The organism is Nocardiopsis sp. NPDC006139, assembly GCF_040614155.1.
GTDB lineage: Bacteria > Actinomycetota > Actinomycetes > Streptosporangiales > Streptosporangiaceae > Nocardiopsis > Nocardiopsis changdeensis.
In genome coordinates this window covers 109452-162465 of the sequence record NZ_JBEXTT010000008.1, presented here as the reverse complement: position 1 = coordinate 162465, position 53014 = coordinate 109452, and the positions used below count along the sequence as shown (strand labels likewise).

56 protein-coding genes and 1 pseudogene (1 of these 57 running past the window's edge) are annotated in these 53014 nt (G+C 73.6%); 28 read left to right on the top strand and 29 right to left on the bottom strand.

The genetic code is table 11. The annotated features are described in order from the left end of the window. Nucleotides 1-7 precede the first annotated feature (7 nt). The gene (locus ABZ249_RS13135; RefSeq protein WP_220565753.1) at nt 8-904 is read right to left on the bottom strand and encodes a DUF58 domain-containing protein; all 897 of its coding nucleotides are present in this window, start codon (nt 902-904) and stop codon (nt 8-10) included. A 69-nt stretch (nt 905-973) separates the two neighbouring features. Beyond that, nucleotides 974-2038 carry an AAA family ATPase gene (locus tag ABZ249_RS13130; protein ID WP_355261471.1) on the bottom strand — a complete coding sequence of 355 codons (1065 nt, stop codon included), beginning with the start codon at nt 2036-2038 and terminating at the stop codon, nt 974-976. A gap of 156 nt (nt 2039-2194) precedes the next feature. On the opposite strand from ABZ249_RS13130, the gene ABZ249_RS13125 reads away from it, so the two are divergent. The 5 genes from ABZ249_RS13125 to ABZ249_RS13105 all read left to right on the top strand — a co-directional run bounded on the left by ABZ249_RS13125 (nt 2195) and on the right by ABZ249_RS13105 (nt 8045). Continuing rightward, a complete protein-coding gene (locus ABZ249_RS13125) occupies nt 2195-2902 on the top strand; it encodes a hypothetical protein (RefSeq protein WP_355261468.1) in 708 nt (235 codons plus the stop codon). A 318-nt stretch (nt 2903-3220) separates the two neighbouring features. Continuing rightward, nucleotides 3221-3973 carry a HipA family kinase gene (locus tag ABZ249_RS13120; protein WP_355261836.1) on the top strand — a complete coding sequence of 251 codons (753 nt, stop codon included), beginning with the start codon at nt 3221-3223 and terminating at the stop codon, nt 3971-3973. Then, on the top strand, nt 3970-4404 hold the full coding sequence (locus ABZ249_RS13115; RefSeq protein WP_220560941.1) for a DUF3037 domain-containing protein: 435 nt from the start codon (nt 3970-3972) through the stop codon (nt 4402-4404). The genes ABZ249_RS13120 and ABZ249_RS13115 overlap by 4 nt, the downstream gene beginning before the upstream one ends. Before the next feature lie 201 nt (nt 4405-4605). Beyond that, complete coding sequence (locus ABZ249_RS13110) at nt 4606-5850, top strand: multidrug effflux MFS transporter (RefSeq protein WP_355261833.1); 1245 nt, start codon at nt 4606-4608, stop codon at nt 5848-5850. A 200-nt stretch (nt 5851-6050) separates the two neighbouring features. Further along, nucleotides 6051-8045, top strand: a complete 1995-nt coding sequence (locus ABZ249_RS13105) for an AMP-binding protein (protein ID WP_355261830.1) — start codon at nt 6051-6053, stop codon at nt 8043-8045. 52 nt (nt 8046-8097) lie between these two features. Here ABZ249_RS13105 and ABZ249_RS13100 read toward each other — a convergent pair whose 3' ends face one another. Beyond that, nucleotides 8098-8745 (bottom strand): response regulator transcription factor, encoded by a 648-nt coding sequence (locus ABZ249_RS13100; RefSeq protein ID WP_220560944.1) that lies wholly within the window; start codon nt 8743-8745, stop codon nt 8098-8100. Further along, nucleotides 8697-9962 carry a sensor histidine kinase gene (locus tag ABZ249_RS13095; protein WP_355261464.1) on the bottom strand — a complete coding sequence of 422 codons (1266 nt, stop codon included), beginning with the start codon at nt 9960-9962 and terminating at the stop codon, nt 8697-8699. Before ABZ249_RS13095 ends, ABZ249_RS13100 begins: the two co-directional genes overlap by 49 nt. 228 nt (nt 9963-10190) lie before the next feature. Between ABZ249_RS13095 and ABZ249_RS13090 the strand changes: the two genes are divergently transcribed. The 3 genes from ABZ249_RS13090 (at nt 10191) to rnhA (ending at nt 12323) form a co-directional block, all read left to right on the top strand. Then, entirely contained in the window at nt 10191-10622 is a 432-nt protein-coding gene (locus ABZ249_RS13090; protein ID WP_255646560.1) for an SMI1/KNR4 family protein, read from the top strand. Nucleotides 10623-10717: 95 nt separating this feature from the next. Further along, nucleotides 10718-11377 carry a peptide deformylase gene (gene def / locus ABZ249_RS13085; RefSeq protein ID WP_220560946.1) on the top strand — a complete coding sequence of 220 codons (660 nt, stop codon included), beginning with the start codon at nt 10718-10720 and terminating at the stop codon, nt 11375-11377. A gap of 490 nt (nt 11378-11867) precedes the next feature. Further along, nucleotides 11868-12323 carry a ribonuclease HI gene (rnhA, locus tag ABZ249_RS13080; protein ID WP_220560947.1) on the top strand — a complete coding sequence of 152 codons (456 nt, stop codon included), beginning with the start codon at nt 11868-11870 and terminating at the stop codon, nt 12321-12323. Nucleotides 12324-12388: 65 nt separating this feature from the next. On the opposite strand, the gene soxR is transcribed toward rnhA, so the two are convergent. Continuing rightward, entirely contained in the window at nt 12389-12877 is a 489-nt protein-coding gene (gene soxR, locus ABZ249_RS13075) for a redox-sensitive transcriptional activator SoxR (protein WP_220560948.1), read from the bottom strand. A gap of 5 nt (nt 12878-12882) precedes the next feature. Beyond that, nucleotides 12883-13602 (bottom strand): ABC transporter ATP-binding protein, encoded by a 720-nt coding sequence (locus ABZ249_RS13070; protein WP_355261458.1) that lies wholly within the window; start codon nt 13600-13602, stop codon nt 12883-12885. Between the two features lie 148 nt (nt 13603-13750). Here ABZ249_RS13070 and ABZ249_RS13065 point away from each other — a divergent pair, with 148 nt between their 5' ends. From ABZ249_RS13065 to ABZ249_RS13055, 3 genes are all read left to right on the top strand, one after another. Then, nucleotides 13751-14710 carry a GlxA family transcriptional regulator gene (locus ABZ249_RS13065; RefSeq protein ID WP_355261455.1) on the top strand — a complete coding sequence of 320 codons (960 nt, stop codon included), beginning with the start codon at nt 13751-13753 and terminating at the stop codon, nt 14708-14710. A gap of 3 nt (nt 14711-14713) precedes the next feature. Further along, on the top strand, nt 14714-15373 hold the full coding sequence (locus tag ABZ249_RS13060) for a DJ-1/PfpI family protein (protein ID WP_355261452.1): 660 nt from the start codon (nt 14714-14716) through the stop codon (nt 15371-15373). 77 nt (nt 15374-15450) lie between these two features. Continuing rightward, nucleotides 15451-16425: a DUF2332 domain-containing protein gene (locus tag ABZ249_RS13055; protein WP_355261449.1), complete on the top strand. Its 975-nt coding sequence runs from the start codon at nt 15451-15453 to the stop codon at nt 16423-16425. A 125-nt stretch (nt 16426-16550) separates the two neighbouring features. On the opposite strand, the gene ABZ249_RS13050 is transcribed toward ABZ249_RS13055, so the two are convergent. Together ABZ249_RS13050 and ABZ249_RS13045 are read right to left on the bottom strand one after the other, a co-directional pair. Next, nucleotides 16551-17525, bottom strand: coding sequence for an adenosine deaminase (locus ABZ249_RS13050; RefSeq protein ID WP_355261446.1), 975 nt, complete (start codon nt 17523-17525; stop codon nt 16551-16553). 108 nt (nt 17526-17633) lie between these two features. Next, entirely contained in the window at nt 17634-17954 is a 321-nt protein-coding gene (locus ABZ249_RS13045) for an SHOCT domain-containing protein (protein WP_220560954.1), read from the bottom strand. 135 nt (nt 17955-18089) lie between these two features. Here ABZ249_RS13045 and ABZ249_RS13040 point away from each other — a divergent pair, with 135 nt between their 5' ends. Together ABZ249_RS13040 and ABZ249_RS13035 are read left to right on the top strand one after the other, a co-directional pair. After that, nucleotides 18090-19292, top strand: a complete 1203-nt coding sequence (locus ABZ249_RS13040) for a sensor histidine kinase (RefSeq protein WP_355261442.1) — start codon at nt 18090-18092, stop codon at nt 19290-19292. Then, nucleotides 19292-19945, top strand: coding sequence for a response regulator transcription factor (locus ABZ249_RS13035; protein WP_220560955.1), 654 nt, complete (start codon nt 19292-19294; stop codon nt 19943-19945). Before ABZ249_RS13040 ends, ABZ249_RS13035 begins: the two co-directional genes overlap by 1 nt. Nucleotides 19946-19963: 18 nt before the next feature. Here the strand turns inward: ABZ249_RS13035 and pip are convergent, their stop codons facing one another. Next, on the bottom strand, nt 19964-20896 hold the full coding sequence (gene pip / locus ABZ249_RS13030) for a prolyl aminopeptidase (RefSeq protein ID WP_355261438.1): 933 nt from the start codon (nt 20894-20896) through the stop codon (nt 19964-19966). Between the two features lie 106 nt (nt 20897-21002). Here pip and ABZ249_RS13025 point away from each other — a divergent pair, with 106 nt between their 5' ends. Beyond that, nucleotides 21003-21308 (top strand): hypothetical protein, encoded by a 306-nt coding sequence (locus tag ABZ249_RS13025; RefSeq protein WP_355261435.1) that lies wholly within the window; start codon nt 21003-21005, stop codon nt 21306-21308. 60 nt (nt 21309-21368) lie between these two features. On the opposite strand, the gene ABZ249_RS13020 is transcribed toward ABZ249_RS13025, so the two are convergent. Next, nucleotides 21369-21986, bottom strand: coding sequence for a DUF1707 domain-containing protein (locus tag ABZ249_RS13020; RefSeq protein WP_355261432.1), 618 nt, complete (start codon nt 21984-21986; stop codon nt 21369-21371). Between the two features lie 114 nt (nt 21987-22100). Between ABZ249_RS13020 and ABZ249_RS13015 the strand changes: the two genes are divergently transcribed. After that, on the top strand, nt 22101-22487 hold the full coding sequence (locus ABZ249_RS13015; protein ID WP_355261429.1) for a TIGR03618 family F420-dependent PPOX class oxidoreductase: 387 nt from the start codon (nt 22101-22103) through the stop codon (nt 22485-22487). Here the strand turns inward: ABZ249_RS13015 and ABZ249_RS13010 are convergent. After that, on the bottom strand, nt 22484-23218 hold the full coding sequence (locus tag ABZ249_RS13010) for a class I SAM-dependent methyltransferase (RefSeq protein ID WP_355261426.1): 735 nt from the start codon (nt 23216-23218) through the stop codon (nt 22484-22486). The genes ABZ249_RS13015 and ABZ249_RS13010 overlap by 4 nt on opposite strands. 106 nt (nt 23219-23324) lie before the next feature. On the opposite strand from ABZ249_RS13010, the gene ABZ249_RS13005 reads away from it, so the two are divergent. Together ABZ249_RS13005 and ABZ249_RS13000 are read left to right on the top strand one after the other, a co-directional pair. Then, complete coding sequence (locus tag ABZ249_RS13005; protein WP_355261423.1) at nt 23325-24026, top strand: winged helix-turn-helix domain-containing protein; 702 nt, start codon at nt 23325-23327, stop codon at nt 24024-24026. A 9-nt stretch (nt 24027-24035) separates the two neighbouring features. Next, on the top strand, nt 24036-24938 hold the full coding sequence (locus tag ABZ249_RS13000) for a DMT family transporter (RefSeq protein WP_355261420.1): 903 nt from the start codon (nt 24036-24038) through the stop codon (nt 24936-24938). A 24-nt stretch (nt 24939-24962) separates the two neighbouring features. Here the strand turns inward: ABZ249_RS13000 and ABZ249_RS12995 are convergent, their stop codons facing one another. Further along, nucleotides 24963-26063 carry an ABC transporter substrate-binding protein gene (locus tag ABZ249_RS12995; protein ID WP_355261417.1) on the bottom strand — a complete coding sequence of 367 codons (1101 nt, stop codon included), beginning with the start codon at nt 26061-26063 and terminating at the stop codon, nt 24963-24965. Nucleotides 26064-26288: 225 nt separating this feature from the next. Here ABZ249_RS12995 and ABZ249_RS12990 point away from each other — a divergent pair, with 225 nt between their 5' ends. Beyond that, nucleotides 26289-27308 carry an aminotransferase class V-fold PLP-dependent enzyme gene (locus ABZ249_RS12990; protein ID WP_355261414.1) on the top strand — a complete coding sequence of 340 codons (1020 nt, stop codon included), beginning with the start codon at nt 26289-26291 and terminating at the stop codon, nt 27306-27308. A 4-nt stretch (nt 27309-27312) separates the two neighbouring features. Here ABZ249_RS12990 and ABZ249_RS12985 read toward each other — a convergent pair whose 3' ends face one another. From ABZ249_RS12985 to ABZ249_RS12970, 4 genes are all read right to left on the bottom strand, one after another. Then, entirely contained in the window at nt 27313-28248 is a 936-nt protein-coding gene (locus ABZ249_RS12985) for a ribonuclease Z (RefSeq protein ID WP_355261827.1), read from the bottom strand. A gap of 89 nt (nt 28249-28337) precedes the next feature. After that, entirely contained in the window at nt 28338-29495 is a 1158-nt protein-coding gene (locus tag ABZ249_RS12980; RefSeq protein ID WP_355261411.1) for an alpha-hydroxy-acid oxidizing protein, read from the bottom strand. 84 nt (nt 29496-29579) lie between these two features. Next, a complete protein-coding gene (locus ABZ249_RS12975; protein ID WP_355261408.1) occupies nt 29580-30224 on the bottom strand; it encodes a TetR/AcrR family transcriptional regulator in 645 nt (214 codons plus the stop codon). Between the two features lie 60 nt (nt 30225-30284). Continuing rightward, a complete protein-coding gene (locus ABZ249_RS12970; protein WP_355261405.1) occupies nt 30285-30953 on the bottom strand; it encodes a response regulator transcription factor in 669 nt (222 codons plus the stop codon). Nucleotides 30954-31092: 139 nt separating this feature from the next. Here ABZ249_RS12970 and ABZ249_RS12965 point away from each other — a divergent pair, with 139 nt between their 5' ends. Continuing rightward, the gene (locus ABZ249_RS12965) at nt 31093-32571 is read left to right on the top strand and encodes a serine hydrolase domain-containing protein (protein WP_355261402.1); all 1479 of its coding nucleotides are present in this window, start codon (nt 31093-31095) and stop codon (nt 32569-32571) included. Here ABZ249_RS12965 and ABZ249_RS12960 read toward each other — a convergent pair. The 3 genes and pseudogenes from ABZ249_RS12960 to ABZ249_RS12950 form a co-directional block, all read right to left on the bottom strand. Continuing rightward, a complete protein-coding gene (locus ABZ249_RS12960) occupies nt 32562-32867 on the bottom strand; it encodes a hypothetical protein (RefSeq protein WP_355261399.1) in 306 nt (101 codons plus the stop codon). The two genes, ABZ249_RS12965 and ABZ249_RS12960, sit on opposite strands and share 10 nt — an antisense overlap. Continuing rightward, nucleotides 32770-33759, bottom strand: a pseudogene (locus ABZ249_RS12955) (histidine kinase); the annotation flags it as partial. The gene ABZ249_RS12960 and the pseudogene ABZ249_RS12955, both read right to left, overlap by 98 nt. A gap of 304 nt (nt 33760-34063) precedes the next feature. Then, a complete protein-coding gene (locus ABZ249_RS12950; RefSeq protein WP_355261396.1) occupies nt 34064-34789 on the bottom strand; it encodes a Mut7-C RNAse domain-containing protein in 726 nt (241 codons plus the stop codon). Nucleotides 34790-34878: 89 nt separating this feature from the next. On the opposite strand from ABZ249_RS12950, the gene ABZ249_RS12945 reads away from it, so the two are divergent. From ABZ249_RS12945 to ABZ249_RS12935, 3 genes are all read left to right on the top strand, one after another. Next, on the top strand, nt 34879-35406 hold the full coding sequence (locus ABZ249_RS12945; protein ID WP_355261393.1) for a PadR family transcriptional regulator: 528 nt from the start codon (nt 34879-34881) through the stop codon (nt 35404-35406). Then, nucleotides 35396-36025 carry a GyrI-like domain-containing protein gene (locus ABZ249_RS12940; RefSeq protein ID WP_355261390.1) on the top strand — a complete coding sequence of 210 codons (630 nt, stop codon included), beginning with the start codon at nt 35396-35398 and terminating at the stop codon, nt 36023-36025. The genes ABZ249_RS12945 and ABZ249_RS12940 overlap by 11 nt, the downstream gene beginning before the upstream one ends. Before the next feature lie 80 nt (nt 36026-36105). Further along, nucleotides 36106-37080 (top strand): magnesium and cobalt transport protein CorA, encoded by a 975-nt coding sequence (locus tag ABZ249_RS12935; protein WP_355261387.1) that lies wholly within the window; start codon nt 36106-36108, stop codon nt 37078-37080. Nucleotides 37081-37231: 151 nt separating this feature from the next. Here the strand turns inward: ABZ249_RS12935 and ABZ249_RS12930 are convergent, their stop codons facing one another. From ABZ249_RS12930 to ABZ249_RS12920, 3 genes are all read right to left on the bottom strand, one after another. Beyond that, a complete protein-coding gene (locus ABZ249_RS12930; RefSeq protein ID WP_355261384.1) occupies nt 37232-38872 on the bottom strand; it encodes an ATP-binding cassette domain-containing protein in 1641 nt (546 codons plus the stop codon). 301 nt (nt 38873-39173) lie between these two features. Next, complete coding sequence (locus tag ABZ249_RS12925; protein WP_355261381.1) at nt 39174-40157, bottom strand: aldo/keto reductase; 984 nt, start codon at nt 40155-40157, stop codon at nt 39174-39176. 110 nt (nt 40158-40267) lie between these two features. Then, entirely contained in the window at nt 40268-41137 is an 870-nt protein-coding gene (locus tag ABZ249_RS12920) for a sigma-70 family RNA polymerase sigma factor (protein WP_355261378.1), read from the bottom strand. A gap of 92 nt (nt 41138-41229) precedes the next feature. On the opposite strand from ABZ249_RS12920, the gene ABZ249_RS12915 reads away from it, so the two are divergent. Continuing rightward, nucleotides 41230-42531: an FAD-binding oxidoreductase gene (locus ABZ249_RS12915; protein WP_355261375.1), complete on the top strand. Its 1302-nt coding sequence runs from the start codon at nt 41230-41232 to the stop codon at nt 42529-42531. 46 nt (nt 42532-42577) lie between these two features. Here ABZ249_RS12915 and ABZ249_RS12910 read toward each other — a convergent pair whose 3' ends face one another. Further along, nucleotides 42578-42988, bottom strand: a complete 411-nt coding sequence (locus ABZ249_RS12910; RefSeq protein WP_355261372.1) for a DNA-binding protein — start codon at nt 42986-42988, stop codon at nt 42578-42580. A gap of 63 nt (nt 42989-43051) precedes the next feature. After that, nucleotides 43052-43795 carry an NAD(P)H-binding protein gene (locus tag ABZ249_RS12905; protein ID WP_355261369.1) on the bottom strand — a complete coding sequence of 248 codons (744 nt, stop codon included), beginning with the start codon at nt 43793-43795 and terminating at the stop codon, nt 43052-43054. 149 nt (nt 43796-43944) lie between these two features. Between ABZ249_RS12905 and ABZ249_RS12900 the strand changes: the two genes are divergently transcribed. Beyond that, on the top strand, nt 43945-45318 hold the full coding sequence (locus ABZ249_RS12900) for an FAD-linked oxidase C-terminal domain-containing protein (protein WP_355261367.1): 1374 nt from the start codon (nt 43945-43947) through the stop codon (nt 45316-45318). A gap of 94 nt (nt 45319-45412) precedes the next feature. Here the strand turns inward: ABZ249_RS12900 and ABZ249_RS12895 are convergent, their stop codons facing one another. Next, nucleotides 45413-45922, bottom strand: a complete 510-nt coding sequence (locus tag ABZ249_RS12895; RefSeq protein ID WP_355261364.1) for an N-acetyltransferase — start codon at nt 45920-45922, stop codon at nt 45413-45415. 233 nt (nt 45923-46155) lie between these two features. On the opposite strand from ABZ249_RS12895, the gene ABZ249_RS12890 reads away from it, so the two are divergent. Next, nucleotides 46156-46926 carry a MerR family transcriptional regulator gene (locus ABZ249_RS12890; RefSeq protein WP_355261361.1) on the top strand — a complete coding sequence of 257 codons (771 nt, stop codon included), beginning with the start codon at nt 46156-46158 and terminating at the stop codon, nt 46924-46926. A gap of 37 nt (nt 46927-46963) precedes the next feature. On the opposite strand, the gene ABZ249_RS12885 is transcribed toward ABZ249_RS12890, so the two are convergent. Next, nucleotides 46964-47704 (bottom strand): Clp protease N-terminal domain-containing protein, encoded by a 741-nt coding sequence (locus tag ABZ249_RS12885; protein ID WP_355261358.1) that lies wholly within the window; start codon nt 47702-47704, stop codon nt 46964-46966. Nucleotides 47705-47834: 130 nt separating this feature from the next. On the opposite strand from ABZ249_RS12885, the gene ABZ249_RS12880 reads away from it, so the two are divergent. The 3 genes from ABZ249_RS12880 to ABZ249_RS12870 all read left to right on the top strand — a co-directional run bounded on the left by ABZ249_RS12880 (nt 47835) and on the right by ABZ249_RS12870 (nt 50161). Next, nucleotides 47835-48458, top strand: coding sequence for an XRE family transcriptional regulator (locus ABZ249_RS12880; protein ID WP_355261355.1), 624 nt, complete (start codon nt 47835-47837; stop codon nt 48456-48458). Between the two features lie 224 nt (nt 48459-48682). Beyond that, entirely contained in the window at nt 48683-49516 is an 834-nt protein-coding gene (locus ABZ249_RS12875; RefSeq protein ID WP_355261352.1) for an SDR family oxidoreductase, read from the top strand. Between the two features lie 99 nt (nt 49517-49615). After that, nucleotides 49616-50161, top strand: a complete 546-nt coding sequence (locus ABZ249_RS12870) for a type 1 glutamine amidotransferase domain-containing protein (protein ID WP_220560990.1) — start codon at nt 49616-49618, stop codon at nt 50159-50161. A gap of 92 nt (nt 50162-50253) precedes the next feature. Here ABZ249_RS12870 and ABZ249_RS12865 read toward each other — a convergent pair whose 3' ends face one another. From ABZ249_RS12865 to ABZ249_RS12855, 3 genes are all read right to left on the bottom strand, one after another. Next, entirely contained in the window at nt 50254-50367 is a 114-nt protein-coding gene (locus ABZ249_RS12865) for a methionine/alanine import family NSS transporter small subunit (RefSeq protein ID WP_355261348.1), read from the bottom strand. Further along, nucleotides 50367-51923 (bottom strand): sodium-dependent transporter, encoded by a 1557-nt coding sequence (locus ABZ249_RS12860; protein ID WP_355261345.1) that lies wholly within the window; start codon nt 51921-51923, stop codon nt 50367-50369. Before ABZ249_RS12860 ends, ABZ249_RS12865 begins: the two co-directional genes overlap by 1 nt. 338 nt (nt 51924-52261) lie before the next feature. Beyond that, a protein-coding gene (locus tag ABZ249_RS12855; protein ID WP_220560993.1) for a DUF2804 domain-containing protein crosses the window boundary here: on the bottom strand, nt 52262-53014 show its 3' portion. The gene runs 252 nt beyond the window's last position; 753 of the gene's 1005 nt are visible here — the last part of the coding sequence; its start codon lies beyond the right edge, outside the window — the gene reads right to left on this strand; the stop codon is at nt 52262-52264.

The following is a 53014-nucleotide window of genomic DNA, read 5'->3' as shown; positions in this document are numbered from 1 at the left end:
CCCGCCCTCATCGCGGCACCCCCGGCGTGTGCCGGGACAACCGGTGCGCGGTCCGCCTCTGGTGGATCACGAACCGTGCAATGTCCAGTACCCAATCACGGTCGGTCCGCAGCACCAGATGGTCCACCCCGCAACGGCGCAGCGCCCGGCGCACCTCCTCGCGCTGGGCCCGCGCCGCTTCACGGTACCGCTCGCGCACCGCGCGGTTGATCCGCACATCGCGCACCCGGCCGGACACCGGGTCGCGCAGCGTCACATCGCCGACCTCGGGCAGGTCCAGCTCCCGGGGGTCGATCACCTCCACCACCAGCACCTGGTGCCGGGAGGACAGCCGCGACATCGGCCGCTCCCAGGGCACCTCGCCGCCGAACGCCGGGGTGTCCAGGAAGTCGGAGATCACCACCCGCAGCCCGCGGCGGCGCCGGGTCCGCGCCAGGTCGTCGACCGCCCCGGCCAGCCCGGGCCCGTGCGCCTCCCGCGCGGTGTCCCCGGTGGGGGCCGCCGCCACCGTCGCCAGCAGCGACAGCAGCGCCTCGTTGCCCGAGCGGGCGGGCCAGCGCCGGATCACCCCGCGGTGCAGGAAGTGCGCCCCGAACCGGTCGGCCACCCGCTGGGTCAGCAGGGTGACGGCGACCATCGCGCCCACCGCCACCTCGCGCTTGACGTGCCGGTCGGTGCCGAAGTCCATGCTCGCCGACAGGTCCAGCAGGGTCCAGCTCTCCAGCTCCCGGTCGGCGACCAGGTCCCGCACGTGCGGGGTGTCGGTGCGGGCGGTCACCGCCCAGTCCATGTGCCGCACGTCGTCCTCGCCCGGCTGGTACAGCCGGGCCTCGGCGGCCTCCGACCCCGGCCCCAGGCGCAGGCCCAGGTGCTCACCGTGCAGCAGGCCCTCCAGCCGGTGCATGATGCGCAGGTCCAGCCGGCGCAGCGCCGAGCGCAGCCGGGGGTCGTTCCCCAGGGAGGTCACGGGGCCTCACCCGCGCGCGGCGAACGAGGCGGTCTCACCGCTGGGCGGCTCGTCCCAGATCACCCGGGGCGCGGGCACCGTCGCCAGGATGCGGTCCACCACCTGGACGGCGGTCACCCCGTCGGCCAGCGCGTCGAAGCTGAGCACCAGGCGGTGCGCGATGACGTCGCGGGCCAGCACCCGCACGTCGTCGGGGAGCACGTAGTCGCGCCCGCGCAGCAGCGCCAGGGCGCGGGCCGCCGCCACCAGGCCCAGGGTGGCGCGCGGGCTGGCGCCGACCTCCAGGACCCCGCGCAGGTCCGGCATCTGGTGCGCCTCGGGCTCGCGGGTGGCCATCACCAGCCGCACCACGTAGTCGGCGATGAGCTGGTGGACGTGCACCTTCTCGGCGTCGGCCTGCAGCTCGCCCAGGGTGACCGGGTCCAGGACCTGGTGGGCGGTGGGCGGCTCGGTGGACATCCGGCGCAGGATCTCCATCTCCTCGTGCGCCCGGGGGTGGCCCACGTCGACCTTCATCAGGAACCGGTCGCGCTGGGCCTCGGGCAGCGGGTACACGCCCTCGGACTCCACCGGGTTCTGTGTGGCGATGACGATGAACGGGGAAGGGAGGGGGTAGGTGGTCCCGCCCAGGGAGACCTGCCGCTCGGCCATGACCTCGAGCAGGGCCGACTGCACCTTGGCGGGGGCGCGGTTGATCTCGTCGGCCAGGACGAAGTTGGCGAACACCGGGCCCAGCTCCACGTCGAACTTCTCGGTGGAGGGGTGGTAGATGCGCGTGCCGACGATGTCGGAGGGCACCAGGTCCGGGGTGAACTGGATACGGGCGAAGGAGCCGCCGGTCACCTTGGCCAGCGTGGACACCGCCAGGGTCTTGGCGATGCCCGGCACCCCCTCGATGAGGCAGTGGCCCTTGGCGACCAGTGCGATGAGGGAGCGCTCCACCATGCGTTCCTGTCCCACGATGACCGTGGACACCTCGTGCAGCGCCGCGCGCAGCAGCCGGGTGGGCTCGCCCGGGGCGCCGTCGGACCCCGAGGGGGAGGCGCCGTTGCCGGGTGAGGTCTGTGCCATGTTCCGCCTTCCAGGCCCGGCGCCGGGCGCCGGATAGGTTGTGGATCACTCACCTGTGGGCGAGACTACCCGCTCCGGGCGCCTCGTTCCGGTGCACAACGCGCCCAAGGGGACGCAGTGGACGCGGGGAGAGCGGAGTGGAAAGGGGGTGGGGGCGTGACGGCTCCCCTGATGGGACTGAACGCGGGAGACCCGCGCCAGTTGGGCGCCTACCGGCTGCAGGGCCGGGTGGGCGAGTCCGCGCTGGGCGTGGTGTACCTGGGGCGCGACCGCGAGGGAGCGGCGGTGGAGGTGGCCGTGCTGAACCCGGGCGCGGTGGCCGACCCGCAGGCCCGGGAGCGGTTCGCTGAGGCGGTGCGGGCCGAGTCGGGTGTGCTCTCGGCGCGCACCCAGGGCCGCTCGGTGCTGTGGGTGGCGGTCCCCGACGGGGAGGGGGGTGCCGCCCGTTTCCTGGAGCAGGCGGGCCGGCCCGGCCGCATCGCCGCCCGCGGTCCGGTGGTGATGCCGCACTGGGCGGGGTCACGGTCCGGGCCCGCGGTGCCGTGGGCGCCCTGGGCGGGCCGCCGTGACAGCGCGGTGGAGGAGGGGCGCGGCAACTGGTGGCTGATCGGCGGGCTGGGCGCGGTCCTGCTGCTGATCCTGGCGCTGGTGGTGGCGCTGTACTGGTTCCTGCTCCAGTTCCCGCCGCCGGAGATGCCGGCCCCGGGCCAGCCGGTGCCGGAGGAGGGCCCCTCGGGGGAGAGCGGCGAGGAGAGCGGGCCCAGCCCGGAGGAGGAGGGGGACGGCGACCCCTCGACGCCGACGGTCCCCACGCCGGGGGAGGGCGAGGAGGGCTGGGGCGAGAACCCGGAGGACAACCTCTGACGCACGCGGCGGCCCGGGCGCTCACCGGTACTTCGGTGGCGCCCGGGCCGCATTGTGTCGGCCGTCTGATTCCGCTCTGTGAATCTACGTCGTAAAGGCGGCGTAGCTTTACTGTAAAAGCACCCACGAAAAACAGAAGGAGTGCGGCTACGCCGCACACTCCTATCAAAACCCCTGGTCAGAGGACCGTCGGCGTGTCGCGGTCCAGGGGGTCGCCCGCCCGAACGCGCTCAGAGAGCCGTAGCGGGGCCGGGAGCGGCCGCCGCCGGTCGAGGGGAGGGTCGGCGAGGTCCTAGGCTGTTCGGCGTGGTGAAGGCGCTGAAAGAAGTGACAGGCACGCGGTACGTCCTACCGCTGCGCGAGGGCGGTTCGCTGCCCGGACTCGTCGAGGCCGACGACCTCGGCATGTACGTCGTGAAGTTCATCGGCGCGGGCCAGGGGCGCAAGACCCTGGTGGCCGAGGTGATCGCCGGTGAGCTGGGGCGCGCGCTGGGGCTTCCCGTTCCGGAGCTGGCCCTGGTGGACTTCGACGCGGTCATCGCGCGGGGCGAGCCCGACCAGGAGGTGCAGGAGCTGCTCAAGGCGAGCGGCGGCCTCAACCTGGGGATGGACTTCCTGCCGGGTTCGCTGGGGTTCGACCCGCTCGCCTTCGAGACGTCCCCCGGGTTCGCCGGCCGGGTGCTGTGGTTCGACGCGCTGACCGGCAACGTGGACCGGTCGTGGCGCAACCCGAACATGGTGGTGTGGCACGGGGAGCCGTACCTCATCGACCACGGTGCGACGCTGATCTTCCACCACTCGTGGGCCAACGCGGACCGTTTCGTCGGCCGTGCCTACGACGCCTCCGACCATGTCCTGCTGCCGTCGTCGCCGGATCTGGCGGCCGCCGACGCGGCGTTCGCGCCGTTGGTGACCGAGGGGCTGCTGCGGGACGTGGTGGGGCTGGTGCCCGATGTGTGGCTGGAGGGCGAACCGGGGTTCGCGTCCCCGGAGGAGGTCCGGGAGGCGTACGTGCGCCATCTGGCGGCCCGGGTGGCGGACCGTTCGTGGCTGCCGGAGGTGGGGCGGTGAGCGTGCGCAGGTACAGCGATGCGGTGACGACGGGCCGGGTCGGCGAGGAGCGCGACCGGGCGGTGTTCGAGTACGCGCTGCTGCGGGTGGTCCCGCGGGTGGAGCGCGGTGAGTGCGTGAACGCCGGGGTGATCGTGTACTGCCAGGAGCGGGCGTTCCTGGCGGCCCGTGCGGAGGTGGACGAGGCCCGGCTGCTGGCGTTGGATCCGGGGGTGGACGTGGCCGGGGTGCGGCGTGCGCTGGAGGCCGTGGAGGCGCTGTGCCGTGGTGGTGCGGTGGCGGGTGCGGCGGGCAGGGAGCGGCCGGGGCAGCGGTTCCGGTGGTTGACGGCGCCGCGGAGCACGATCGTGCAGCCGGGGCCGATCCACGGGGGGTTGACGGAGGATCCGGCGGTCGAGGTGGAGCGGTTGCTGGACCGGCTCGTAAGGTAGCGGGTCGTGGCGTAAGGGATGTCACAGGGGATTCGGGGTTATTCGAGGAGACTTTGAGCGGGTCCCGGTGTTGGGATGGAGTGGCCCCTTTCGGTCGCGCTCCCACGCGCCGGGGCCCTTTTCGCTTTGTGTACTTCTCTTCCTCGATCGCGTCGAGATCTTTTGGAGTGGCCTGTGCAGTCCCCGAACTCCCCTGACACGGTGCCCGGGCCGGTGGCGGCCGAGGGTGCGCCGCCGGTTCGTGCGCGCCGGTCGGTGGTGTTGCTGGTCCTGGTGCTGGGTGTGCTGGCGGCGGTGGGTCCGTTGGCGACGGATATGTATCTGCCGGCGTTTCCGCAGATCGCGGAGGATCTGGGGGCGTCCGAGGCGCAGATCCAGTTGACGTTGACCTCGATCATGTTGGGGTTGGCGGTCGGTCAGTTGGTGATCGGGCCGATGAGCGATGCCTGGGGGCGGCGGGTTCCGCTGCTGGTGGGCGGTGCGGTGTTCACGGTGACGTCGGTGCTGTGCGTGTTCGTGCCGGATGTGACGTTGTTCGTGGTGTTGCGGTTCGTGCAGGGTGTGGCCGGTGCGGCGGGTGCGGTGATCTCGCGGGCGGTGGTGCGTGACCTGTTCAAGGGCGATGACGCGGTGCGGTTCTTCTCGCGGTTGGCGCTGGTGATGATGCTGGCTCCGTTGTTGGCGCCGTTGGCGGGTGCGCAGTTGTTGCTGGTGGGGCCGTGGCAGTTGAGTTTCTGGGTGCTGGCGGCGATGTCGGCGGTGAGCTTCGTGCTGGTGCTGTTGTGGTTGCCGGAGTCGTTGCCGGTGGCGGAGCGGCGTGCGCAGGGTCCGCGGGTGCTGGGTGCGACGGTGGCGGGTCTGGTGCGTCAGGCGCGGTTCGTGGGGCCGGTGCTGACGTTGGGTCTGGGTTTCGGGATGTTGTTCACGTATGTGTCGGCGTTCTCGTTCGTGGCGCAGCAGGAGCTGGGGGTGTCGGCGCAGACGTATGCGTGGTTGTTCGCGGTGAACTCGTTGGGGATGTTGGCGGGGACGCAGGTGAACGGGTTCTTGGTGGGTCGGATGGAGACGTTGCGGCGTTTGGGTCTGGGCCTGGTGGTGGGTCTGGCTGCGGTGTCGGGTCTGCTGGTGGCGGCGGTGTCGGGGGTGGCGTCGTTGTGGCTGGTGGTGGCGTTGTTGGCGTTGATGATGTTCAGTACGGGTTTCATCATGCCCAATGCGACGGTGACGGCGTTGGACGGTCAGCCGGCGGCGGTGGCGGGTACGGCGTCGGCGTTGATGGGTGCGTTGCAGTTCGCGCTGGGTGGTGGTGTGGCGGCGTTGGCGGGGTTGACCCCGTCGGGTGAGGCGTCGTTGGTGAGTATGTCGGTGGTGATGGTGGGGGCTGCGGCGTTGGCGGGTGTGTCGTTCTTGTGGACGGTGCGTTCGGCGGTGCGTGCCCGGGTGTGATCGGTTCGGGTGTTGGGCCCCATGACCCTGTGCGGGGGTCATGGGGCCTTGTGTTTTGTGGGTCTCTCCATGTTGCCGTGGGTGGGGGAGGTTGGGCATTGTAGGGGAACTATTTCCCCCTTGGTGCGGGATGTCTGTCCTGTGCGGGCCGGTGGGGTCCGTGCTCTTCGACGCTGTTTGAGGATGAGTGGTCTGTGGTCATGGGCGAGACGGGTGTCGGCTCCGGTGGGTGGGCCCGGCGGGTGGCCGGGTTGAGCGACCTGGTCTACGAGATGGCGACCGATGATGCGCACGCGGAGTTGTTCTCGGTGCCGGAGGAGGGGCGTCGGGGCGGTCGTCGGTGGGGGTCGGTGAGCGCGGGGGCGTTCGCGACGGATGTGACGGGGTTGGCCAAGGGGTTGGTGGCCGCTGGTGTGGGTGAGGGCGACCGGGTTTTGGTGGTGTGCGCCGATCATCTGGATTGGGTGAGGTTGGCGTTCGCGGTGTGGTCGGTGCGGGCGGTGTTGGTGCCGTTGCCGGTGTCGGCGGGTCCGGAGCGGGTGGCGCATGCGGTGCGTCAGACGCGTCCTGCGGCTGCTGTGGTGGAGGGTGAGGGGTCGCTGCGGGTGGTGGCGGCGTTGCAGCGGGAGTTGCCGGATCTGGGGCGTGTGTGGCGGTTCGAGCCGGGGTTGGCGGAGATCGTGTCGCTGGGTGCGTACATGGATGCTTCGTCGGTGCGGTTCCGTCGGGATGCGACGGCTCCGGAGGATGTGGCGGTGGTGCTGTATCCGGTGAGTACGGTGTCGCGGTGGATGCGTGGGGTGGCGTTGTCGCACGGTGCTCTGGTGTCGGCGGCGGCGGATGTGGTGGATCGGGTGGGTCCGCGGGTGGCGGAGTTGGGGCCGGGGAAGGCGACGGCTCTGTCGGATGCCGCGTTGTCGCAGGTGCAGGGGTTGGCGACGGTGTTGGCGTGTGTGGTGGGTCGGGTGCGGTTGGGGTTGGGGGGTGGTGGCCGGTTCCTGGATCGGGTGCGGGAGTTCGGGCCGTCGGTGGTGGTGTGCGGTGCGGGGGTGTTGGAGGAGGTCTTCGAGGGGGAGCGGGGGAGCGCCCGGTCGACGGGGTGGGATTCGTTGGGGACGTTCAATTCGGCGGTGGACGCGGCGGTGCAGTTCGATCGTTCGCCGAAGAAGGGGGCGTGGCAGCGGTTGTCGCGGTCGATGTACGACTGGCAGTTCGCGAAGGTGCGGGAGGTGTTGGGGGACCGGGCGCATCTGGTGGTGTGCTGGGGTGGTGGGTTGTCGGACCGGTTGGACTCCTTCTACGGGGGTGTGGGGGTGCCGGTGGTGCAGGTGTTCGGTACGGCGGAGACGGCGGGGGCGTTCGCGGCCAATGCGGTGGGGGCGCGGGTGCCGGGTTCTGTGGGGCGTGCGTTGGAGGGGCGCGAGGTGTGGGTGTCGCGTGAGGGTGAGGCCCATGTGCGCGGTGGTGCGGTGTTCGCGGGGTATTGGGGTGATGAGGGCGGGACGCGGTCGGCGTTTCGTGAGGGGTGGTTGGCGACGGGGTTCGCGGGGTCGGTGGACGGTGACGGGTTCGTGTGGGTGAGGGGCCGGTTGCGGGGGCAGGCGGCGGTGGAGGAGGTGCCGGGCCGGTTCGTGGCGGGGTCGCGTGCTGTGGCGGGTGCGGAGCCGGTTGTGGAGGGGCCGGTGGTGGAGCCTGTGGTGGAGGCGGAGCCGGAGGTGGTGGAGCGTCCGGTGCCGGAGCCGGATGCGACGGTGGCTTTGCCGGTGGTGGAGGCGGAGCCGGCGGTGGTGTCGGATGCTGAGTTGGTGGCGGGGTTCGAGGCGCGGTTGCGGTCGCATCCGTTGATCAGCCAGGTGTTGGTGATCGTGGAGGGTCGGCCGTTCGCGAGTGCGTTGATCACGTTGGTGCGGGATCAGTTGGAGTATTGGCGGTTGGTGAACGGTCGGCCGTTGTCGATGGCGCCGGAGGAGATCGCGGGGGATCGGGATCTGCTGCGGGAGGTGCAGGGGTTGGTGTACGAGGCCAATCGGAGTGTGCCGCGGCATTTGGCGGTGCGGTCGTTCCATGTGTTGGCGGAGGAGTTCACGGTGCAGTCGGGGTTGGTGCATCCGTCGGGCGGGTTGCGGCGTGAGGCTGTGCTGCGGGCGTTCTCGGAGGAGATCGACGGGTTGTACCGGGTGCGTCGGGAGCAGTAGGCGGGGGTGCGGCGGGCCCCGGGGCGTTGTGCTCCGGGGCCTTTTGGTGTGTTCATTGGCCGTTGAGGTAGGCGAGGACGGCGAGGACGCGGCGGCTGTCGTCGGAGGAGGGGGGGAGGTCGAGTTTGGTGAAGATGTTGTTGATGTGTTTGCTGACGGCTTTTTCGGTGATGTAGAGGCGTCCGGCGATGGCGGAGTTGGAGCGGCCTTCGGCCATTTCGGAGAGGACTTCGCGTTCGCGGGGGGTGAGTTGGCCGAGGGGGCCTTGGCTGTCTTGGCGGGCGAGGAGTTGGGAGATGACGGCGGGGTCCATGGCGGTGCCGCCGGCGGCGACGCGGCGGACGGCTTCGATGAATTGGCCGATGTCGAAGACGCGGTCTTTGAGGAGGTAGCCGACGCCTCCGGTGTCGTCGGAGAGGAGTTCGCGGGCGTAGAGCTGTTCGACGTGCTGGGAGAGGACGAGGATGGGCAGGCCGGGGATCTGGGCGCGGGCGGAGATGGCGGCTTGGAGGCCTTCGTCGGTGAAGGTGGGGGGGAGTCGGACGTCGACGACGGCGACGTCGGGGTGGTGGTGGGTGAGGGCTTTGTGGAGGTCGGGGCCGTTGTCGACGGCGGCGACGACGGTGAAGTCGTGGGCTTGGAGGAGTTTGATCAGTCCTTCTCGGAGGAGGGCGAGGTCTTCGGCGATGACAACGCGCATGGGATCTCCAGGGTGACGATGGTGGGGCCGCCTGTGGGGCTGGTGATGTTCATGGTGCCATCGAAGGCGTCGATGCGGCGTCGGATGCCGGCGAGGCCGCTGCCGGGGGCGGCGTCGGCGCCGCCGTGGCCGTTGTCGGTGACGGTGATGACGAGGCGGTCGTCTCCGTGGTTGATGTGGACCCATGCGTGGGTGGCGTCGGCGTGTTTGGCGGTGTTGGTGAGGAGTTCGGCGATGGCGAAGTAGGCGGCGGATTCGACGGGGTCGGCGGGGCGGCCGGGGAGGGTGACGGTGACGGTGATGGGGAGGTGGTGGGTGAGGGCGAGGGCGTGGACGGCGCCGTGGAGTCCGCGTTCGACGAGGACGGGTGGGTGGATGCCGCGGACGAGGTCGCGGAGTTCGATGAGGGCGGTGCGGGTGGTCTCGCGGGCTTCGGCGAGCATGGCGCGGGCGGTGGCGGGGTCGTGTTCGACGATTTGTTCGGCCATGCCGAGGTTCATGCCGAGGGCGACGAGGCGGGCTTGGGCGCCGTCGTGGAGGTCGCGTTCGATGCGGCGGATTTCGGCGGCCTGGGTGTCGATGGTGTTGGCGCGGCTGGTGGCGAGGTGGGCGACGCGGGCGGTGAGGCGGGCTTTTTCGGAGGGTTGGAGGAGGAGGCGGTTGAAGGCGGTGTAGAGGCGGAGGGCGGGGGTGGCGAGGGTGGTGCCGAGGGCGATGAGGAGGGTGGCGGGGATGAGGAAGAGGAGGCGTTCGGTGGTGTCGGTGGGGGTGTAGCCGTAGATGTCGGGGCCGCCGGTGAGGCCGAGGGCGTGGAGGGTTTGGTAGGTGCCGTGGCCGATGAGGGTGAGGGGGAGGGCGATGAGGAGGATGTTGACGGTTCCGGTGATGAGCCAGAGGAGGTCTTTCCAGGTGGCGGGGTCGGTGATGATGACGCTGGCGCGGCGGTTGATGCCGGTGGGGGGTATGGGGCGGTAGCCGGAGTGGACGGGGCGGTGGTGGTCGAGGTGGGTGAGGGTGCGGCGTTGGCTGTCGGCGAGGGTGCGGAGGAGGTGGCCGGTGAGGATGACGAAGGGGAGGCCGATCCAGATGAGGGAGAGGACGGCGGAGGCGATGACGAGGGGGAGTAGGAGGAGGGCGGCGATGTTCTGGGAGAGGAGGAGGAAGAGGTAGGCCAGGGTGGTGAGGGGGCCTGCGCGGTGGTGGTGTGCGGTGGCCATGGTGGGTGCGGGTCCTCTTCCTTCGGGGTGTGGTGGTTTCCATTGTGGCGTGTCGGGTGTGGGGTGGTCGGTGGTGGTGGCTCCCCTGGTGGTGGGTGTGCGGGGGTGTCGGGTGCGGGGTGGTTGGGTGGGGTGTGGGTGGGTTGTGGGCTGGGCGGGTGTGGGTTTTTGGCGCAACTCGCCGCTGACGATTTCCCGTGTGTTGGCATGACCTGTGATGATCGGGGTGTGTGGCGTGAACTGATTCTGGAGTTGTATCCGGAGGCCGATCTTCGTGATCCGGCCGATGAGGCGGCGTTGGCCGAGGTCGAGAAGCGTTTGATGCTGCCGTTGCCGTTCGAGTTGGCGTCGTTGCTGCGGGAGACCGACGGTGTGGTCAACGAGTACGGGGATGCGGTGGTGTGGAGTGCGCAGCGGTTGGTGGAGGACAATCTGGCGATGCGGGGTGAGCCGGATTACTTGGAGTTGTACGCGCCGTTCGACGAGATGATCTTCTTCGGGGATTCGGACATGGGGCCGCAGTTCGCGTATGTGCACACGGACTACGGTCCGGGTGTGGTGGTGTGGGACCATGAGACGGATCGGCGCCGGTTGGTGGTGGTGTCGTTGCGTGATTATCTGGCGCGGTGCCTGTTGCAGGGCAATGCGTGGTTCCGTTGACGGTGTGTGGTCGTCTACCTGGTGTTCCGTGCTATTTTGCGGGGTGGTGCGGCGGTGTGCGCCGCCGGTGATCGCGTTGTGAGAGTGGGACCCCTATGCCGGATGAGTCGCAGGTGGCGGCCGTTGTTCAGGGCCGTGAGGTGGACGGCTTCCCGGAGTTGGCGCCGGAGGCGGCGCGGGGTTCGGTGCGGCGGATCACGGTGACGGGTGAGGATGTGCTGCACCGTCGTTGCCGGGATGTGCCGGGGGAGATGTTGGGCGGCGGGGAGCTGCGCCGGTTGATCGATGACATGTTCGTGACGATGTACGCGGCCGAGGGTGTGGGGTTGGCGGCGAACCAGGTGGGTGTGGACCTGCGGGTGTTCGTGTACGACTGCCCTGATGATGAGGGTGTGCGTCATGTGGGGCATGTGGTGAATCCGGTGTTGGACGAGCGTTCGGCCGAGGATGCCCTGGTGGTGGAGAGCGAGGGGTGTCTGTCGGTGCCGGGTCCGCATGCGGAGCTGGGGCGTGTGGAGCGTGCGACGGTGCGCGGGGTGGACCGGGATGGGGAGCCGGTGGTGGTGAGCGGGAGCGGGTATTTCGCCCGGTGCCTGCAGCATGAGACCGATCACACGTTGGGTCGGTTGTACATCGACCGGTTGTCGGCGCGGGAGCGCAAGCGGGTGTTGAAGAAGATGAACGAGATGGCCAACGATGTGTTCGCGCGTCGTGAGGAGCGGGCGGCCGAGCTGGAGCGCGAGTTCGCCGGCTAGCCCGTGGGGGTGTGGTGTGGGGCGGGGGCCTGGGGCTCCCGCCCCTTTTTTGTGTGTCGGCCGGGGCGGACTTCGTTGTCTTCGGGGCGGCGGTGGTCGTGTAGGGGGCGGGCGCCGAGGGTGGGGAGGCGGTGGATCCCGGTGTCGTGGGCGGGGTGGGGTCTGGGGGTCGGGGTGGAGGCGGTTCTCGGCGGTTTCGGGGACGTGAGGGTGGGGGTGGTGCCGTGGTCGCCTCGGGGGGCAGGGCGGCGGACCGGAAGCGGGCTTGGGCGAGGGTGGGGGCGCGGATGCGCACGGCGGAGCCTGGCGGGTTCGTTCGTTCGGTTCGGTGGTGGCGGGTGGGGTGGCCCGGATGGGGGTGCCTTTAGCGGGTTTTCGGTGCCATTCGGGGGCCTTTCGGGGTTCCATTGGGGGTGGTGGCGCCGTAGGTGGCCCCTTTCGGGGGGTGTGTGGCCTTTTTGTTATCGGGTGGGGCGGTAGATTGCCCGGCATGAACGACGGGGAACAGAAAGTGATCGTGTACACCGACGGGGCGTGCAGCGGGAACCCCGGCCCCGGCGGGTGGGGGGTGTGGCTGCGCTACGGCGGGCACGAGAAGGAGCTCTACGGCGGTGAGGAGCAGACCACCAACAACCGGATGGAGCTGATGGCGGCGATCCGGGGTCTGGAGAGCCTGACCAAGCCGGTGCCGGTGGTGGTGTACACCGATTCGTCGTACGTGCGCAACGGGATCACGTCGTGGGTGGCGGGGTGGAAGCGGCGCGGGTGGCGTACGGCGGACAACAAGCCGGTCAAGAACGTGGACCTGTGGCGGCGGCTGGAGGAGGCCGCGGCGGGTCACGAGGTGGAGTGGCGGTGGGTGCGCGGCCACAGCGGCGACGAGGGCAATGAGCGGGCCGACGAGCTGGCCCGGCGCGGCCGTGACGAGGCGGCGGCCCTGCGCTGAGGCGGCGGGTGCATGGTGAAGGGGGGCGTCCCGGGTGGGGCGCCCCCCTTCGTTGTGGGGTGGGTTCAGGCGGTGCGGTCGTGGGTGTGGTCGGTGTCGGCGGGGTCGTCGGCGATGAGCAGGCGGCGGGGGCCGGAGCCGTCGGCGGCGAGTTCGTCGTCGGGGTTGACCAGGACGCAGGAGTCCAGGGAGAGGCAGCCGCAGCCGATGCAGCCGGTGAGGTCGTCGCGCAGGCGGACGAGTTGGGCGATGCGGGCGTCGAGTTCGTCGCGCCACTGTTCGGAGACGCGGGCCCAGTCGGCGCGGGTGGGGGTGCGGTTGTCGGGGAGGCGGTCCAGGGCCTGGCGGATGCGGGCCAGGGGGATGCCGACGCGTTGGGAGACGCGGATGAAGGAGACGCGGCGCAGGGTGTCGCGGCGGTAGCGGCGTTGGTTGCCGGCGGTGCGGCGGCTGTGGATGAGTCCCTGGCGTTCGTAGAAGTGCAGGGCGGAGACGGCCACGCCGGAGCGTTGGGAGACCTGCCCCACGGTGAGTTCCTTGGTGATGGGCGGCACGGTTCTCAAGTGTAGGGGCGGTTGCGGTGGGTGCCGCGTAGGGCGTAGAGGCGGGCGTAGGCGCCGCCGCGGACGAGGAGTTGGTGGTGGGTGCCGGTTTCGGTGACGCGGCCGCGGTGGAGGAGGAGGATGCGGTCGGCGGTGCGGGTGTGGGTGGGGCGGTCGGTGAGTTGGAGCAGGCCGGTGGTGGGGGTGGGGGTGAGGTGTTCGCCGGGGGCGGGGTGGGTGAGGACGAGGAGGTGGTGGTGGGTGAGGTCGGCGTAGTGGGTGCGGGCGGTGTGGAGGCGGTGGGTGAGGTCGGTGGGCAGGTCGGACAGGGGTGTGGTGGGGGTGGTGGGCAGGTGGGCGTGGGTGAGGGCGGTGTGCAGGTGGGGGTCGTGGGGGTCGGGGTCGGGGTGTCCGGTGATGGTGTGGGCGAGGGTGGTGTGGGGGGTGCTGGTGTGGATGTGGGGGGTGGTGTGGGTGGTGATGCGGCCGTGGGTGGGGGTGGTGTGGCCGGTGAGGAGGTCGGTGAGGGTGGTGGTGTGGTCGGTGGGCAGGCCGATGAGGGCGACGTGTTCGCCGGGGTGGACGGTGAGGTCCAGGTGGGAGAGCAGGGTGGTGTGGGACACGTCGTGGAACTCGACGAGGGGGCGGGCGCGGGGTGCGGTGGTGGCGGGGCTGCGGTGCAGCCGGTCGCGGTCGGTGAGCCTCACGGGTGTCCGTTCGTGGTGGTGGGGTGTCATGGGGCTGTGATCGTCGGGGGCGTGTGAGAGTTCTCGTTATCTGTTCGTGTCTTTCCTCTCGTGTGGGGGGTGTGCCCTGCCGGGGGGTGTCCTTTTTCGTGGGGTGTGTGACCTTGCCGCCCTGGGTGGGCGGTGGTGGGGTGGGGGCATGGGACACGAGGTCGTGATCGTCGTCTTCGACGGGGTGCAGAGCTTGGACGTGGCGGGGCCGTTGGAGGTGTTCGCGGGCGCCGGGCGGGCGCCGGGGGCGGATTACCGGGTGCGGGTGGGGTCGTTGGGCGGGGGCGCGGTGCGCACTTCCAGCGGGTTGGGGCTGGTGCCGTCGGTGGCGCTGGAGGAGGTGGGGCGGATCGACACCCTGGTGGTGGCCGGGGGCGACGGGGCGCGGGCCGGGGTGGATCCGGCGCTGGTGGAGTGGTTGGCGGGGGCGTGCGGGCGGGCGGGGCGGGTGGCGTCGGTGTGCACGGGGGCGTTCCTGTTGGCGGGGGCGGGGGTGTTGGAGGGGTTGCGGGCCACGACGCACTGGGCGCACTGTGCGGAGCTGGCGCGCCGGTTCCCGGGGGTGGAGGTGGATCCGGATCCGATCTTCGTGCGGCAGGGGCGGGTGGTGACGTCGGCGGGGGTGAGTGCGGGGGTGGACCTGTCGTTGGCTTTGGTGGAGGAGGACCTGGGGCGGCGGGTGGCGTTGGCGGTGGCGCGGCACCTGGTGGTGTTCCTGCGGCGTCCGGGTGGGCAGGCGCAGTTCTCGGCGCCGTTGGCGGCGCAGTGGGCGCAGCGTCCGGCGGTGCGGGAGGTGCAGCACTGGATCGTGGGGAATCCGGCGGCGGATCTGTCGGTGGAGGCGCTGGCGGGGCGGGTGGGGTTGTCGGTGCGCCAGTTCGCGCGGGTGTTCGCGCGGGAGGTGGGGTGTACGCCGGGCCGGTATGTGGAGCGGGTGCGGGTGGAGGCGGCGCGGCGGTGGTTGGAGGATTCGGAGCTGGGGGTGGAGGCGGTGGCGCGGCGCAGTGGTTTCGCGTCGGCGGAGGTGATGCGGCGGGTGTTCGTCAGGTCGCTGGGGTGTTCTCCGGCGGGGTATCGGAGCAGGTTCCACGGAGCGGAAGGTGTGTGAGTCGTGAGGTTGGCGGTTGTTCTGTTCGAGGGTGTGACGGCGTTGGACGCGATCGGCCCCTATGAGGTGTTGGGGTCGCTGCCGGGGGTGGAGACGGTGTTCGTGGGTGAGGAGCGGGGGCCGGTGCGGGCGTCGGCCGGTGGTGCGGGGCTGGTGGTGGATGCGGCGCTGGGTGAGGTGGACTCGGCGGATGTGGTGGTGGTGCCGGGTGGGCCGGGGCAGGCGCGGCAGATGGGCGGGGCGTTGGTGGAGTGGATCCGGGCGGTGGACGCGGGGAGCCGGTGGACGGCGTCGGTGTGCACGGGGTCGTTGATCCTGGCGGCTTCGGGGGTGTTGGCGGGGCGTCGGGCGGCCACGCACTGGTTGGCGGGGGATGAGTTGGAGCGCTTGGGTGTGGAGCACGCGGTGGGGGAGCGGGTGGTGTTCGACGGCAAGTACGTGACGGCGGCGGGGGTGAGTGCGGGGATCGATATGGGGTTGGCGTTGGCGGGTGAGCTGATGGGGGAGTTCGGGGCGCAGATGGTGCAGTTGGCGTTGGAGTACGATCCGGCGCCGCCGTTCGATGCGGGGTCGCCGGGGAAGGCGCCGGCGGAGGTGGTGGGGTTGGCGCGGGAGAGCCGGCGGTTCCTGTTGTGGGAGGAGGAGCGGCCGGACTGGGCGTGAGGGGGGTCACGGTGCCGCCCCGGGGTGTCAGGGGTATGAGGGGGATACTCCTTTCCCCCGGGTGAGACGAGGTCGCCGTGGAGCACCAAGACGGGTCCGAGCGTGTGCGGTCGTGGTACCGGCGTTTCGCGGAGCACTACGAGGCCGGGGGCGCGCACTCCTATGCGGAGATCGCCCGGGCCCTGGCCGGGGACGATGAGCTGATGGGGCTGGTGCTGTCCCTGCCCGGGGACAACAAGCGCCAGCCCAACCTGCTGCTGGGGGCGGTGCGGTTCCTGGGCGGCCCCGTGCGGGAGTGGGCGGGGTTTCGGGCGTGGACGCTGGAGCACTGGGATCCGGTGCGCAAGGTGGTGCTGGAGCGGATGACCCAGACCAACGAGGTGCGGCGCTGCGCGGCCCTGCTGCCGGTCCTGGCGCGGTTGGAGGGGCCGCTGGGGCTGGTGGAGGTGGGGTCCTCGGCGGGGTTGTGCCTGTACCCGGACCGGTACGCCTACTCCTACGACGGCGGTGCGCCCGTGGGTGGGTCCCCGGTGGTGTTGGAGTGCTCCACCTCGGGCGGGGTGCCGGTTCCGGAGCGGGGGGTGGAGGTGGCCTGGCGGGCGGGGGTGGACCTCAACCCGCTGAACGCGGCCGATGCGGGGGACGTGCGGTGGCTGGAGTCCCTCATCTGGCCCGGGACCCATGAGGGGGAGCGGCGGGAGCGGTTGCGGGCCGCGGCGGGGGTGGTGGCCCAGGCCGGGCCGCCCCCGATCGTGGCGGGGGACCTGGTGGAGACCGTCGCCGACCTGGTGGGGCGGGTGCCCGAGGGGGTGACGCCGGTGGTGTTCCACAGCGCGGTGCTCACGTACCTGCCTTTGGCGGAGCGGGAGCGGTTCGCGGAGCTGGTGCGGGGGCTGCCCGGCCACTGGGTGTCCTATGAGGGGTGGCGGGTGCTGCCCTGGTTGGAGGGTGCGCGTCCGCCCGAGCCCACGCACATGACGATCGCGGTGGATGAGCGGGTGGTGGCCTGGGCGGGGGAGCACGGCCACCACCTCACCTGGGCGTCGGCGTGACCCGGCGGTGAGGGCGGCCGGCGGGCGGCCGGCGGGTCGCCGCGTGTTCCCCGTGTCCCGGCCTGCGGGGGCCGGGACACGGGAAGCGGTGCGGTCGGGAGGCCCCGCGCCACGCCCCTCTCGTGTCAGTGGGCGTCGACGAGGGCGATGAGCTCCTTGATGCGGTCGGCGGGCAGGAATGACGCCTCGAAGGAGTTGCGGGCCAGGGTGCGCAGCTGCTCTCGGGTGAGGTGCAGGTGTTCGGCCAGGGCCCGGTAGTTGTCGTCGACGTAGCCGCCGAAGTAGGCGGGGTCGTCGGAGTTGACGGTGACCAGCAGGCCGGCGTCCATGAGGGCGGGCAGGGGGTGGTCGGCCATGGTGTCCACGGCGCGCAGGCGCACGTTGGACATCGGGCACACGGTGAGGGGGGTGCGGGCGGCGGCCAGGCGGGCGACCAGGTCGGGGTCCTCCAGGCAGCGGATGCCGTGGTCGATGCGCTCCGCCCCCAGGTCCAGGGCCTGGCGGATGTAGTCGGGTGGGCCCTCCTCGCCGGCGTGGGCGACCAGGCGCAGCCCCAGGTCGCGTGCGGCGGCGAAGACGTGGGCGAAGTCGTTCGGGGGGTGGCCGACCTCGGCGGAGTCCAGGCCGACGCCGATGATGCGGTCCAGGTGGGGGCGGGCGGCGTTCAGGGTGTCCATGGCCTCGGCGGCGGGGCGGTCGCGCAGGAAGCACATGATCAGGTGGGTGCTGATGCCGTGGTCGGCTCGGGCGGTGTCCAGGGCGGCGGTGATGCCGCCGATGACGGTGTCCAGGGGGATGCCGCGGGCGGTGTGGGCCTGGGGGTCGAAGAAGATCTCGGCGTGGCGGACGCCCTGGGCGGCGGCGCGGGCGAGGTAGGCGCGGGTGAGGTCGGTGAAGTCGGCCTCGGTGCGCAGGACGTCGGTGAGGGCGTAGTACAGGTCCAGGAAGGACTGCAGGTCGGTGAACTCGTAGGCGGAGCGGAGCTCGTCGACGGTGGTGTAGGGCAGGGTGATGTTGTTGCGGCGGGCGAGGGTGAAGGCGAGTTCGGGTTCGAGGGTGCCTTCGATGTGCAGGTGGAGTTCGGCTTTGGGAAGTGGCATGCAGACCATGGTGGCGCACCGCTGATCGTGGTCTGTCCGTTTTGTGGTGTCGGGGTGGGCACAGCGGGGCGCCCGTGACCTGGCGGGTCGCGGGCGCCGGTGGGTGGGTCACTTCTTGGTGTCGTCGTGTCCGGGGTTCCAGTTCAGGGCGCTGGCGCGTTCCATGAACTCCTCGACGGTGATGTCGCCGCGGGCGAACCGGTCGGCGAGGGTGCGGCGGGCCTCGTACTCGGGCGGGGCGGGTCGGGGGCCGGCGGCCCAGGGGGGCGGGCCGCCGCCGCGGCGGCGGATGAGGACGAACGCGGCCAGTGCGGCGGCGGCGAGCAGCAGGCAGAACATGAGTGCTCCCAGGGGTGCGAAGGGCGGCGGTCCGTCCCCCCACGGGGGGTGGCCGGCCAGGTCGGTGATGGCGGCGGTTGCGGTGTTCATGGTTTCCACTGTGGGCGGGGCGGGTGGTCGCGGGCATCGCCCCTGGGGCGGCTTCGTGTGTACGTCGGTGGGCGTAGGCGGGGCTGCGCCGTGGGGGCGATGCGGGGTGGGGGCGGGGAGCCTAGGGTCGGTGGCATGAGGAGTGTGCGGACGGTCGCGGTCGATGCCGGGCTGGGTGTGGTGCTGGGTGCGGTGGCGGTGGTGGCGGTGCGCGCCCAGGTGGCGTTCGGGCACACGGCCGGTGGGGAGGGGCCGGGGCGGGGTGGGCCGCCGTGGGCGGGCGGGCCGGGCCCGGAGTGGGGCCAGGTGTCGCTGGGGTGGGGGGTGTGGGCCGGGGTGGCCCTGCTGGTGGTGGCGGTGGCGGTGCGGCGGGTGCGCCCTGCGGCGGCTCTGGTGGCGGCCGGTGCGGGGGCGGGTGCGGTTCTGGTGGGCGGCGGGGTGGTGAACCCGGTCGTGGTGGTGATGGGTGCCCTGGTGGTGTTCTCCGCCGCGATCCGGATGGAGCCGGTCCGGTTCCTGGGCTGGGCGCTGCCCTCTGTCCTGGGGGTGGGGGTGCTCTCCCGGGTGGGTGAGCCGTGGTGGGGTCTGGTGGACGGGTCGTTGTGGGCGGCGCTTGCGGTGGCGGTGGGGGTGGCGGCGCCCTGGGCGGGGGCGGGGGTGTTCGTGCGGGCGCGTCGGCAGGGGCGGGCGCGTGAGCGGGAGGCGGAGGTGGCCCGGCACCGGTACGAGGAGCGGTTGCGGATCGCCCGGGAGGTGCACGACCTGGTGGGGCACAGCCTGTCGGTGATCAGTATGCAGGCGGGGGTGGCGCTGCACGTGGTGGATCGGCGGCCGGAGCAGGCGGCGGTGGCGTTGGCGGCGATCCGGGACAGCAGCCGGTCGGCGTTGGAGGAGCTGCGGCGCACGTTGGCGGTGTTCCGCGGCGAGGAGGGTGCGGCGTTGGAGCCGGTGGCGGGGCTGGACCGGTTGGAGGGTGTGGTGGAGGAGATGGGTCGGGCGGGGTTGGCGGTGGAGGTGGAGCGGTCGGGGGATGCGGTGGTGCTGCCGGGGGCGGTGGACCACGCGTTGCTGCGGATCGCCCAGGAGGCGTTGACGAATGTGCTGCGCCATGCGGGGGCGGGTGCGGTGGCGCGGGTGGAGGTGGCCTTCGAGGCGGGGTGGGTGCGGCTTGTGGTGGCCGACACCGGTGCGGGGCCGGGTGCGGGGTGGGTGGAGGGTGCGGGGATCGCGGGGATGCGGGAGCGGGCCCGGGGTGTGGGCGGGGAGTTGGCGGCCGGGCCGGGGGATGGTGGCGGGTTCGTGGTGCGGGTGCGGGTTCCGGTGGAAGGGGTCGTGTGATGGCGGTGCGGGTGGTGGTGGCCGATGACCAGGCGCTGGTGCGGATGGGGTTGGGGGTGCTGATCGAGGCGGAGGAGGACCTGGAGCTGGTGGGTGAGGCCGCCGACGGGGCGCGGGCGGTGGAGGTGGTGCGGGCGGTGGTGCCCGATGTGGTGCTGATGGACGTGCGGATGCCGGTCATGGACGGGTTGGCGGCGTTGCGGGAGATCAGTGCCGATGAGGGGTTGGCGGGGGTGCGGGTGGTGGTGTTGACGACGTTCGAGCTGGACGAGTACGTGTTCGAGGCGTTGCGGGCGGGGGCGTCGGGGTTCGTGGTCAAGGACGCCGATCCGGGGGTGTTGTTGGAGGCGGTGCGGGTGGCGGCGCGGGGGGAGGCGTTGTTGTCGCCGTCGGTGACGCGGCGGGTGGTGGCGGCGTTCACGTCGTCGCGGCCGGCGGTGGGGCCGGTGGTGGATGTGGGGGTGTTGACGGAGCGGGAGCGGGAGGTGGTGGGGTTGGTGGGTGAGGGGCTCAGTAATGAGGAGATCGCGGGCCGGTTGGTGGTCTCCCCCGCCACGGCGCGTACGCATGTGTCGCGGGCGATGGTGAAGTTGGGGGCGCGGGACCGGGCGCAGCTGGTGGTGTTCGCGTTCCGGGCGGGGCTGGTGCGGTGAACGCCTCCCCCTTGGGGGTCAGGGGGTGAGGCGGGTGATGGCGGCGGCGCCGGCGGTGTGCAGGGCCGGGTCGGTGTGTCCGGCGCCTTCGATGATGTGCAGGGTGGCGGCGGGCCAGTGGCGGGCGAGGTGCCAGGCGGTGTCGGCGGGGCCGCTGATGTCGAGGCGGCCGTGGACGAGGGCGCCGGGCAGGTGGGCGATGCGGTGCATGTTGTGGAGGAGGTGGTGTTCGGGCAGGAAGGCGTGGGCGGCCCAGTAGTGGGTGACCAGGCGGGCGAAGCGGAGCTGGAAGTCCAGGGGGCGGGTGGACAGGAACGGGGTGAAGGCGTTGGTGGTGGCCATGTGGGTGTCCTCCCAGCGGCACCAGGCGCGGGCGGCGTCGGCGCGTACGGCGGGGTCGGGGTGGGCCAGGAGGCGGGCGTAGGCGGCGGGGAGGCGGTGGGGGTCGGCGTCGGGGCCGGCGGCGTCGCGGAAGGCCTCCCATTGTTCGGGGAAGACGCGGCCCATGGCGTGGGTGAGCCAGTGCACCTCGGTGGGTGAGGTGGTGGTGACGGCGATCAGGACCAGGGCGCGGACCCGGTCGGGGTGGGCTTGGGCGTAGGCCAGGCCCAGGGTGGTGCCCCAGGAGGTGCCGGTGACGAGCCAGGAGTCGATGCCGCGGGCGGTGCGCAGGGCTTCGATGTCGTCGATGAGGTGGGCGGTGGTGTTGGTGGCCAGGTCGGTGGTGGGGAGTCCGGCGTCGGGGGTGGAGCGGCCGGCGCCGCGTTGGTCGAAGAGGATGACGCGGTGGCGGGTGGTGTCGAAGAGGTGGACGAGGCCGGGGTGGGCGCTGGAGCCGGGGCCGCCGTGCAGGACGAGGCAGGGGGTGCCGTGGGGGGTGCCGTGTTCTTCCCAGTAGAGGGTGTTGTGGTCGGTGACGGGGAGGTGGCCGTGGGTGCGGGGGGCGGTCATGGGGGGCTCCCTCGGGGTGGGGGGCGGGGGTGGTGTTCGAGAGGAGTGGGGGCGGGCGCGGGGTGCGTGCCGGCGGGTGCCTCCCGGTGGGGGGCGGGGAGGGGTCGTGGTGGTGGAGCGGGTGCGGACGCTGGGTGAGGCGGTGCGGGTGCTGGTGGGGGCCGGTGAGGTGGATCCGGTGGTGGCCGAGCGGGTGCTGGTGGGGGTGTTGGCGGGGACTCCGGTGGGGGAGTTCGTGGACGCGCGGGGGTTGGCGCGGTTGGTGGTGCTGGTGGCGGGGGTGGAGGGGGCTTCGGAGGCGTTGGTGCAGGTCGCTGAGGTGGTGGGGGTGGTGGGGGTGTTGGATGCGGGGGCGCAGCGGGCGGTGCGGATCCGGTTGCGGCACCGTGCGGCGCGGGGTGCGTTGGGGTGAGCCCGCCCGGTGGTGCGGGTCGGCCCGCCGTCCGGGGTGGGGGGCGGGCCGCGGGTGGTGTCAGGCGGGGTCGGTGTCGAGTTTGCGGCGTTCTCTGCGGTTGGGGTGGCGGATGTGGACGCCGCCGAGGCCGCCGGTTCCGGTGAGGCGGATCAGGGGGGTGCCGGGGTGGCGGTCGGGGGTGGTCTTGTCCTTGAGGCCGCCGATGCCGGGGTCGATGCCTGCGGTGTCGGCGGCCCAGCCGTCGGGGATGACGATGGTGACGCCGGAGGTGTCGCCGTGGGCTTCCACGTGGATTTCGGGCAGGTGGCTCTGGACGCGGCTGAAGTCGAGGGTGGCGCCGCCCAGGCCGCCGTGGGCGGTGATGTGGGCGGGGGCCTGCCAGCGGTTGGGGCCGAGGGTGGCGCCGCTGATGCCGCCTTGGACGATCAGGGGCGGCCGCTGTTGTTCGGCGGCTTGTTGGAGGGCGGCCTGGGGTGCGGGCAGGTCGGCGGTGAGGGCGTTCAGGTCGGCGTGGGTTTTGGCGGTCAGGGCCCGTTCGAGGCGTTCGTCGAATTCGTCGGGGTCCAGGCGTCCTTCGGCGGCCGCGTCGCGTAGGCGTTCGACGACCGTGTCGCGGTCGTGGTGGGAGGCGCGCATCCGCCCTGCGGGGTCGGGGTGGGGGTGGTGGTCGTTCACGCCGGTAAGGGTATAGGGGGCGGCCGGTGCGGGCCCGGCGGGGTGTAGGGGCCCTGGTGGGGGGTGGGGGCGGGGGCGTGGGATCCTGGGCTCCTGCGATCGGAGGGGGTTCGTGTGGGTGAGAGCGGGTTCGTGGAGTTCTGGGGTGAGCACCGGTTGTGCATGCTGGCCTCGCCGCGTCCGGACGGGTCGATCCACCAGGTGCCGGTGGGGGCGACCTATGACGCCGACCTGGGTGTGGTGCGGGTGATCTGCGACGGGGCCAGTTTCAAGGCCCGCAACCTGGCCGCGCACCCGGGGGTGCGGGTGTCGGTGTCGCAGGTGCAGGGGCGGCGCTGGTGCACGGTGGAGGGTCCGGCGGTGGTGTCCGATGACCCCGAGCGGGTGGCCGAGGCGGTGCGCCGGTACGCGGACCGGTACCGGGAGCCGCGGCCCAACCCGGCCCGGGTGGTCATCGAGGTCACCGTGGAGAGGGTGTTGGGGAACGTGCGCCCGGACTAGGCGGGGCGGGCCAGGGTGATGACCTCCGGTGAGGCGGGGGTCAGGGGGGTGCGGTCCCAGGTGCCGTGGCGTTCGGCGACGGTGAGTCCGGCGGCGGCCAGCAGGGTGTCCAGGTGGTCGGTGGTCAGGAACCGCAGGGTGCTGACGGTGGACAGGATCTCGTGGCCGTCGGCGTCGGTGGTGGTGGAGGTGAACGTCACCAGCCCCTGGGGGGTGATGGGGCGGGCGTCGTGGGTGTCGGTGACGGTGCGGCCGTCGGGCAGGGTGCCGGTCCAGGGGTGGTCGGGGGTCCACCGCTCCCAGGCGCGGGCGGTGATGTTGCGGGTTTCGAAGGCGATGAGGCCGCCGGGGTTCAGGGCGGTGCGCATGGCGGTCAGGGCCTGGACGGTGGCGGTGTCGGTGAGCAGTTCCTGGAAGGCGTGGCCGGTCATGGTGACCAGGTCGAATCCGCCGTTCCAGGTGTGGGTGGCCAGGTCTCCGCGGGTCCAGTGGACGTCGCGGGTGTGGGAGCGGGCGATGTCGAGCATGGCGTCGGCGGGGTCGAGTCCGACCAGGTGGCCGGTGTGGCCGTGGGCGCGGGCGGTGCGCAGGAGCAGGCCGGTGCCGCAGCCCACGTCCAGGGCGGCGGGGGCGTCCATGACGAGGTCGAGGTAGAAGTCGTCGCAGGGCGCCCAGGGGTTGAAGGTGTCGTAGAGGGCGGCGACGGCGGGGTCGTCGTAGGGGTTGTGCATGGGCGGAGTATCCCGGGGCGGCGGGTGGGCGCGCACCGGGTTTTTTCGCCTGGGCTGCGTTGACGGTTCGTCGGTGGGCGAAGTGTGGTGGTGGGATGCTGGTGGTATGTCCTCTCATGCGTACGAGACGGCCGCGTTGGCGGCCCTGTTGGCGGATCCGACCCGGGCGGGGGTGTGCCTGGCGTTGGCGGACGGGCGGGCCTGGACGGCGTCCGAGCTGTGCCGGCACACGGGTGTGGGCGCTTCGACGATGAGCGCGCACCTGGGGCGGTTGGTCGGCGGCGGGGTGCTGGTGGAGCGCCGGCAGGGGCGGCACCGGTATGTGGCCTTGGCCGATGAGGGGATCGCGGCCCTGGTGGAGGCGTTGGCGGCGCGGGCGGCGCCCGCCGCGACGGTGGCGCCGACGCTGCGCGCCCACCGTGTGCGGGACGCGTTGGCGCGGGCGCGTACGTGTTACGACCATCTGGCGGGTGCGCTGGGGTGTGCGGTGGCCGAGGCGATGGTGGGGCGGGGGCTGCTCACGGCCGACCTGGGGGTGACCGGTCGGGGCCGGGAGTGGTTCGCGGAGCTGGGTGCGCCGCTGCCGGAGCGGGGGCGGCGGCCGTTGGCGCGGGCGTGCCTGGACTGGACCGAGCGGCGCCACCATGTGGCGGGGGCGGCCGGGGCGGTGCTGTGCGCGCACGCGTTCGCCGCGGGGTGGTGTGAGCGGGTGGGGTCCTCGCGGGCGGTGCGGGTGACGCGGGAGGGGCGGCGGGCGTGGGGTGAGGTGCTGGATGTTTCGGTGGGGGGCGAAGTGTCCGGCCTCTAGGGTCGCCGCATGACTTCTCGTGTTCCTGTCCTGGCCGTGGTGGCGGCCGGGGTGACCGTCGTCCTGTGGGCGTCGGCGTTCGTGTCCATCCGGGTGACCGGCGGGTTCTTCTCGCCGGGGGCGTTGGCCCTGGGGCGGTTGCTGGCCGGGGCGGTGGTGCTCGGTGTTCTGTTGGCGGTGACCCGGTCGGGGTGGCCGGTGCGGGCGGCGTGGCCGGGGATCGTGTGCTCGGGGCTGTTGTGGTTCGGCGTGTACATGGTGGCGTTGAACTGGGGTGAGCGGGAGGTCGACGCCGGGACCGCGGCGCTGCTGGTGAACGTCGGGCCGGTGCTGATCGCCCTGCTCGGTGTGGCGTGGCTGGGTGAGCGGTTGTCGGTGTGGCTGGTGGCGGGCGGTGCGGTGGCGTTCGCGGGGGCGGCGGTGGTGGGGGTGGCCACGGCCGGGCCCGGGCATGTGACGTGGACGGGTGTGGTGCTGTGCCTGGTGGCGGCGGTGACCTATGCGGTCGGGGTGGTGGCGCAGAAGCCGGCGTTGGCGTACGCGAGCCCGTTGCAGGTGTCGGGGTGGGGGTGCGTGGTGGGGGCTGTGGCGTGTCTGCCGTTCGCGCCGGTGCTGGTGGCCGAGGCCGCGGCGGCGCCGTGGTGGGCGGGTGCGAACGTGGTGTACCTGGGGGTGTTCCCGACGGCGGTGGCGTTCACGACGTGGGGGTACGCCCTGGCGCGTATGGACGCCTCCCGTCTGGGTGCGGTCACGTATCTGGTGCCGGTTCTGGTGGTGGTGTTGTCGTGGGTGCTGTTGGGGGAGGTGCCCACGGCGGGGGCCCTGGTGGGCGGGGTGCTGTGCCTGGTGGGGGTGGGGGTGTCGCGGCGGCGGCCGACGGTGGTCGCGGGGCCGGGCCCGGCGCCCCGGTGAGCGGGGGTCCGGGCCCGGTGGGTGTCAGCCCTGGTGCAGGACGCGCAGGCGGTCGGGGTGGTGGGGGTCGCGGTCCACGACCTGGACCGGTGCCCACTGCCACTGGTGCGGGCCGGTGCCGGCGGCGGGGGTGAAGCGGATGCGGCCGCGGGTGCCCTGGACGTCCAGGCGGGGCCAGGCGTGGGCGAGGGCGGTGCGGTCGGTGCCGTGTTCGCGTAGGGCGTGGGCCAGGACGGTGATGGTGTCGTGGCCTTCGTAGGCGACGAAGGAGGGTTCTCGGCCCAGGCGTCGGCGCAGGGTGGTGCGGACCTGTTCGGCGGCGGGGTCCAGGGTGGGGGGCAGGTAGCTCAGGAAGGGGATCTGTGCGCCGTCGGGGCCGAGCCGGTCGGTCCAGGTGGGCAGTTCGGGTTGGCCGGCGGGGGCGCCGATGAGCAGGCCGGTCAGGCGGGGGTCGCGGCGTAGGGCGGTGACGAGGGGGAGGGCGGGTTCGGGGACGCCGGTCAGGATCAGCAGGGCGGTGGCGCGGTGGTGGGCCAGGGCGTCGCAGACGGCTCGGGGGTGGTGGGGGTCGGCGTCCAGGGTGGTCAGGGTGGCACCGCGGGGGGTGAGGTGGTCGTGCAGGATGCGGGTGCCGGCCTGCCAGTAGGCGCTGGGTTGGGCGGTGACGGCGATGCGGTGGTGGCCTCGGGCCAGGAGGAAGTCGGCGTAGGTGCGCCAGCCGTGGGATTGGGCGGGGGCCAGGCGGGCGATCCAGGGTGAGGGGTGGTCGGTGAGGGTGTCCAGGACCGCGGAGGAGCACAGGAAGGGCAGGGCCCGGTGGTGGGCGCGGGCGGCGGCGGTGCGGGCGACGACGCTGTGGTACTCCCCTGCCAGGGCGCTGGCGCCCAGGTCGGCGAGTTCGTCGACGGCGGCCGCGGCGCGGTCGGGGTCGGCGGCGGTGTCGCGGACGAGGAGGCGCAGGGGGCGGCCGTGGATGCCGCCGGTGGCGTTGACGTGGTCGGCGGCGGCCTGGAGTCCGGTGAGGAGGTGGTGGCCGGCGTCGACCCAGCCGGGCGGGGTCAGGGGGGCCAGGGCGCCGATGAGCACCGGTGCGGTGGGGTCGTGGGGTGCGGCGGGTGTGTTCATCCGGGGGTGTCTTTCGTTGCCGGGGGCCGGGGTGGCCGTGTGCGGTCATTACACCGGTGGCCTTCGGGGGTGGACAACCGGTTATCGGATGGCATGATGTGCGCTTCCCCTTGTCGGTGGGCCGTTGCGGTGCCGGACCGGGGGGTGATGGCGGGCATCGCCGAGCGCGCCCTGGGGCGGGCCCTGGCGTCGGTCGGGTGCGGGGGCGGGTGGTAGGACGGGGGGATGGACGATCTGCGCCACTTGTGGAACACCGACACCGTCTGGTTGAACACCGCCCAGTACGGGGTGCTGCCCGCCACCACCCGGGCCGCGCTGGCCGAGTACCTCGACTCCTGTGCGGCGGGTACGGGTGATCCGGCCCGGTGGGGGCGCACCACCGGGGAGGCCCGCCGGCGCCTGGGCGCCCTGTTGGGTGTGCCCGGGGGTGACGTCGCGTTGGGTGCGGCCGCCTCGCAGCTGTTGGGCACGGTGGCGGCGTCCCTGCCGGGGTCGGCGCGGGTGGTGGTGCCCGAGGGGGAGTTCGCGTCGGTGCTGTTCCCGTTCCAGGCGCGGGGGGTGCGGGTGCGCTCGGTGCCCCTGGGCCGGTTGGCGGAGGCCGTCGGTGAGGGGTGTGAGGCGGTCGCGTTCAGTGTGGTGCACCCGGGGACGGGTGCGGTGGCGCCGGTGGCCGAGGTCGTGGCGGCCGCCCGGGGGGCGGGTGCGCTGGTGGTGGGGGATGCCACGCAGGCGGCCGGGTGGTTGCCGTTGGACGCGTCGGGGTTCGACGTGCTGGTGGGGGCCGCCTACAAGTGGTTGATGACGCCGCGCGGGCTGGGGTACGCCTACCTGGCGCCGGCGGTGCAGGAGCGTATGGGGGTGGTGCCGGGTGCGGGGCCGGCCGCGGCGGCGGATCCGGCGGATCTGTTCGCGGACCGGTTCGTGCCGGCGGCGGGGGCGCGCCGGTTCGACACCTCGCCGAACTGGGTGGCGCACACCGCGGCGGTGGCGTCGTTGGAGGTGCTGCTGGGGGTGGGGGTGGACAGGGTGCACGCCCACAACGTGGGGTTGGCGGACCGGTTCCGGGCCCGGTTGGGGTGGGGGCCGGGCGGGTCGGCGATCGTGTCGGTGGACGTGCCGGGGGCGTATGAGCGTCTGGCGGCGGCGGGGGTGGTGACGACGGTGCGGGCGGGGCGTACCCGGTTGTCGTTCCACCTGTACAACACCGAGGAGGACGTGGACCGGGCCGCCGGCGCGCTGGTGTAGGCGGTCAGTGGGCGCGGGCGCGGGCGGGGACGGGGATGCGGTCCAGGTCGTGGGCGAGGGTGAGGGGGCCGTCGTACTCCTGGGCGGCCTGGGCGGTGAAGAGGGGGTCCTGGTCGGCGTCGTAGCGTTCGGAGATGTGGGTGAGGACCACCGAGCGGGCGCCGGCCTGGGCGGCGATGCGGCCTGCCTGGCGGGCGGTGAGGTGGCCGTAGGGTGCGGCGAGGTGTTCTTCGGAGTCCAGGTAGGTGGATTCGATGACGAGCAGGTCGGCGCCGCGGGCGAGTTCGACGGCCTGGGGGCAGGGGGCGGTGTCCATGACGAACGCCATGACCTGTCCGGGGCGGGGTCGGGCGCAGTCGGCCAGTTCGACGCGGTGGCCGTCGGGGGCGGTGACGTGTCCCTGCCGGTGCAGTTCTCCGATGAGGGGGCCGGTGATGTTGTGGGCGGCGAGTCGGTCGGGGAGCATGCGCCAGCCGTCGGGTTCGGCGATGCGGTACCCGTAGCAGGGCAGGGAGTGGGTCAGCGGTAGCGCGGTGATGTGCAGGTCGGACTCCCCTGGGAGGCTGGTGCCGTCCCCGGAGACGGGTTGGGGGACGATGCGGGCGGTGTCGTGGAAGGCGGTGGCGTGGCGCAGCCGTTCGAAGTGGTCGGCGCCGGCGGCGGGGTGGGCGACGGGGACGGGGTGGGGGACCTGGTCGCGGGCGATGCGCTGGATGATGCCGGGCAGGCCCAGGCTGTGGTCGCCGTGGAAGTGGGTGATGCAGATGCGGGTGATGTCGGTGGCGGACAGGCCCGCGGTGCGCATCTGGCGTTGGGTGCCTTCTCCGGGGTCGAAGAGGATGCCGTGGGTGTCCCAGCGCAGGAAGTAGCCGTTGTGGTTGCGCCGTGGGGTGGGGACCGCGCTGGAGGTGCCCAGGACGGTGAGTTCTCGTGCCGACATGGGGTGCATCCTGTCACGGCCTGGGGGTGGGGGCGCGTGTTTTTTCGCGTGTGCCCGGCCACGGCGGTGGTCGCCGCCGTGGCCGGGGGTCAGCGCAGGTGTTCGAGGGCCTGGGGGGTGAGGTCGGCCGGGGTGGGGTAGCCGTTGACGGCCATGAGCAGGTCGGCTTCGGCCAGGAGGGCGCGCAGGGTGTGGACGAGGCCGGGGACGCCGCCGGCGGCCAGGGCGTAGGCGTAGGGGCGGCCCACGGCGACGGCGGTGGCGCCCAGGGCGAGGGCTTTGACGATGTCGGTGCCCGAGCGGATCCCGGAGTCGAAGATGACGGGCAGGTCGGTGGCGGCGGCCACGGCGGGCAGGCAGCGCAGGGCGGGGATGCCGCCGTTGGCCTGGCGGCCGCCGTGGTTGGAGCAGTAGATGGCGTCGACGCCGGCGTCGGCGGCGCGGCGGGCGTCGTCGGGGTGGCAGATGCCCTTGACGATGAGCGGCAGGTCGGTGAGGGAGCGCAGCCAGGGCAGGTCGTCCCAGGTGAGGGGGTTGCCGAAGAGTCCGGCCCAGGTGGCGACCACCTGGTCGGGGGTGGGGTCGGGGCCGACGATTTTTTGGAAGACGGGGTCGGAGGTGTAGTTGGCCAGGCAGTGGCCGCGTAGTTGGGGGAAGTTGGCGGTGGCCAGGTCGCGGGGGCGCCAGCCGGTGATCCAGGTGTCCAGGGTGACGACGATGGCGCGGAATCCGGTTTGTTCGGCGCGGTGGACGAGGCTGGCGGCGAGGTCGCGGTCGGTGGGGGTGTAGAGCTGGAAGAGGCCGGGGGTGTCGCCCAGGTGGGGGGTGACCTGTTCCATGGGGTCCTGGGTGAGGGTGGAGGCGATCATCGGTACGCCGGTGGTGGCGGCTGCTTGGGCGGTGGCGATGTCGCCGTGGTGGTCCTGGGAGCACAGGCCGATGACGCCGACGGGGGCCATGAGCAGGGGTGAGGGCAGGGGGATGCCGCACAGGTCCACGGACAGGTCGCGTTGGGCGGCGCCGACGAACATGCGGGGGTACAGGCCCCAGTCGTTGAAGGCGCGGGTGTTGGCGTCCTGGGTGTGTTCGTCGCCGGCGCCGCCGGCGACGTAGGACCACAGGGAGGGGGGTAGGGCGTGGCGGGCGCGTTCGGCGAGGTCGGTGAAGGTCATGGGGTGGTCGGGGAGGACGCCGGTGAGGCCGTTGAGGTAGATCTCGAGCTGGTAGTCGCCGTAGCGGGGGTTCATGGTGGGGTCCTCGCACAGGGGGTGTGGTGTGGTTCACACCATGCAAGTTGACATGTGGGTGTGTCAAGAGTGGGTGCGGGGCGGTCAGGGGGTGGTGCGGCGTGAGCGCAGCAGCGGCAGGAACACCTCGGCGATGTCGGCGCGCACGCGGTCGGCGTCTTGGGTGCGGTCGCCCAGGACCCAGTCGACGACCAGTTCGTTGGCGGCCCCGACCAGGGCCAGGGCCTGTTTGCGGAAGGGGCGCTCCACCAGGCGGCCGCGGGCCGCGCCGCGGGCGTAGGCGGCGTCGACCAGGCCGGCGATGGTGTGGCGGGCGGTGCGGCGGCGCTCCTCCATGGCGGGGCTGACGCCCACGCTCTCCACGGAGATGATGCGGACCCGGCGCGGGTCGGCCATGACGTAGTCGAGGTAGGCGCCCAGGGCTGCCATGACCTGGTCCTCGAAGTCCTGCCGGGTGTCCAGGGCGGTGGTCATGGCGGTCAGGGCCCGGTCCAGGAGTTCGTCGTACAGGGCGCGCAGGGCGGCCTCGCGGTCGGCGAAGTGCTCGTAGAAGTAGCGGTTGGTGAGGTGGGCGCGGGCGCAGATCGCGCCGACGGTGGCGGCGCGGAAGCCGGTGGTGGCGAACTCCTCCAGGGCGGCGTCCAGCAGGCGGCGGCGCCGGGCCTGTTGGCGTTCGTCGGGGGTCATGCCCCGCCAGGGGCGCACCAGTTCCACCCGGGGTCGTGTCATGGGCTTCACGGTAGCGCTCCTTGCGGGGGCGGTGTCGTGTCCGGCCGGTGTGCGGGGTGTTCAGGGGGAGGGGTTCGTGGTGAGGCCGGCGCGGTGGGCGATGAGGGCCAGGTGGACCCGGCCGTGGACGCCCAGGCGCAGGCGCAGGGAGTCCAGGTGGGTTTTGACGGTGCTGGGCGCCACGTCGAGCAGGCGGGCGATGTCCCGGTCGGTCTCGCCGTGTCCGACCAGGGCCAGGACCTGGCGTTCGCGGGGGGTCAGGGCCCGGATCCGGTCGCGGTCGCGTTCCTGTTGGCGGGTGCGGGGGCCGTAGTGGCGGTGCAGGACGCGGCGGGCCACCGGCGGGGACAGGAACGCGGCGCCGGTGGCGGCCGCGCGCAGGGCGGCGAGCAGGTCGGCGGGGTCGCCGGTCTTGAGGACGAACCCGTCCACGCCGATGTCCAGGGCGGCGTCGATGTTCTCGTCCTCGCCGAAGAGGGTGAGCATGACGACGGCGGTGCCGGGGAGGCGGGCGCGGATGCGGCGGGCGGCGGCCAGGCCGTCGGTGCCGGGCATGCGCACGTCCAGCAGGGCCAGGTCGGGGCGGTGGCGCAGGCACCGGTGCAGGGCCTGGTCGCCGTCGGCGGCCTCGGCGACCACCTCCAGGTGCGGGTCGGCGGCCAAGATGGCGCGCAGTCCGGCGCGCATGAGGGCGTCGTCGTCGGCCAGCAGGACCCGGATCCGGTCCATCCCTCCCCCCCTTTCCCGTTTCCCTTTGTGGGGAAGGGTAGCGGGCCGGGGCGGGGCGGGCGTCTCCCCCGAAAGTGGGGGGTGCTCCCCCTCTCGGGGCCCAGGCGGCGGCCGTCGGCCCGGGCCTAGGTTCGGTCCCATGGTTGCCGAGGCGGGTGTGCGCGTGGTCGTGGTGGTGTCGGCGGTGGTGGCGTTGCTGATGTGCGCCGTTCCGGCGGCGGGACGGGAGGGGGAGGTGCCGGCGGGGCTGGGCGGGCGGATCGACGCCCATGTGGAGGAGTTCCGGGAGCGGCAGGGGCTGGGCGGGGTCGCGGTCGTGGTGGTGCACCGGGGGCGGGTGGTGCACGCCGCCGGGTACGGGCGTGATGCGCTGGGGCGGCCGGTGAGCGCGGACAGTGTGATGCCGGTGGCGTCGCTGTCCAAGTCGATGACGGCGGCGGCGGTCCTGCGGCTGGTGGAGGAGGGGTTGTTGGGGTTGGACGACCCGGTGGTCGAGCACCTGCCGGCGTTCGACCCGGTCGATCCGCGGGGGCGGCGCATCACGGTGCGCCACCTGCTGGAGCAGACCTCCGGGTTGGCCTCGCAGGGGCTGCTGTCCCCCGACCGTGCGCACAAGGAGTCCTTGGACGACGCGGTCCGGATCCTGTCGGGGATGGGGCTGGCGGCCGAGCCGGGCACCGCGCACCGGTACTTCAACGGCAACTACTGGTTGGCGGCGGCCCTGGTGCAGGAGGTGGCCGGGGTGCCGTTCGCCGACGCCCTGCAAGATCGGGTGTTCGCGCCGCTGGGCATGGGGGACAGCGCCTCGGTGCCGGCGGGGGCGGCCGTGGAGGGCATGGCGCCGGGGCACCTGCGCGTCCTGGGGATGCGGCCGGTGCGCGGGCTTCCGCCGGACCTGTCCACGGGGTCGGGGGAGGTGGTCTCCACCGCCCGCGACCTGGGGCGGTGGCTGGCCCCCTACACCGGTGCGGGCCGGGCCGCGTCGGGGGAGGTGTTCCTGTCCGAGGAGTCGGTGCGAGAGGCGCTCGCCCCCGGTACGGCGGGGGGCGACTACACGCTGGGGTGGCGGCTCTTGGACGACGGCCGGTGGGCGCACGGCGGCACCGAGTACTCCCACCTGGCCCAGCAGCTGCTGTCGGCGGATGGGGAGTGGGGGGTGGCGGTGCTGGACGACACCTTCTCCTACCTGGACACCGCCTACCCCCTGGCCGCCGGGGTGCTGGACCTGGCGCAGGGGCGCGACCCGGCGCCGCGGCCGCCCGCCAACCTGTACCTGGACCTGGCCCTGGGGGCCGGGGTCGCCTCCAGCGCGGTGGTGGGCGCGGTGCGGTTGCGGCGGGCCCGGGCCTGGGGCGGGCGCCTGGCGGTGCGGCCGCGGTGGCGTGCCCTGGTGGCCTCGGTGCCGGTGCTGGTGCCCGCGGGGGTGGTGGTGTGGCTGGTGGTGTTGGGTGCGGCCTCGGGGGCGCATCCGCGCACGGTGTGGGCGGTGCTGTCGGGGGGCCTGGTGCCGGCCGGTGCCATGGTGTGGCTGGCGGTGGCCGCCCTGTCGGGGGTGGTGGTGGCCGCGGTGCGCTGGCGGGCCCGGACCCGGGCGCGGGCTGGGGCGGGTCAGGTGTAGGCGGCCAGGGCGAGGGTGGCGGTGCAGGTCAGGGCCAGGGTGAGCGTCAGGGCCAGGAGCAGGTCGCGGCGTAGGCGGCGCCGGTCGGCGGCGGGGGTGGGGGGGCTGTTCGGCGGGGGGCGCTGTGGCGGGGGCGTGGTGGGGCAGGTGGGCGCGCACGGCGAACCCGTCCCCGTGGGGGCCGGCGTGCAGGGTGCCGCCCAGGGCGCGGGCGCGTTCGCGGGCGGCGGCCAGGCCGGTGCCGCCGCCGGGGGGCTGGGGGGTGCGGCGGGCCGCGGTGTTGGCGACGGTGACATCGGTGGCGTCCGTGTTGGTGTGCACGCGGACGGTGACCGGGGCGTCGGGGGCGTGGCGGGCGGCGTTGGTCAGGGCCTCTTGGACGATGCGGTGGACGGCGCGGGCCACCGGGTCGGGGGCGTCGTGGTCGTGGTCCAGGTGGGTGTGGATGTCCATGCCGGCGGCGCGGGCCCGGTCGAGCAGGTCGGGCAGGTCGTCGGCGGGGGTGGTCTCGGGGGTGTGGGGGTGCAGGACGCCGATCACCTGGCGCAGGTGTTCGGTGGCGCGGGCGGCGCCGCGGCGCAGTTCGGCGGCCGCGGCGCGGGCCTGGTCGGGGGTGGGGTCGGGGGCGACCTCCAGGGCGGCGGCGCGGACCGCGAGCAGGCCCAGGTCGTGGCCGAGGGAGTCGTGCATGTCGTGGGCGATGCGGGCGCGTTCGCGCAGCCGGGCGCGGTGTTCCTGCTCCTGTTGCCGGTGGCGGGCCAGCAGGTCCAGGGCGCGGCGGTGGGCGCCCACCGCCCAGGGCAGGGCGACGTACAGGGGCAGGGCGGCGACGGCGTCGGCGCTCAGGGGTGCGGCCCCGGTGAGGGCGGCCGCGGCCAGAGTGAGGGTGAGGGCGGCGGCGCCGGCCAGGTGGCGCGGGTGCAGGGCGGTCCCGGTGCGGCCGCAGCGGTAGGCGAGCAGGCAGGTGGGGATTCCCAGCAGGGGGGTCACGGTGGTGGCCGCGGCGGCCAGGGCCAGGGCGGTGAGCGGAGTGCGCGGGTGGGCGAGGGCGGCGGTGACGCCGGTGGCGGCGGCCAGGGCGGCCGCGGCCGGGGGTGTGTCCCACAGGGCGGGCAGGGCCGAGACCAGGGCGGTGGGGGCGGTCCAGCGCGGGTCGGCGTACCAGGGGGCGCGGGGGTGCTCGGTCATGGGTTCACGCTAACCCCGCCCCTGGGTTCAGTGGTGGCTGTACCCATCGCGTTTTCGCACCCCGCGGGGGCGGGGTGGGGTGGGGGTGCCAACGTTATGCGGCCGCACTGTCCCACTTATGTAGCAATACAAGATGTACATCATTATAAGGCCCACTTATCGTGAGTCAGGATTCCGGGGTTTCCGGGCGCCTCGGAGGCCAACGTAACTGGATACGTTTTAGTAGTTACGTTTCCAACGAAACGTTATTAGACGGGGGCGGGCGGACCCCGCCCCGGACCGCGGTGCGCGGGCGGGGCGGGCATCAGGCGCGGTGGGCCGAGACCTCCTCCTGGGCCCGGCGCACGATGCGGGCCAGGTGGGAGTGGTGGGCGCCGGGCCAGTACACGCGCTCACAGGCCGGGCAGCGGGCGAACGCGTCGTAGGCGGCGCGGGTGCCCGCCTGCAGGTCGCCGGCCACCTGCTGCTTCTCGGTGTGGACCAGGACCCCGTTGCAGGCCGGGCAGCGCGTCCACGGGTCCAGGTCGGGGGCGAACCGGTGCAGGACCTCGCGCAGCTGCTCGTCGGGGCGGGTGTTGCGCACGTGGGCGCCCGCGCGCAGCCCCGCGCGGGAGAGCAGGCCGCGGTCGCGCGTGAGCAGGACCCGCTCCTCGGCGTTGGCCTGCCGGAACAGCGAGGGGTCGTCGCGGTCGTTGTCGTAGGCGGTGTCCAGTCCCAGCAGGCGCAGCCGCCGGGCCAGGGTGCCCAGGTGCACGTCCAGCAGAAAGCGCAAGGGGAAGGGGACCGCCTGGGGCAGGGGCAGGGGCGGGACGTCCACGGTCTGCCCGGGGGCGGGGATGGTGCCGGGCCCGGCGGGGCGCCCGTCCAGGAGCAGCGTGCCGACCTCGGTCATGGGCACGCCGTGCGACTGGACCACGTGGGCCAGGGTGGAGGTGGAGTCGGCGCGCGCCCGCAGGGTCCCGCCGCGGTGGCGCGGGGCCAGGAAGAACCGTAGTTCGGGTGCGAAGCGCAGTTCCAGGGTGGGTTCCATCGGCCGAGTATGCCACCGCGCCGGCCCCGCCCACCTCCCCTTTTCCGGGCGCTGGCGGCCCCGCTTATTCTAGTGCTAGAATATGGGGCGTGGAGCTGACACCCGCAGAACTGACCGTGCTGGGCCTGGTCGTGGAGCGCCCCCGCCACGGATACGACCTGGAGCAGGTCATCGAGCAGCGCGGCATCCGCCGCTGGACCGACATCGGGTTCTCCTCGATCTACTACCTGCTCGAGCGGCTCCACAAGCGCGGACTGGTCCACGTCCCCCGGGCCCCGGACGCCGCCCGGTCCCGCCGCGTCTTCCACGCCACCGGTGCCGGGCGCGAGGCCGCCCGGGCGGGGGCGCTCGCCCTCCTGCGCGACCCGGCCCCCGCCGCCCACCCGGTACTGGCGGGCATCGCCCACCTGGACCTGCTCACCCCGGCCGAGTACGCCGCAGTCCTGGGCGAGCGGCTGGCCGCGCTGGAGGAGCGCATCGCCGCCGCCCGCGCGGCCCAGGACGCCCAGGAGCCGCTGCCCCGCGCGGCGCGCGAGGTGTTCTCCTACTCGCTGAGCCTCATGGAGGCGGAAAGGACGTGGCTCGCAGCGCGGGCCCGGGTGCACGATGACCGCTAAGACCGACTTCAAGAAGACCCTGGACTCCTACAGCGCCCGGGCCGGGCACTTCCGGGTCCTGGACGTGCCCGAGCTGCGCTACCTGATGATCGACGGCCACGGGGACCCCAACACCCCCGCCTTCGCCGAAGCGGTCCGGGCGCTGTACCCGGTGGCCTACAAGCTCAAGTTCGCCGCCAAGAGGGAGCTGGGCCGCGACCACGTCGTCATGCCCCTGGAGGGCCTGTGGTGGTCGGGCGACATGGACGCGTTCACCACCGCGCGCGACAAGTCGCGGTGGGACTGGACCCTGATGATCATGGTCCCGGACTGGACCGGGCAGGACATGTTCGCCGCCGCCGTCGCGCAGGCCGGCGCCAAGAACGCCCCCGCCCGGCTGGAGGACGTGCGGCTCGCGCCGCTGAGCGAGGGCCGGTGCGTGCAGACCCTGCACGTGGGCCCCTTCGACGAGGAGGGCCCGGTGCTGGAGCGGATGCACCGCGAGTTCATCCCCTCCCAGGGGCTGCGCCTGGGCGGCCGCCACCACGAGATCTACCTCAGCGACCTGCGCAGGACCGCGCCCGAGAGGCTGCGCACCATCTTGCGCCAGCCCGTGGTGGAGGACGGCGACCGCGCCTAGCCGCTCCCGGCCGGGAGCGGGGCGCGGCCGGGTACGGCCAAGGCGTTGCGCTCCCGGGGCCGGGGCACCATGATCTGCGGGTGATCATCGACAAGGCCATCTACCGGCACGGGTTGCGCCGGGAGATCGACGGCGACATCAGCGACGCGTTCGACCTCGAACGCGGTGAGACCGAGGACTGCTTCCTGTGGATCGGGCTGCACGAGCCCACCGCGGAGGAGTTCGCCCTCATCCAGGAGGAGTTGGACCTGCACCCCCTGGCGGTGGAGGACGCCCTCGAAGCGCACGAGCGACCCAAGATCGAGCACTACGGCGAGACCTCGTTCGTGGTGGTCAAGACCCTCTCCTACGACGAGCGCGCCTTCGACGTCGAGGCTGGGGAGATCATGCTGTTCGTGGGCGCCGACTTCATCGTCAGTGTCCAGCACGGCCCGGCCGGCCCCCTGGACGGGGTGCGCGAGCGGCTGGAGAAGGACCCGGACTTCCTGCGCCTGGGGCCGCCCGCGGTGCTGCACGGGTTCATCGACGACATCGTCGACCACTACGGGGTCATCGGGCACAAGGTCGAGACCGACATCATCGCCCTGGAGCAGGAGGTGTTCCGGCCCCGCGGCGAGGACGTCACCGAGGAGATCTACCGGCTCAAGCGCGAGGTGCTGGAGTTCCGCAGGGCCGAGGGCCCCCTCATCCCGGTCCTGCAGGAGATCGTCAAGGGGCGGATGACGCAGTTCTCCTCCACCCGCGAGCACTTCCGGGACGTGCTGGACCACCTGCTGCGGGTGGACGACCTGGTCGACGCGCACAACGAGCTGCTCACCAGCGCCCTGACGGCGCACCTGGCGCTGTTGGGCAAGGAGCAGAACGAGGACGTCCGCAAGATCTCCTCCTGGGCCGCGGTCATCGCCGTCCCCACGATGATCGCCGGGTTCTACGGCATGAACTTCGACGGCATGCCCGAGCTGCACTGGGACTACGGGTACCCGCTGATGATGGCGGTGATGGTGCTCATCAGCGCCCTGATCTACCACCGGCTGCGCCGCAACCGGTGGCTGTGAGCCCCGGCCCCCCGGGGGCGGGGGTCCTGAGGGACCCCGCCCTCCGGGGGGGCGTCCCGGAGGAGGACCCGTGGCCGCGGGCCGTCCGCTGGGGGCCTTCCGGCGCCCGGCGGGCGGGCCCGAGCGCGGCACGGGACCCCAGGGGCGCGCCCTAGACGCGGACGGCCGAGTCCAGGGGCAGGTGGGGCCAGGAGGCCACGTCGCGGCGCAGCTGCCGGTCGTGGGTGGCCACCACCACCGCGGCCGCGGTGGCGCCCAGCCCCTCGGTGAGCTCCTCCACCAGCGGGATCGACAGGTGGTTGGTGGGCTCGTCCAGCAGCAGCACGTGCGGGCGCTCGGCCAGCGCCATCGCCAGGTCCAGGCGGCGCTGCTGGCCCATGGACAGCTCGCCCACCGGGCGTGAGGCGTCGGCGGCCGACAGCAGCCCCAGCGAGGACAGCGGCACCGCCTCGCGGAGCGCGCCGCGGCCGACCAGGTCCTGCATCCGGGCCTCGAACACCTCGTGGGCGCGGCGCGAGGGCGCCTGCGGCGACTCCTGGGCGAGCAGGCGCACCCGCGCCCCGCGGGCGGTGCGGACCGTGCCCGTCGTGGGTTGCAGCAGTTGGGCCAGGACCGCCAGCAGGGTGGACTTGCCCGCCCCGTTGGGGCCGGTGACCACCAGGCGGTCCCCCGACTCCAGGTGCACGTCCACGGGGTGGTGCAGGCGTCCGGCCACGCTCACCCCTGCGGCGTCCAGCAGGGTCGCGCCCGGGCGGGCGGGCAGGTCGGGCATGCGCAGCCGCAGCGGCGGCGGGGGCATGGTGACGGCGTGGGCCTCCAGGTCGGCGCGCCGGCGGTGGACGGCGCGCACCAGGCCGCCGGCGCGGGTGGCCCGCTGGTGCTTGCCGGTGCCCTTGTCGGGGCGCCAGCCGCTGATGAGCCGGTTCTGGGCGTGGGACAGGTCCTGGGTCAGGCGGGCGTGTTCGGCCTGCTGCTGTTCGTACTCCTCCTCCCAGCGGTCGCGTTCGGCGCGCCGGCCCTGCTGGTAGCCGGCGAAGCCGCCGCCGTGGACGCGGGGGCGGCCGTCGCGGCTGGGGTCCAGGTCCAGGACGGTGGTGGCCACGTCCGACAGCAGGGCGCGGTCGTGGCTGACCAGCACCACCCCGTTGCGGTGTTCGCGCAGGCGGGCGGTGAGGAAGTCCAGGCCGGCGGCGTCGAGGTGGTTGGTGGGCTCGTCCAGCAGCAGGAAGTCGTGTCCGGCGCCCAGGAGGGCGGCCAGGCGCACCCGGTAGCGCTGGCCCACCGACAGCTCGTGCAGCGGGCGGGTGCGGTCGGTGACCGCGTCCAGGTGTTCCAGGGCCAGGTCCACGCGCCGGTCGGCGTCCCAGGCGTCCAGGGTCTCGGCGGCGGTGAGCGCGGCGGTGTAGTCGGTGTCGGCTCCGGGTTCGCCTCGGGCCATGCGGGCGGCGGCGGCGTCCAGTGCGGCCAGGGCGGTGCGGGCGTCGGAGAGTTCGATGTCGATGAGGTCGCCGACGGTGCGGCCGCCGGTGGTGTGCATCTCCTGTTCGGCGTGGCCGATGGTGCCGATGCGGCGGACGGTGCCGCGGTCGGGTTCCAGGGCTCCGGTGAGTACCTGGAGCAGGGTGGATTTGCCGCGGCCGTTCTCTCCGACGACGCCCCAGCGAGAGCGGGGGGTGACGGTCATGTCGACGCCGGCCAGGACGGGGCGTCCGCCGCGGGCCAGGTGCAGGTCGGTGGCGGTGAGCTGGGCGCGTTCGCCGGCGGGCGCGGCGGCGGGGTCCAGGGTGGGCATGTCTCTCCTCGTGCGGGGGCTCGACCCGTGTGGGCGGGGAGCCTCCCGATTCCTCTGACGGTGGACCCGTGAAGGCGGGGTCCGGGTACGCGTGGGGCACCCGCGGCCACGCCGGGCGTGGGGCGGGTCTGCGTGGGGCCGTTAGAGGTAGAGGACGTACTGCATGTGGCCCAGGGTAGGCGGTGGGGGGCGGGGGTGGCCAGTGGTTTTACGGCCCGTGGGCGGGGGCGGGGCCCTGGGGGCGGTGCGGGGGAGGGGGTGGCGGTTTCGGTGTCGGGTCGCTCACGTGGCCGCGGCTGCCTCAGCGGGGGCGGACCTCGCGGGGGCCGTCGAGCCAGGGCAGGGTCTGGGCGATGAGGTCGGCGGGGTAGCCGAGCGGGGTGCGGGAGGCCTCCTCCAGCCGGTCCAGGGCGTGGGGGGACAGGGTGGTGTCGGCGGCGGTGAGCAGGTCGGTGAGCTGGGCGTCGGTGCGCGGGCCCAGGATGGGGTGGACGGGGTCGGGGCGCGAGAGCAGCCAGGCGATGGCGGCGGGGGCGTCGCCCACGCCTTCGTCGGAGGCGACCTCGTGCAGGGTGCGGGCCAGGGCGCGTTCGTGTTCGGTGAGGTCGGCGGGGTCGACGCGGCCGGTGGCGGGGGCGTCGGGGCGGGCGAAGCGGCCGGACAGCAGGCTGCCGCCCAGGGGGCTGTAGGCGGCGGTGCTCAGGCCCAGGGTGCGGGCCATGGGCAGGAGTTCGCGTTCGATGTCGCGGCGGGCGAGGCTGTAGGGGACCTGGAGGGCGCTGAAGGGGGTGCGGTCGCGCAGGTCGGCGCCGGTGTTGGCGGCGGCCACCGCCCAGGCGGGCAGGTTGGAGGCGCCGGTGTACAGGACGGTGCCGGCCCGGACGGCGTCGTCCAGGGCGCGCATCGTCTCCTCGACGGGGGTGCGCGGGTCGTGGCAGTGCACCCACAGCAGGTCGATGTGGTCGGTGCGCAGGCGGCGCAGGCTGCGTTCCAGGGACAGGCGCAGGGATTTGCGGTGGGATCCGGCGGTGAGCGGGTTGGCGGGGTCGGCGGGCAGGGTGAACTTGGTGGCCAGGACGAAGTGGTCGCGGCGGGTGCCGTGCAGGACCCGGCCGAGGATGTCCTCGCTGTCGCCGTAGACGGGGGCGGTGTCGATGACGTTGCCGCCGGCGTCCTGGTAGCGGTCGATCATGCGGGTGGCCTCGGCGGTGGTGGTGAAGCCCATGGTGCCCAGGAACAGGTCGCTGACGCGCAGGCCGGTGCGGCCCAGGGTGCGCAGTCGCATCAGGCCTCCCGGGGGTCGGTGGTGGTGTGCATGGGGTCAGTCTGGCGGATGGGGCGGGGTGCGGGCGGGGGCGCCGGTGGCCGTGTCCGGGTGCGGCCACCGGTACCCGGTCAGGACAGGGCGGTGAGCAGGTCGGGGTCGTAGTGGATGTCGATGGCGGTGATACGGCCGTCGGTGACGGTGAACAGCAGGACCGCGGTGGGGCGGTGGTCGGACAGGGACAGGAAGCCGGGGCGGCCGTCGACGCGGACGGGGCGGGCCCCGTGGGCCAGGCGGGAGAAGGTGACGGCCTGGGCGGCGACGGTGTCGGCGCCGCGGGCCAGTGCCGGGACCCCGTGCAGGCGGGCGAAGACGTCGCCGCGGGCGGTCACCTGCGGGTCCAGGACGGTGAGCAGGCCGGTCAGGTCTCCGCCGCGGGCCGCGGTCAGGAACGCCTGCACCACGGTGTCGTGGTGGCCGGTGGCCGTCGCGGTGGTGGCGGGGGCGGGGGTGCCGCGCAGGCGGCGGCGGGCGCGGCTGGCGAGCTGGCGGGTCGCGGCGGGGGTGCGTTCCAGGAGGGGTGCGATGTCGTCGAAGGGGACGGCGAACACGTCGTGCAGGACGAACGCGAGGCGTTCGGCGGGGGTGAGGGCGTCCAGGACCACCAGGAGGGCGGTGCTCACGGCGTCGGCGGTCAGGGCCCGGTGTTCGGGTCCGGGGTCGGGGTCGGCGGGTTCGGTGCCGGGCCGGTCGGCGGGGTCCTCGCGGCGGGCGGTGCGCGAGCGCAGCAGGTCCAGGCAGATGCGGCCGGTGACGGTGGTGAGCCAGCCGGCGGGGTTGTCGATCCGTTCGGTGGTGCGGGCCAGGCGCAGCCAGGTCTCCTGGACGGCGTCCTCGGCCTCCGCGGTGGACCCGAGCATGCGGTGGGCGACGGACAGCAGGAGGGGCCGGTGCTCCTGGAAGAGGGCGGCGCGGTTTTCTTCGGAGGTTTTCTCGTGCATCGGTCACATTCTCGCGGTGGGGTCCGTCATGGGTTCGACGGTTCACCGGGACGACGTGAGGGGTTCCGGTGGTGTGACAGGAGGGGGCCGTGATGGGTGTGCGGGGTTTGGAGACGGTGGTGCGCGGTCGGGTGCTGGCCGGCGGGGACGCGGGGTTCGGGGCGGCGTCGCGGCCGTGGAACCTGGCGGTGCGGCAGGAGCCGGTGGCGGTGGTGGAGGTCGCCGACGCGGGGGATGTGGCCGCGGTGGTGCGGTGGGCGGGTGAGCGCGGGCTGTCGGTGGCGGCGCAGACGACGGGGCACGGTGCGACGGGCAGTGCGTCGGGGGCGGTGCTGGTGCGCACGGGGGCGCTGGACGGGGTGGAGGTGGACCCGGTGCGCCGGAGGGTGCGGGTGGGGGCCGGGGTGTCGTGGGGGCGGGTGCAGGAGGCGGCGGCGGTGCACGGGTTGACCGGTCTGCCGGGCAGTTCGCCGGGTGTGGGGGTGGTCGGGTACACGCTGGGCGGGGGTTTGAGCTGGTTCGGGCGCCGTTTCGGGTGGGCGGCCGACGCGGTGCGTGCCTGGGAGGTGGTGGATGCCGGGGGCGGGCGGGCGCGGGTGAGCGCGCAGTCGGATCCGGACCTGTTCTGGGCGCTGTGCGGTGGTGGCGGTGACGCGGCGGTGGTGACGGGGGTGGAGTTGGAGCTGTTCGAGGCCCCGGAGCTGTACGCGGGTGCGGTGGTGTGGCCGGTGGAGCGGGCGGCGCGGGTGGCTGCGGCGTATGCGGAGGTCCTGGCGGGGGCTCCGGAGGAGTTGTCGGTGTGGTGGAGTCTGCACCGGTTCCCGGGGGCGGAGCCGCTGGTGTCGGTGCAGGCGGCGTTCCTGGGGTCGGCGGCGGTGGGGGAGAAGCTGCTGGCGCCGTTGGCGTCGGTGGGCGGGTCGGTGCGCGACACCCTGGGGGTGCTGCCGTTGACGGGGCTGGGGTCGGTCTCGGGTGATCCGGTGGATCCGACGCCGGGGCTGGCGCGGACGGAGCTGTTGACGGGTGCGGTGGGCGAGTGGAGTGCGGCGTTGGCGGCCGAGCCGCTGGATCCGCTGTTCGGGGTGCAGGTGCGGGGGTTGGGCGGTGCGCTGGCGGGGCCGTCGGCGACGCCGTTCGGGTCGTTGACCGAGCCGTTCTACGCGTACGCGTTCGGGGCGCCGGTGGGTCCGGGTGGGGCGGGTGCGGTGCGGAGCCGGTTGGAGCGGCTGTTCGCGGGGGTGGCGGTGAGCGGGCGCAAGCCGTTGACGGCTCTGGCGGGCGGGGAGCCGTTGGGGCGGGTGTTCTCGCCGGGGGTGCTGGAGCGGTTGGGGCGGATCAAGCGTGAGCGGGATCCGCGCGGTGTGGTGCGGGCGGCCCATCCGGTGCTGGGGTGAGGTGCGGCGGGGGCCCGGGTGGTTCCGGGCCCCCGCCCTGGGGGTTTCAGTCGGTGCGGCGGGTGAGGCGGTCGTGGCGCTGGCGGGCGGCCTGGGCCGAGCCCAGGCCCAGGCCGAAGGCGATGTCCTGCCAGGTCATGCCGCGTCCTTTGGCCATGTGGAGCAGGCTCAGTTCGAGGCGGTCGAATTCGGCGCGGGCCAGGGGCAGCAGGGTGAGGGCGGCCATGAGGTCGTCGTGGTCGACGTCGGGTTCGCCGGTGTCGGGTTCGGCGCTGCCGGCGGCCAGGTCGGCGGTGCGGCGCAGGGCGTCCAGGGGGGCCATGGGGCGGGTGTCGGCCTCCCAGCGGATGCGGTCCTCGCCGGTGGCGTGGCGTTCGGTGAGGCGGGTGAGTGCGGGGTAGGTGCGCTGTTTGCGGGCTTTTTCGGGGTCGGGCGGGGTGAGGCCGGGTGTGGTCATGGGCCCAGCATGACGGGGACGACCCCACGATGTCAACATGGGGTTTTCAACGATGTGTTCATTTCAGTGGTGGGCGAGGAAGTCCGCGAAGGTCACCGTGCCCACCGCCCGGTCCGGGGCCAGGTGCTCCCCCGCCCGGTAGGCCGCGAACACCCGCCCCGGCAGGCGCACCGGTACCGTGCGCCGCTCGAGGCCGCGCGAGCGCAGGTAGGCGTCCATGAGGTGGGCGAAGGGCTCCACCGCCGGGCCGCCCATGTCGTCCACCCGGCCCCGCGGCTCCCCCTGGGCCAGCAGCACCAGCCGGGACGCCGCCTCGCGCACCGCGATGGGCTGCACGTCCACGTCCGGTACCGGCGCCGCCGGCAGCAGGGCCGCCCGCGCGCACAGCGACGCCACCAGGTCGTGGAACTGGGTGGTGCGCAGCACCGTCCACCCCAGCCCGGAGGCGGCCAGCGCCCGCTCCACCGTGTACTTGGCGCGGTAGTAGCCCAGCGGGATACGGTCCACGCCCACGATCGAGATGTAGAGGAGGTGGCCCACCCCGGCCCGGCGCGCCGCGCCGATCAGGCGGGCGGCCGCCCTCAGGTCGCCGCCCAGGGGGTCGGTGGCGCAGTGGACCACCGTGTCCACCCCCTCCAACGCCTCGTCCAGGCCGGTGCCCCGGCGCAGGTCCACCGCGTGGGAGAGCGGGTCGTCGGGGCGCGGGTGCCTGCTGAGCGAGCGCACCCCGTGGCCCGCGCGCCGCAGCCCCTCCACCACCGGCCGCCCCAGGGTCCCGGTGCCCCCGGTGACCAGGATCTCCGCCATCGCCCGCTCCTTTCCCGCCGCCGCTGGCGACGCTAGCACCGCGGCCCCCCGGTGCGGGGGCACCGCGCGGCGAAGGGCCGGAGCCGGGTCGTTAGGGTGCTGGTCAGCGCCGCCCGATCCGGGCCGGCGCCCGCGCACCGAGGAGGAGCATGTCCATCGCCCAGAGCCTGGCCGCCGCGATCGGCGCCGACCAGGTCGTCACCGACCCCGAGATCATGGAGGGCTACGCCCACGACGAGGCCGAGTGGGCGCCCTACGGCACCCCCGCCGCGGTGGTGCGCCCGCGCGACACCGCCGACGTGGCCGCGGTGGTGGCCCTGTGCGCCGAGCACCGCGTGCCGGTGGTGGGGCGCGGTGCCGGGACCGGCCTGTCGGGCGCGGCCAACGCCGTCGACGGCTGGGTCGTGGTCTCCTTCGAGCGCATGGACCGGGTGCTGTCGGTGGACCCGGTCCAGCAGAGCGCCGTCGTCCAGCCGGGGGTGGTCAACGACGACCTGCGCCGCAGGGTCGCCGACGACGGGCTGTGGTATCCGCCGGACCCGGCCTCGGCCCCCTGGTCGACGATCGGCGGCAACGTGGCCACGAACGCGGGCGGGCTGTGCTGTGTCAAGTACGGGGTGACCCGCGACTACGTGCTGGGCCTGGAGGCGGTGGTGGGCACCGGGCAGGTGGTGCGGCTGGGCCGGTCCACGGCCAAGGGGGTGACCGGCTACGACCTGGCCGGGCTGATGGTGGGCTCGGAGGGCACGCTGGGCCTGGTCACGGAGGTGACCTTGCGGATGCGGCCGCTGCGCACCGGGGTGGAGCACACGGTGGTGGGCTACTTCGACTCCCTCACCGACGCCGGGCGGGCGGTGGCGGCGGTGGCGGCGTCGGGGGTGGTGCCCTCGGCGCTGGAGCTCATCGACCGGTTCTGCCTGCAGGCCGTGGACGAGTGGAAGAACATGGGGCTGTCGGCGGAGGGGGAGGTGCTGCTGCTGGCGCGCAGCGACCAGCCCGGGGCGGCCGGGGAGCAGGAGGCCGACGCCATCCTGGGCTGCTTCGAGGCGCAGGGGGCGGCCTATGCGGTGCGCTCCACCGACGCCGAGGAGGCCGAGGCGCTGTTCGCGGCGCGGCGGCTGGCCTACCCGGCGCTGGAGCGGCTGGGGCCGCTGCTGACCGAGGACGTGTGCGTGCCCAAGGCGCAGGTGCCGCACATGCTGGCGCGGATCGAGGAGGCGGCCCGCCGGTTCGACACCCACATCGGCAACATCGCGCACGCCGGTGACGGCAACCTGCACCCGCTGTTCATCGTCCCGGCCGGGGACGAGGCGGCGAAGAAGCGGGCCAAGGAGGCGTTCGAGGTGATCGTGGACGAGGCGCTGGCGCTGGGCGGCACGGTGACCGGCGAGCACGGGGTGGGCCTGCTGAAGATGCGCGGGGCCGCCAAGGAGCTGGGCGAGGACGTGGTGGGCATGCACCGGGCGGTCAAGAGCGCCCTGGACCCGGCGGGGATCTTCAACCCCGGCAAGGTGTTCGCCTGACCCCGGAGGGGTGTGCGGGGACGGCGGCGCCCCCGCACACCCTGTGTGGTCCGACCACTGCGCTGCCCGACCGGGTGCGGGCCGGTGTGCGGGGTCAGATGCCGAACGGTGCGGCGTAGCGGATCGTCCCGGCGGGCGGGGTGCGGGCCGGGTCCAGGGACAGGACCATGAGGGCCTCGTCGGGGACCTCGATGTCCAGCCCGATCCCGTAGGCCGAGGCGCGCTCGAACCCGAACCTGGGGTAGTAGCCGGGGTGGCCCAGGACGGTGACGAAGCGTTCGCCGCGGGCGCGGGCGGCGTCCAGGACCGCCCGGATGGCGGCCGATCCGGCGCCGGTGCGCTGGTGCTCGGGCAGGACGGCGCACGGTGCCAGGCACAGGGCCGGGGTGTCGCCGATGTGGCAGCGGGTGAGCAGGGCGTAGGCGGCGACGGTGCCCCGGTCGGTGACGGCGACCATGGACAGGCCCTCGATCCAGGCCGGGTCGGCGCGCAGGGCGTCGACCAGGTCGGCCTCGGCGGGGGTGTCGAACGCGGCGGCGTTGACGGCGTGCACGGCGGCGGTGTCGGCGGGGGTCTCGGCGCGGGTGTTCCAGGCGGTGTTCACGGTGGGCCTCGGGTGTGAGGGGGTCCGGTCCCTGCGTGCGCCGGTGGTGTGCGCGGGCGGTGCCGCGGTCCCGGGGCGGCCCGGGTGGGACCCCGAAGGTGTGGACGTGGCGGGGCGGTGTGCGCCCGGGGCGTGGGCCCCGCCCGGCTCCTGTGGTCGGTACCGTCGTTCGGAGCGCCGACCACGGTAACACGGGTGGGCGGGGTGGTGCGGGTGATACGGGGGAGGCCGTGGTGGCGGGAGGGGTCGTCCGGGGGGAGCTGCGGCCGGTGGACCTGGCCCGTGCGGTGGGGGTGTCGGCCCAGACGGTGCGCGACTGCGAGGCCTCGGGGGTGCTGCCGTCGGCGCGGCGGACGGGGTCGGGGCAGCGGCGGTTCACCGAGCGGCACCTGGCGGCGCTGGTGGCCTACCGTGCGCTGGCTCCGGGCATGGGGGTGATGGCGGCCGGTGAGGTGCTGCGGGTCCTGCACGCGCGTGGGGCGGACGCGGCGCTGGAGGCGGTGGAGGCGGCCTTCGCCGGGGCGCACCGGGAGCGGGGCGCGGTGCGGGAGGCGGCGCGTGCGCTGGCGGCGGTGGCCGCGGCCGCCGGTGCGGGCGGGCGCGAGGCGCCCGCGGTGCTGGCGGGGGTGCGGGCGCGGGAGGCGGAGGGGCCGTTGCGGATCGGCGGGGTGGCGCGCCTGGTGGGGGTGCGGGCCTCGGCGCTGCGGGTGTGGGAGCGGGCCGGGCTGGTGCGGCCGGTGCGGGATCCGCGGACGGGGTACCGGGTGTACGGGCCCGAGCAGGTGCGCGAGGTGCGGGTGGTGTCGGAGCTGCGGCGCGGCGGGTACGGGCTGGGGCAGATCGCGCCGGTGATGGAGGAGCTGCGGGCCTCGGGCGGCGGGGAGGCGCTGGAGGGGGCGCTGCGCCGCCGGGAGGAGGGGCTGGCGGCCAGGGCCCGCGCCCTGGCGGCGGGGGTGGCGCGCCTGCAGGACTACCTGGACCTGCTGGAGGCCGAGGGGCCCTGACCCGCGGCGGGATCGGCTCCCCGCGGGGGCGTCCCGCCTACCGGGCGGGGGTGTCCCGGCCTTGTGTGTCCAGGCGTTCCTCCAGGCGTTCGATGCGGGCCAGCAGCGGGGTGAGCCGGGCCTCGAGCGCTTCGGCGGGCCCCTGCCCGGGGTCGGCGGCCTGCTGGGAGCGCAGGTGGACGTACCCGGCCAGGGCGGCGGTGACCGCGCGGCGGGTGGCCCGGGGGTCGGCGCCCAGCGAGCGCAGGGCCGCGCCGCCGGCGCCCTCCTCCTCGGCGACCAGGCCCAGCAGCAGGTGCTCGCAGCCCACGTAGTTGTGCCCCAGGGCGGTGGCCTCGCCCAGGGCGGCCTCCAGGCAGTGGACGGCCGGGGAGCTGAAGGCGGGCGGGGCGCTGGGGCCCTCCGCCTCGGCCGCCTCGCATCCGGCCAGGGCCGCGGTGAGGGCGGCGGGGGTGATCTCCATGGCCCCCAGCACGTGGAGGGCGAGGTTGCCGCCCTCCTGGACCAGGGCGGCGGCCAGGTCGGCGGTGGTGATGGGGGTTCCGGGGGCCGGGCGGTCGGCGGCCAGGCGCAGCACGGTGCGGGCCCGGGGGGTGAACAGGGGCAGGTGGGCGTCCAGGTCCCGGCCGCGGACGGGGCCGCGCAGGGCCTCGCGGGCGGCGGCCAGGCGGCGCACCGCCTGTTCCAGGGCGCGCTGGCACACGGCCGAGACGGGGATGCGGCTTTCGCGCACCGCCTCGGCGAGGTCCTCGGGGAGGTAGACGTTGACCTTGGGCATCGAAACTCCCTTCGATAGGGGTATGATGTAACCCCTTACATACCCCCACTGGGATCCGGTCCAACCCCCTTGCGGCCCCCAGTGGGGCCCTTCCTTCTCCGGCGGTCCCGCCTGTGGCAGATTGACGCCCATGGACGACGAACTCGACCCGGTGCTGGCGGCGGTGGGGCCGCGGCTGCGCGAGCTGCGCCGCGACCGCGGCATCACCCTGGCCGGCCTGTCGGAGACCACCGGGATCTCGGTGAGCACCCTGTCGCGCCTGGAGTCGGGGCGGCGCCGCCCCACCCTGGAGCTGCTGCTGCCGCTGGCCCGGATGCACGGGGTGCCGCTGGACGAGCTGGTGGGCGCCGACACCGCCGACCCGCGGGTGCGGCTGCGCCCCTTCACCCGCGACGGCGTCGAGTACCTGCCGCTCTCGCGGACCCCCGGGGGCATCCAGGCGTTCCGCATCACCATCCCCCCGCCCCGCGGGCACGTGGAGGCCGACCAGCGCAGCCACGAGGGCCACGACTGGGTGTACGTGCTGGAGGGGCGGCTGCGGCTGCTGCTGGGGCCGCACGACATGGTCCTCAAGCAGGGGGAGGTCGCCGAGTTCGACACCCGTATCCCGCACGGGTTCCTCAACCCCGGCCCGGGGCCGGTCTCCTACCTGGGCCTGTTCGGGCCCCAGGGCGAGCGCGCCCACGTGCGGGTGCGCCCCACCGAGGGGCGCCGTGAGGACGAGGGGGAGGAGGGGGGACCGCGGGGGCGGTGAGGGGCGTCCGACCTCTCGAGAGCCGTTCGCCGGAAAAGGGGAGGTCCCGGTGGGCACCGTCGTCGTGGAGGTCCTCGTCCTGGGGCGGTGGCCCTGCCGGCCGCCGCGACGCGGTGGGCTGTACCCCCGGCGGTGTCGGCGTGCGGCGGGCCGGGGTGTGGCGCGGGCCGGGGCCGGGTAGCCGCCCCCGTGAACGTGTGCACCGGCGCAGGTGAGGGGGAGACATGGCACGGGACGACCGCATCGCGGGGGCGAGCGCGTTCGACGACTACGACCGGGTGGCCGTGGTGACGGGTGCCGACAGCGGTATCGGCAGGGCGACCGCGGTCCGCCTGGCCCGGGACGGCTTCGACATCGGCGTCACCTACCACAGCGACGAGGAGGGGGTGCGGCGCACCGAGGAGGAGGTGCGCCGGATCGGACGGCGGGTGGCGGTGCGCAGGCACGACCTGGCCGACCCGGTGCGGGGCTCGGAGGCCGTCGCCGACCTGGTCGGGGAGCTGGGCGGGGTGGGCGTCCTGGTGAACAACGCGGGCACCGGTTCGGGCGAGCACCTGCTGGACACCGGCTACGAGCGCTGGCGCGAGGTCCTGTCGGTGGATCTGGACGCGCCCTTCCTGTGCGCGAGGATCGCGGCGGAGCACATGCGCGACGCGGGCCGGGGCGGGCGCATCGTCAACATCACCAGCGTCCACGAGGAGGAGCCGCGGGTGACGGCGGGGGCGTACTGCGTCGCCAAGGGCGGGCTGCGGATGCTCACCCGGGTCCTGGCCCTGGAGCTGGGCCTGTACGGCATCACCGCGAACGCGGTGGCGCCGGGGGAGATCGCCACGCCCATGACCGGGCAGCACGAGGAGGAGCCGCGGCTGGACTCGCGCGCGGGGTACCCGCTGCCGCGGCCGGGGCACGCCGACGAGGTGGCCGAGGCGGTGGCGTTCCTGGCCGGGCCCGGGTCGTCCTATGTGACGGGGGCTTCGCTGTTCGTGGACGGGGGGCTGTCCCTGATGGGGCCGCAGGCCGCGGGGGCCCTGGAGGACGCGACCTGGCGCAAGGGCTGAGGCGCCCGGGGGTGTGAGGGACCCCGCCGGGCGGGTAGGCGGTGACCACGGTGCCGCGCGGTGTGCGGCCCGATCCGATGACCGAAGGGGGAGAGGACCATGGCGGACGTGCTCAGCGGGCGGCGGGTGGCGTTCCTGGCCGCGGACGGTGTGGAGCAGGTCGAGCTGGAGCGGCCGCGCCGGGCGCTGGAGGAGGCCGGGGCCGTCACCGAGCTGCTCTCGTTGAAGGACGGCGAGATCCAGGCGATGAACGGGGACATCGAGCCGGCCGACCGGTTCGCTGTGGACCGGCGGGTGGCCGAGGCGTCGGTACAGGACTACGACGGCCTGGTGCTGCCCGGCGGCACCGTCAATCCCGACAACCTGCGCGCCGACGCCGACGCGGTGCGGTTCGTGCGCGAGTTCGCGGCGACGGGCAGACCGATCGCGGCGATCTGCCACGGTCCGTGGACGCTGGTGGAGGCCGACCTGGTGCGCGGGCGCACGCTCACGTCGTATCCGAGCATCCGCACCGATGTGCGCAACGCCGGGGGGAACGTGGTGGAGGAGGAGGTGGTCACCGACGGCGGGATCACCACCAGCCGCAATCCGGACGACCTGCCCGCGTTCTGCGAGCGGATCGTGCGGGAGCTGTCCCGGGCCTGAGGTCCGGGCCCGGGGAGGGGGTGCCCGGGCAGGGGAAGGGTGCGGGGGCGGGGCCCGGTGCGGGCCCCGCCCCCGTGTGCGCCGTGTGCGGGTCAGTCCTGGTCGGGGACCTCGGGGTGGCGGCGCAGGTGGACGATGGCGGTGATCAGGCCGCCCCACAGCAGTGCCATGGAGATGACCATCATGGTGATCGCGCTGGCCGACATCAGTGTCCCTCCTCCTTGTTGTGGACCTGCCCGGTCCCCTCGGTGCGTTCGCGGTCGTGGGCGGCCATCTGGTCGGCGCGCTTCCAGGGCACCAGGGCGATGACGGCGCCGACGACGATGGCGCCGATGGCCACGCCCCACCCGGCGGTGAGCAGGAACCCGGTCGGGTACCCGGCGTAGTTCTCCGTCAGTTCGGTGCGCAGCGCGTCCCACATCATGAAGCCGAGCAGGACCGGGGTGACCACGGCCAGGGTGATGCGCCACCAGCGGCCCAGGCGGATGGAGGACACGCTGTTGGCGTGCTCCTGGAAGGCCGGCAGGCGGCGCAGGACCCACCCGAACACGATGAGGACCACCAGGGCGGCCAGGGCGATGCCGTACTGGTTGATGAAGTGGTCGAACACGTCCAGGTAGTGCAGGCCCTGGTGGGTCGGGAAGATCAGGATCGACACCAGGGCGATCAGGCCGCCGACGATCAGGACCGCCTGGAGGCGGCCCAGGCCGACGCGGTCCTGGACGGCGGAGACGACGACCTCGACGATGCTGATCAGCGAGGTGAGTCCGGCGATGACCAGCGACGCGAAGAACAGCACGCCGAACAGCGCCCCGCCGAACGGCAGGGTGGAGATGATCTGCGGGAAGGCGATGAAGGCCAGGCCGATGCCGGAGGTGGCGACCTCGTCCACCGCGGTGCCCGCGGCGGTGGCCATGAAGCCCAGGGCGGCGAACACGCCGATGCCGGCCAGCAGCTCGAAGGAGCTGTTGGCGAAGCCCGCCACCATGGCCGAGCCCGTCAGGTCGGCCTTGCGCTTGAGGTAGGAGGCGTAGGTGACCATGATGCCGAAGCCGATGGACAGCGAGAAGAAGATCTGCCCGTAGGCCGCCACCCACACGCTCCCGTCGGCCATGGCGCTCCAGTCGGGGGTGAACAGGGCGTCCAGGCCGGTGGTGGCGCCGTCCAGGGTGAGGGCCTGGATGACGAGGATGAGGAACAGGACCACGAGCAGCGGGATGAAGACCTTGTTGGCCTTTTCGATGCCGTTGCGGACGCCCAGGGCCAGGATGGCCAGGACCACGATCCACACGGCGATGAGCGGCCAGGCGACGGCGGGCACGTAGCCGGTGATCCCGCCGGGGGCCTCGCTCATCTGGAGGTAGTCGCCGAAGAAGAACGCGTTGGGGTCCTCGCCCCAGGCGCCGGTGATGGAGAACCAGACGTAGGAGGCGCTCCAGGCGATGATCGCGCCGTAGTAGACCGCGATCACGAAGCAGATGGCCACCTGCCACCAGCCGATGGCCTCGGCGGGCCGGGAGATCCGCCGGTAGGACAGGGGCGCCGAGGACCGGTACCTGTGGCCGATCGAGTACTCGAGGATGAGCAGCGGGATGCCGGCGGTGAGCAGGGCGACGAGGTAGGGCACCATGAACGCCCCGCCGCCGTTCTCGTAGGCGATGTAGGGGAATCGCCAGATGTTCCCGAGCCCGACGGCGGATCCGATCGCCGCCATCAGGAACCCCGCGCGCGTTCCCCACTGCTCGCGCGTCTGTTGGGCCATGGTTAGGTCTCCTCATCGTGCCTGTCGTTGCGCGTCCCGCACGCTAGCAGGATTTGGACGAAACGGCATGTTCCAGGACCGGTTGTCGGCTGTTCGTCTTGCCTGCGTGGGGGGTCGGCGCTCGATCGTCCACGTCGGGATCGCCTGTGCCGCAGGGGTGAGCGCTCCTTACGGGCGGTGTTCAGGTGGGCTCACGTTCGGGTGCCGGCCCGGGGCGCCCCGCCGGTGCCCGCGGCACGGCGGTGCCGCGGGCGTTCGCGCGGGGGCGGGTCCACGGGTCGTTCACACCGCCGACGGTAGCCCGGCCGGGGGCGGTGCGCCCGGAGCGGCGCGGGGTTTCACCAGCGCATGTGCACGTGTTCGGCGAAGCCGGTGAGGCCGTCCACGGAGATCTCGGTGCCGTCGTCGGTGCGGACGGTGCCGGTGTAGTGGCCGAAGCACTGGCGGGTGTCGTTGACCAGGACCCCTGCGTCGGTGCGGTCCAGGCGGCGGTGGAAGGGGGTGAACACCAGGTCGATCCGCCCCGAGGGGGAGCGGATCCACCAGGGCGAGGAGTCGTCGTCGGGGTCGTAGTCCCACTGGAGTTCCTCGCCGACCTTGGTCAGGCGGCCGTCCACGCACAGGGCGTTCTCGGTCAGGCCGGTGCCCCGGGTCCACCGGCCGCCCAGTTGCAGGCCCACGGTGTGGGAGTCGGTGACTCCGGCGGCGGCGCCCCAGTTCCAGAGGGTGTCGTAGGGCCAGATGCCGCGGCCGTGGTCCAGGACGCCCCAGCCGCCGGAGAAGTCCAGGGTGCGCTCGCCCAGGCGGACGGTGCCGTGGGCGGGGCGGGCGGTGTGCTTGGAGGTGTACTGGAAGCGGGTGGGGCTCCAGGGGATGACCACGTTCATGGTCTCGTGCCCCTCTGGCAGGCCGACGGTGAGGTCGGCGTGCAGGCGGCCCCGGGGGGTGTCGCAGGCGAAGCGCAGGCGGTCGCCGTCGGGGCCGGGGGTGATGCGGGCGCGGACCGGGCCCAGGGCGGTGGTGGGTCCGGCGTTGAGGGTGTCGGGCAGGCGCACCCCGTGCCCGAGCGGGCCCAGGTGGCTGCGGCCGGT

What these genes read in the sequence shown, in the direction of transcription:
- ABZ249_RS13135 (WP_220565753.1), bottom strand. Translation starts at nt 904, where the DNA reads ATGCACCGGCTGGAGGGCCTGCTGCACGGTGAGCACCTGGGCCTGCGC.
- ABZ249_RS13130 (WP_355261471.1), bottom strand. Translation starts at nt 2,038, where the DNA reads ATGGCACAGACCTCACCCGGCAACGGCGCCTCCCCCTCGGGGTCCGAC.
- ABZ249_RS13105 (WP_355261830.1), top strand. Translation starts at nt 6,051, where the DNA reads ATGGGCGAGACGGGTGTCGGCTCCGGTGGGTGGGCCCGGCGGGTGGCC.
- ABZ249_RS13100 (WP_220560944.1), bottom strand. Translation starts at nt 8,745, where the DNA reads ATGCGCGTTGTCATCGCCGAAGACCTCGCCCTCCTCCGAGAAGGACTG.
- ABZ249_RS13095 (WP_355261464.1), bottom strand. Translation starts at nt 9,962, where the DNA reads ATGGCCACCGCACACCACCACCGCGCAGGCCCCCTCACCACCCTGGCC.
- def (WP_220560946.1), top strand. Translation starts at nt 10,718, where the DNA reads ATGCCGGATGAGTCGCAGGTGGCGGCCGTTGTTCAGGGCCGTGAGGTG.
- rnhA (WP_220560947.1), top strand. Translation starts at nt 11,868, where the DNA reads ATGAACGACGGGGAACAGAAAGTGATCGTGTACACCGACGGGGCGTGC.
- ABZ249_RS13070 (WP_355261458.1), bottom strand. Translation starts at nt 13,602, where the DNA reads ATGACACCCCACCACCACGAACGGACACCCGTGAGGCTCACCGACCGC.
- ABZ249_RS13065 (WP_355261455.1), top strand. Translation starts at nt 13,751, where the DNA reads ATGGGACACGAGGTCGTGATCGTCGTCTTCGACGGGGTGCAGAGCTTG.
- ABZ249_RS13050 (WP_355261446.1), bottom strand. Translation starts at nt 17,525, where the DNA reads ATGCCACTTCCCAAAGCCGAACTCCACCTGCACATCGAAGGCACCCTC.
- ABZ249_RS13045 (WP_220560954.1), bottom strand. Translation starts at nt 17,954, where the DNA reads ATGAACACCGCAACCGCCGCCATCACCGACCTGGCCGGCCACCCCCCG.
- ABZ249_RS13040 (WP_355261442.1), top strand. Translation starts at nt 18,090, where the DNA reads ATGAGGAGTGTGCGGACGGTCGCGGTCGATGCCGGGCTGGGTGTGGTG.
- ABZ249_RS13035 (WP_220560955.1), top strand. Translation starts at nt 19,292, where the DNA reads ATGGCGGTGCGGGTGGTGGTGGCCGATGACCAGGCGCTGGTGCGGATG.
- pip (WP_355261438.1), bottom strand. Translation starts at nt 20,896, where the DNA reads ATGACCGCCCCCCGCACCCACGGCCACCTCCCCGTCACCGACCACAAC.
- ABZ249_RS13010 (WP_355261426.1), bottom strand. Translation starts at nt 23,218, where the DNA reads ATGCACAACCCCTACGACGACCCCGCCGTCGCCGCCCTCTACGACACC.
- ABZ249_RS13005 (WP_355261423.1), top strand. Translation starts at nt 23,325, where the DNA reads ATGTCCTCTCATGCGTACGAGACGGCCGCGTTGGCGGCCCTGTTGGCG.
- ABZ249_RS13000 (WP_355261420.1), top strand. Translation starts at nt 24,036, where the DNA reads ATGACTTCTCGTGTTCCTGTCCTGGCCGTGGTGGCGGCCGGGGTGACC.
- ABZ249_RS12995 (WP_355261417.1), bottom strand. Translation starts at nt 26,063, where the DNA reads ATGAACACACCCGCCGCACCCCACGACCCCACCGCACCGGTGCTCATC.
- ABZ249_RS12990 (WP_355261414.1), top strand. Translation starts at nt 26,289, where the DNA reads ATGGACGATCTGCGCCACTTGTGGAACACCGACACCGTCTGGTTGAAC.
- ABZ249_RS12985 (WP_355261827.1), bottom strand. Translation starts at nt 28,248, where the DNA reads ATGTCGGCACGAGAACTCACCGTCCTGGGCACCTCCAGCGCGGTCCCC.
- ABZ249_RS12980 (WP_355261411.1), bottom strand. Translation starts at nt 29,495, where the DNA reads ATGAACCCCCGCTACGGCGACTACCAGCTCGAGATCTACCTCAACGGC.
- ABZ249_RS12975 (WP_355261408.1), bottom strand. Translation starts at nt 30,224, where the DNA reads ATGACACGACCCCGGGTGGAACTGGTGCGCCCCTGGCGGGGCATGACC.
- ABZ249_RS12970 (WP_355261405.1), bottom strand. Translation starts at nt 30,953, where the DNA reads ATGGACCGGATCCGGGTCCTGCTGGCCGACGACGACGCCCTCATGCGC.
- ABZ249_RS12965 (WP_355261402.1), top strand. Translation starts at nt 31,093, where the DNA reads ATGGTTGCCGAGGCGGGTGTGCGCGTGGTCGTGGTGGTGTCGGCGGTG.
- ABZ249_RS12960 (WP_355261399.1), bottom strand. Translation starts at nt 32,867, where the DNA reads ATGTCACCGTCGCCAACACCGCGGCCCGCCGCACCCCCCAGCCCCCCG.
- ABZ249_RS12950 (WP_355261396.1), bottom strand. Translation starts at nt 34,789, where the DNA reads ATGGAACCCACCCTGGAACTGCGCTTCGCACCCGAACTACGGTTCTTC.
- ABZ249_RS12940 (WP_355261390.1), top strand. Translation starts at nt 35,396, where the DNA reads ATGACCGCTAAGACCGACTTCAAGAAGACCCTGGACTCCTACAGCGCC.
- ABZ249_RS12930 (WP_355261384.1), bottom strand. Translation starts at nt 38,872, where the DNA reads ATGCCCACCCTGGACCCCGCCGCCGCGCCCGCCGGCGAACGCGCCCAG.
- ABZ249_RS12925 (WP_355261381.1), bottom strand. Translation starts at nt 40,157, where the DNA reads ATGCGACTGCGCACCCTGGGCCGCACCGGCCTGCGCGTCAGCGACCTG.
- ABZ249_RS12920 (WP_355261378.1), bottom strand. Translation starts at nt 41,137, where the DNA reads ATGCACGAGAAAACCTCCGAAGAAAACCGCGCCGCCCTCTTCCAGGAG.
- ABZ249_RS12915 (WP_355261375.1), top strand. Translation starts at nt 41,230, where the DNA reads ATGGGTGTGCGGGGTTTGGAGACGGTGGTGCGCGGTCGGGTGCTGGCC.
- ABZ249_RS12910 (WP_355261372.1), bottom strand. Translation starts at nt 42,988, where the DNA reads ATGACCACACCCGGCCTCACCCCGCCCGACCCCGAAAAAGCCCGCAAA.
- ABZ249_RS12905 (WP_355261369.1), bottom strand. Translation starts at nt 43,795, where the DNA reads ATGGCGGAGATCCTGGTCACCGGGGGCACCGGGACCCTGGGGCGGCCG.
- ABZ249_RS12900 (WP_355261367.1), top strand. Translation starts at nt 43,945, where the DNA reads ATGTCCATCGCCCAGAGCCTGGCCGCCGCGATCGGCGCCGACCAGGTC.
- ABZ249_RS12885 (WP_355261358.1), bottom strand. Translation starts at nt 47,704, where the DNA reads ATGCCCAAGGTCAACGTCTACCTCCCCGAGGACCTCGCCGAGGCGGTG.
- ABZ249_RS12880 (WP_355261355.1), top strand. Translation starts at nt 47,835, where the DNA reads ATGGACGACGAACTCGACCCGGTGCTGGCGGCGGTGGGGCCGCGGCTG.
- ABZ249_RS12875 (WP_355261352.1), top strand. Translation starts at nt 48,683, where the DNA reads ATGGCACGGGACGACCGCATCGCGGGGGCGAGCGCGTTCGACGACTAC.
- ABZ249_RS12870 (WP_220560990.1), top strand. Translation starts at nt 49,616, where the DNA reads ATGGCGGACGTGCTCAGCGGGCGGCGGGTGGCGTTCCTGGCCGCGGAC.
- ABZ249_RS12865 (WP_355261348.1), bottom strand. Translation starts at nt 50,367, where the DNA reads ATGTCGGCCAGCGCGATCACCATGATGGTCATCTCCATGGCACTGCTG.
- ABZ249_RS12860 (WP_355261345.1), bottom strand. Translation starts at nt 51,923, where the DNA reads ATGGCCCAACAGACGCGCGAGCAGTGGGGAACGCGCGCGGGGTTCCTG.